The 57,671-nt window shown below is 51.2% G+C and carries 44 protein-coding genes, 1 tRNA gene, 1 riboswitch and 1 other annotated feature (2 of these 47 only partly in view); of the genes, 42 read left to right on the top strand and 3 right to left on the bottom strand.

Annotation, left to right across the window (positions count from 1 at the left end; all coding sequences use genetic code 11):
• The 8 genes from DW720_RS05490 to radA form a co-directional block, all read left to right on the top strand.
• On the top strand, nt 1–1,799 hold the 3' portion of the coding sequence (locus DW720_RS05490) for an SH3 domain-containing protein (protein WP_118749334.1). Its footprint begins 736 nt before the window's first position; 1,799 of the gene's 2,535 nt are visible here — the last part of the coding sequence; its start codon lies off the left edge, out of view; its stop codon occupies nt 1,797–1,799.
• A gap of 124 nt (nt 1,800–1,923) precedes the next feature.
• Nucleotides 1,924–4,305, top strand: coding sequence for a cadherin-like beta sandwich domain-containing protein (locus tag DW720_RS05485; protein WP_118749333.1), 2,382 nt, complete (start codon nt 1,924–1,926; stop codon nt 4,303–4,305).
• Between the two features lie 360 nt (nt 4,306–4,665).
• Entirely contained in the window at nt 4,666–5,040 is a 375-nt protein-coding gene (locus DW720_RS05480; RefSeq protein WP_022359631.1) for a GntR family transcriptional regulator, read from the top strand.
• A gap of 73 nt (nt 5,041–5,113) precedes the next feature.
• On the top strand, nt 5,114–5,680 hold the full coding sequence (locus DW720_RS05475; RefSeq protein WP_107000012.1) for a UvrB/UvrC motif-containing protein: 567 nt from the start codon (nt 5,114–5,116) through the stop codon (nt 5,678–5,680).
• Nucleotides 5,664–6,698 (top strand): ATP--guanido phosphotransferase, encoded by a 1,035-nt coding sequence (locus DW720_RS05470; protein WP_107000011.1) that lies wholly within the window; start codon nt 5,664–5,666, stop codon nt 6,696–6,698. Before DW720_RS05475 ends, DW720_RS05470 begins: the two co-directional genes overlap by 17 nt.
• A 28-nt stretch (nt 6,699–6,726) precedes the next feature.
• Nucleotides 6,727–9,174 (top strand): ATP-dependent Clp protease ATP-binding subunit, encoded by a 2,448-nt coding sequence (locus DW720_RS05465; protein WP_118749332.1) that lies wholly within the window; start codon nt 6,727–6,729, stop codon nt 9,172–9,174.
• Nucleotides 9,175–9,298: 124 nt separating this feature from the next.
• Nucleotides 9,299–9,712 (top strand): hypothetical protein, encoded by a 414-nt coding sequence (locus tag DW720_RS05460; protein ID WP_022359635.1) that lies wholly within the window; start codon nt 9,299–9,301, stop codon nt 9,710–9,712.
• 161 nt (nt 9,713–9,873) lie between these two features.
• A complete protein-coding gene (gene radA / locus DW720_RS05455) occupies nt 9,874–11,277 on the top strand; it encodes a DNA repair protein RadA (protein ID WP_118637510.1) in 1,404 nt (467 codons plus the stop codon).
• Between the two features lie 251 nt (nt 11,278–11,528).
• On the opposite strand, the gene DW720_RS05450 is transcribed toward radA, so the two are convergent.
• Nucleotides 11,529–11,599: transfer RNA gene (locus DW720_RS05450), tRNA-Trp, on the bottom strand.
• Nucleotides 11,600–12,092: 493 nt separating this feature from the next.
• On the opposite strand from DW720_RS05450, the gene DW720_RS05445 reads away from it, so the two are divergent.
• Both DW720_RS05445 and DW720_RS05440 read left to right on the top strand, forming a co-directional pair.
• The gene (locus tag DW720_RS05445) at nt 12,093–12,335 is read left to right on the top strand and encodes an HPr family phosphocarrier protein (protein WP_118472750.1); all 243 of its coding nucleotides are present in this window, start codon (nt 12,093–12,095) and stop codon (nt 12,333–12,335) included.
• A 355-nt stretch (nt 12,336–12,690) separates the two neighbouring features.
• Entirely contained in the window at nt 12,691–15,129 is a 2,439-nt protein-coding gene (locus DW720_RS05440) for an ATP-dependent DNA helicase (protein WP_118749331.1), read from the top strand.
• On the opposite strand, the gene DW720_RS05435 is transcribed toward DW720_RS05440, so the two are convergent.
• Nucleotides 15,065–15,988, bottom strand: a complete 924-nt coding sequence (locus DW720_RS05435; RefSeq protein ID WP_118472752.1) for a LysR family transcriptional regulator — start codon at nt 15,986–15,988, stop codon at nt 15,065–15,067. The two genes, DW720_RS05440 and DW720_RS05435, sit on opposite strands and share 65 nt — an antisense overlap.
• 139 nt (nt 15,989–16,127) lie before the next feature.
• Between DW720_RS05435 and DW720_RS05430 the strand changes: the two genes are divergently transcribed.
• The 24 genes from DW720_RS05430 (at nt 16,128) to DW720_RS05320 (ending at nt 46,465) form a co-directional block, all read left to right on the top strand.
• Nucleotides 16,128–16,682, top strand: a complete 555-nt coding sequence (locus DW720_RS05430; RefSeq protein WP_022359291.1) for a sigma-70 domain-containing protein — start codon at nt 16,128–16,130, stop codon at nt 16,680–16,682.
• Nucleotides 16,683–16,688: 6 nt separating this feature from the next.
• Complete coding sequence (locus DW720_RS05425; protein ID WP_118749330.1) at nt 16,689–17,327, top strand: histidine phosphatase family protein; 639 nt, start codon at nt 16,689–16,691, stop codon at nt 17,325–17,327.
• A gap of 357 nt (nt 17,328–17,684) precedes the next feature.
• Nucleotides 17,685–21,449: a phosphoribosylformylglycinamidine synthase gene (locus tag DW720_RS05420; protein ID WP_118749329.1), complete on the top strand. Its 3,765-nt coding sequence runs from the start codon at nt 17,685–17,687 to the stop codon at nt 21,447–21,449.
• Nucleotides 21,450–21,827: 378 nt separating this feature from the next.
• Complete coding sequence (locus tag DW720_RS05415) at nt 21,828–22,931, top strand: hypothetical protein (protein ID WP_118293204.1); 1,104 nt, start codon at nt 21,828–21,830, stop codon at nt 22,929–22,931.
• 304 nt (nt 22,932–23,235) lie between these two features.
• Complete coding sequence (locus DW720_RS05410) at nt 23,236–23,667, top strand: DUF3783 domain-containing protein (protein WP_243099703.1); 432 nt, start codon at nt 23,236–23,238, stop codon at nt 23,665–23,667.
• Nucleotides 23,668–23,719: 52 nt separating this feature from the next.
• The gene (pap, locus tag DW720_RS05405; protein ID WP_107000001.1) at nt 23,720–25,228 is read left to right on the top strand and encodes a polyphosphate:AMP phosphotransferase; all 1,509 of its coding nucleotides are present in this window, start codon (nt 23,720–23,722) and stop codon (nt 25,226–25,228) included.
• Between the two features lie 177 nt (nt 25,229–25,405).
• Nucleotides 25,406–25,822, top strand: coding sequence for a VOC family protein (locus DW720_RS05400; RefSeq protein WP_227589675.1), 417 nt, complete (start codon nt 25,406–25,408; stop codon nt 25,820–25,822).
• Nucleotides 25,823–25,859: 37 nt separating this feature from the next.
• Complete coding sequence (locus DW720_RS05395) at nt 25,860–27,125, top strand: NAD(P)/FAD-dependent oxidoreductase (RefSeq protein ID WP_118749327.1); 1,266 nt, start codon at nt 25,860–25,862, stop codon at nt 27,123–27,125.
• 23 nt (nt 27,126–27,148) lie between these two features.
• Complete coding sequence (gene cmk / locus DW720_RS05390; protein ID WP_117795616.1) at nt 27,149–27,850, top strand: (d)CMP kinase; 702 nt, start codon at nt 27,149–27,151, stop codon at nt 27,848–27,850.
• Nucleotides 27,851–27,936: 86 nt separating this feature from the next.
• Complete coding sequence (locus DW720_RS05385; RefSeq protein WP_147355503.1) at nt 27,937–28,698, top strand: hypothetical protein; 762 nt, start codon at nt 27,937–27,939, stop codon at nt 28,696–28,698.
• A gap of 297 nt (nt 28,699–28,995) precedes the next feature.
• Nucleotides 28,996–29,173, top strand: a riboswitch (cobalamin riboswitch).
• Nucleotides 29,174–29,214: 41 nt separating this feature from the next.
• Nucleotides 29,215–30,444 carry a sirohydrochlorin cobaltochelatase gene (locus DW720_RS05380; RefSeq protein ID WP_118742585.1) on the top strand — a complete coding sequence of 410 codons (1,230 nt, stop codon included), beginning with the start codon at nt 29,215–29,217 and terminating at the stop codon, nt 30,442–30,444.
• A gap of 5 nt (nt 30,445–30,449) precedes the next feature.
• The gene (locus tag DW720_RS05375; RefSeq protein ID WP_118742584.1) at nt 30,450–31,373 is read left to right on the top strand and encodes a hypothetical protein; all 924 of its coding nucleotides are present in this window, start codon (nt 30,450–30,452) and stop codon (nt 31,371–31,373) included.
• Nucleotides 31,374–31,460: 87 nt separating this feature from the next.
• Nucleotides 31,461–31,712 carry a YlmC/YmxH family sporulation protein gene (locus DW720_RS05370; RefSeq protein ID WP_106999996.1) on the top strand — a complete coding sequence of 84 codons (252 nt, stop codon included), beginning with the start codon at nt 31,461–31,463 and terminating at the stop codon, nt 31,710–31,712.
• A gap of 122 nt (nt 31,713–31,834) precedes the next feature.
• On the top strand, nt 31,835–32,332 hold the full coding sequence (nrdR, locus tag DW720_RS05365; protein ID WP_117795612.1) for a transcriptional regulator NrdR: 498 nt from the start codon (nt 31,835–31,837) through the stop codon (nt 32,330–32,332).
• Nucleotides 32,332–32,847, top strand: a complete 516-nt coding sequence (locus DW720_RS05360; protein ID WP_107000417.1) for a YqeG family HAD IIIA-type phosphatase — start codon at nt 32,332–32,334, stop codon at nt 32,845–32,847. Before nrdR ends, DW720_RS05360 begins: the two co-directional genes overlap by 1 nt.
• Before the next feature lie 36 nt (nt 32,848–32,883).
• The gene (locus DW720_RS16125; RefSeq protein ID WP_270228417.1) at nt 32,884–33,015 is read left to right on the top strand and encodes a hypothetical protein; all 132 of its coding nucleotides are present in this window, start codon (nt 32,884–32,886) and stop codon (nt 33,013–33,015) included.
• 70 nt (nt 33,016–33,085) lie between these two features.
• Nucleotides 33,086–33,643: an elongation factor P gene (gene efp / locus DW720_RS05355; RefSeq protein WP_022358740.1), complete on the top strand. Its 558-nt coding sequence runs from the start codon at nt 33,086–33,088 to the stop codon at nt 33,641–33,643.
• A 305-nt stretch (nt 33,644–33,948) separates the two neighbouring features.
• On the top strand, nt 33,949–34,713 hold the full coding sequence (locus DW720_RS05350) for a peptidoglycan recognition family protein (RefSeq protein ID WP_118522660.1): 765 nt from the start codon (nt 33,949–33,951) through the stop codon (nt 34,711–34,713).
• Between the two features lie 32 nt (nt 34,714–34,745).
• On the top strand, nt 34,746–36,515 hold the full coding sequence (gene argS, locus DW720_RS05345; RefSeq protein ID WP_118628537.1) for an arginine--tRNA ligase: 1,770 nt from the start codon (nt 34,746–34,748) through the stop codon (nt 36,513–36,515).
• 22 nt (nt 36,516–36,537) lie between these two features.
• Complete coding sequence (locus DW720_RS05340) at nt 36,538–39,765, top strand: SNF2 helicase associated domain-containing protein (protein WP_118749326.1); 3,228 nt, start codon at nt 36,538–36,540, stop codon at nt 39,763–39,765.
• Nucleotides 39,766–39,870: 105 nt separating this feature from the next.
• On the top strand, nt 39,871–41,553 hold the full coding sequence (locus tag DW720_RS05335) for an ABC transporter ATP-binding protein (protein ID WP_107000415.1): 1,683 nt from the start codon (nt 39,871–39,873) through the stop codon (nt 41,551–41,553).
• Nucleotides 41,550–43,415, top strand: a complete 1,866-nt coding sequence (locus tag DW720_RS05330; RefSeq protein ID WP_118749325.1) for an ABC transporter ATP-binding protein — start codon at nt 41,550–41,552, stop codon at nt 43,413–43,415. The genes DW720_RS05335 and DW720_RS05330 overlap by 4 nt, the downstream gene beginning before the upstream one ends.
• Nucleotides 43,416–43,654: 239 nt before the next feature.
• On the top strand, nt 43,655–44,641 hold the full coding sequence (locus DW720_RS05325) for a diaminopimelate dehydrogenase (RefSeq protein ID WP_117795607.1): 987 nt from the start codon (nt 43,655–43,657) through the stop codon (nt 44,639–44,641).
• A gap of 405 nt (nt 44,642–45,046) precedes the next feature.
• Nucleotides 45,047–46,465 carry a D-alanyl-D-alanine carboxypeptidase family protein gene (locus DW720_RS05320; RefSeq protein ID WP_118749324.1) on the top strand — a complete coding sequence of 473 codons (1,419 nt, stop codon included), beginning with the start codon at nt 45,047–45,049 and terminating at the stop codon, nt 46,463–46,465.
• A gap of 113 nt (nt 46,466–46,578) precedes the next feature.
• On the opposite strand, the gene DW720_RS05315 is transcribed toward DW720_RS05320, so the two are convergent.
• A complete protein-coding gene (locus DW720_RS05315; protein ID WP_118538743.1) occupies nt 46,579–47,718 on the bottom strand; it encodes a DUF362 domain-containing protein in 1,140 nt (379 codons plus the stop codon).
• A gap of 307 nt (nt 47,719–48,025) precedes the next feature.
• Here DW720_RS05315 and DW720_RS05310 point away from each other — a divergent pair, with 307 nt between their 5' ends.
• From DW720_RS05310 to DW720_RS05270, 8 genes are all read left to right on the top strand, one after another.
• Nucleotides 48,026–49,117 (top strand): glycosyltransferase family 2 protein, encoded by a 1,092-nt coding sequence (locus DW720_RS05310; protein ID WP_118749323.1) that lies wholly within the window; start codon nt 48,026–48,028, stop codon nt 49,115–49,117.
• A gap of 426 nt (nt 49,118–49,543) precedes the next feature.
• Nucleotides 49,544–50,557: an ATP-binding cassette domain-containing protein gene (locus tag DW720_RS05305; RefSeq protein WP_118749322.1), complete on the top strand. Its 1,014-nt coding sequence runs from the start codon at nt 49,544–49,546 to the stop codon at nt 50,555–50,557.
• A gap of 1 nt (nt 50,558) precedes the next feature.
• Nucleotides 50,559–51,224 (top strand): methionine ABC transporter permease, encoded by a 666-nt coding sequence (locus DW720_RS05300; protein ID WP_118472773.1) that lies wholly within the window; start codon nt 50,559–50,561, stop codon nt 51,222–51,224.
• A gap of 111 nt (nt 51,225–51,335) precedes the next feature.
• Nucleotides 51,336–52,217 carry a MetQ/NlpA family ABC transporter substrate-binding protein gene (locus tag DW720_RS05290; RefSeq protein WP_118482121.1) on the top strand — a complete coding sequence of 294 codons (882 nt, stop codon included), beginning with the start codon at nt 51,336–51,338 and terminating at the stop codon, nt 52,215–52,217.
• Nucleotides 52,218–52,406: 189 nt separating this feature from the next.
• A complete protein-coding gene (locus DW720_RS05285) occupies nt 52,407–53,339 on the top strand; it encodes a type II secretion system protein (protein ID WP_207663590.1) in 933 nt (310 codons plus the stop codon).
• A 167-nt stretch (nt 53,340–53,506) separates the two neighbouring features.
• Nucleotides 53,507–53,803: a binding site (T-box leader), on the top strand.
• 186 nt (nt 53,804–53,989) lie between these two features.
• Entirely contained in the window at nt 53,990–54,181 is a 192-nt protein-coding gene (locus DW720_RS05280) for a DUF6472 family protein (RefSeq protein WP_022358726.1), read from the top strand.
• 110 nt (nt 54,182–54,291) lie between these two features.
• Nucleotides 54,292–56,943: a valine--tRNA ligase gene (locus tag DW720_RS05275; RefSeq protein WP_118749321.1), complete on the top strand. Its 2,652-nt coding sequence runs from the start codon at nt 54,292–54,294 to the stop codon at nt 56,941–56,943.
• A 388-nt stretch (nt 56,944–57,331) separates the two neighbouring features.
• Nucleotides 57,332–57,671 carry the 5' portion of a GNAT family N-acetyltransferase gene (locus DW720_RS05270; RefSeq protein ID WP_118683745.1) on the top strand. Its footprint extends 143 nt past the window's final position, so only the first 340 of its 483 coding nucleotides appear in the window; it begins with the start codon at nt 57,332–57,334; its stop codon lies off the right edge, out of view.

The following is a 57,671-nucleotide window of genomic DNA, read 5'->3' as shown; positions in this document are numbered from 1 at the left end:
GGCTGCAGAACATGGTGAGCGGAACCTTCCTTTCCGGCACGGTGTCGGGCGGATCGTCGGTATCGACCGGTACGGGAAGCAGTTCTGGAAGCTCTTCTTCCGGTTCAGCGACGGGACCGGGAAGTTCGTCAGGTTCGAGCGGAAGCAGCGCCGGTCTGTCGTCTCCGATTGCTTCGATCAGCGATCATAAGACGGAGCGGGTGGCAGCGACCAATGGACCGGGCATGGCGGGAGATGGATTTTCTTCCAACAATGCAGACGGGGAGACGGCGCCGGTCAGCAGCGGCACATCGAATAAGTCATCGGGGACAACCAGCAGCACGGCTGGAACCACCAGTGGCAGTACAAGCGCACCGGGAAGCAGCACAACCGGAACAACTTCTGGTTCAACCAGCAGCGGAAGAACAAGTGCACCGGGAAGTGGCACTTCCAGCAGTTCGGGAACTTCCACGGGAGTGGCGCAGCAGTCTGCAATCGGTACTTCCTATGTAGATATCATCATGAATGCGGCATCCGAATCGGGAGTCAATCCATATATTCTGGCGTCGATGATTCTGCAGGAACAGGGCAGCCAGGGAACCGGACGCAGTATTTCCGGAACGGTGTCCGGCTATCAGGGATATTATAACTTCTTTAATATAGAGGCATATCAGTCCGGCTCGATGAGTGCGGTAGAACGCGGACTCTGGTGGGCATCCCAGTCGGGAAGCTATCTGCGCCCGTGGAACAGCATCGAGAAATCGATCCGCGGCGGTTCAGTTTATTATGGCGAGAATTATGTGAAAAAAGGGCAGGATACGCTGTACTTAAAGAAATTTAATGTGCAGGGCAGCAACCTTTATAAACACCAGTACATGACGAACGTGCAGGCGGCAGCTGCCGAAGGACTGACACTTTCGAAGATCACGGCATTGGCAAATACAACACTTGAGTTCTCGATTCCGGTGTATAAAAACATGCCGGCGGGCGCCTGCGTCAAACCGACGCTGGACGGCAGCCCGAACAACAAGCTGTCGGCGCTGGGTGTCGATGGATTTGCACTGACACCGACCTTTAACCGAGATACAGAGTCCTACGATCTGATCGTGGATCCATCGGTGGCAAGCGTGACGGTAGCAGCGAGCGCGATTGATTCCAAGGCAACGATTGCCGGAACGGGAACGGTCGATCTGCAGAGCGGTGTCAATGAGATCACCGTGACGGTCAAAGCGGCAAATGGAAATCTGCGAAATTACGTCCTTCACGTAGTGCGCCAGTCGGGCGGTCCGACCTACTCAAGCTCGATTGGAAGCGGCGTTTCCTCTGGAAGCAGCTCTAGCGGTCCGGCGACGGGACCGGGCATGTCTTCAGGAAGCAGTTCAGGAAATTCTTCCTCCGGCGGTTCGGATGTGCAGATTGTCGGTCCGACCTCTTCGGGAAGCAGTTCAGGAAGCTCTCCTTCCGGGCAGTCCGCACCGGGATCGAATGTGAATGGATTTGGGAGCGGCAGTTCCGGAACCCTGATTGCGCCAAATGGGGAATCTGTCGGGAGCGCCGGCAGTCCGCAGGGGAGCCAGTCGCCGACCGGCGTGGCGGCACCATCCCAGTCCACATCGGGAACGCATGCGGCATCGTCGGTGCGCGGGGATGTCAACGGCGACGGTAAGCTGAACATCATGGATATCCTGCTGGCACAGCGGTCGATACTGGGACTTGGAAAGTTAAGAGCGGAAGAAATCGCGCGCGCCGACCTCAATGGAAATGGAAAAGTAGATATTTTGGATGTTCTTCTGATGCAGAAGAAGATTCTGGGACTGTAGGGATATTTCACGTACCTGCGGCTGGTCTTGAGAGATGGCAGCGGGTACGTGAAAATTTGTAAAGAAAGGGAACGGTGCAGATATGGGACCGTTACCAATAAAGAATATAGGACAGGGCAGTTGAATGAAAAAGTTTAAAAATATCATATTAGGTATACTTGCGGCAGGTATGCTGACGGTGGCGGCGCCGGTTGGCGGGATCAGCGCCTATGCATCCAGCGCAAAAATTTCATTTTCCGATCCGAGTGCGACGGTGGGTCAGGAGTTCAGTGTCAATGTGAAGATCTCCTCTCAGGATGGAAATCTAGGGGCATCCGACGTGGTACTTTCCTATGATCCGTCGGTCATTGAGTTTGTGAGCGGAAATAACGCAAGCGGCGGTGCAGGTTCCGTCCGCCTGGTTGGAACGATGGATTCCAGCTCAACGAAGGCATTTTCCTATACGCTGAAATTCAAGGCAGTGCAGGCGGGAAATACGTCGATCTCTGTGGGAAGTTATGAAGTCTATGACTCAGATGCACAGGCAGTCACAGTTTCTAAAACGGGGACGGCGAGCGTCAAAGTAAAAGCACCGGCAACCTCCTCGGCGGAAGCGGCGCTTTCGTCCTTGAAGATTTCTCCAGGAACACTTTCCCCTGCATTTTCGCCAAATGTGACTTCCTATACGGCGCAGGTAGGAGCCAGCGTCGATAAGCTGGCGGTCAGCGCGAGTGCGAAGGACAGCAAGGCGAAAGTCCTTGTCAGCGGTGATTCCGGCTTAAAGGTAGGTGCTAATACCGTTGTCTGCAAGGTGACGGCGGAGGATGGACAGACAACTAAGAGCTACACGATCACAGTCAATAAGCTCGATACGGTCGATGTGCCGTCAGAGGCGGAGACAGGGGCTGAAACAGAGGCAGTTGGGACAACGCCGGTTGTGAAAAACGGGCTGGATGTGGAAATAGACGGCGTTTCCTATACGGTGGCGACGGAATTTGATGCCTCCCTGCTTCCGGAAGGATATACGCAGTCTACCTGTACTTATGGCGGTTCAGAGGTCCAGTGTGGAAATGGCAATGACCTGACGCTTTTGTATTTGCAGGGTGCCGATGGAAATGGTGCATTTTATATTTATATACCGGAATCCGGTGTGTTATCGCCGTATGTGACGATCGATGTGACAGCAAAGTCGATTCTGGTGCTTCCACCGGATGAGTCGGTTCAGATTCCGGATGGATTTATGGAGACGACCATTCAGTTAAACGGCACGTATAAAGTGCAGGGCTGGGTGTGGAAGAGCGATGAGCAGCAGAAGTATTGTGTCGTATATGGTATGAATGAGAGCGGCGAGAAGTCGCTGTACCGGTATGATATTGCAGAAAAGACCTTCCAACGGTATTTTGAAGACCCGTCGCTGGCAACTAAATACGATGATGCACAAGTGGAAGAGATTGTAGATAAATACAACGCACTTTGCAGGGATTATAATATTCGCTTTGTCATGCTTGCGGTTCTGGGCGTAGCGTGTGTAATCTTGTTCTTTATCGTGATCAATCTTCTGCTCAAGCGGAAAGAGTGGAGAGAGGAAGCGCAGGCAGCCGGAGGCAGACAGAGGTCCAAGCGCCGTCCGTCATCGCCGAATGCACGATCGGCGGCAGACGCACGGGTGAAACGAGGCACTGGGCGCGACAAGAGAGAAGATGGGGAAATGACGCCGGCAAGACCGGAAGCGCGGAGTGAGAAAGAGCGCATGGCAGCGGATGACAGACGCCGCCCGTCCGCAGAGCGGATGGAGGAAGGGCATCGGAGTGCGCGCCGAACCCAAGAGAAGCTGGAGACAAGACCGGTCCGCCGGGAGCGGGAAGAGGAGCGCGAGACGCAGCCGGTCCGCCGGACAAGGGAAGATGAGCGCGTGTCCCAGCCGGTCCGCCGAGAGCGGAGTATGGAGGCAGCATCGGCAGACCGCGCAAAACGGATGCCGGAGGAAAGACGCCGCCGGGAAGCAGGAAGCGAAAATCGTTCCGAACGCGTCCGTAGAGAAATGCCAGAAGAAAGCAGTCCGGCTTGTGTCCGCAGAGAGGCATCAGAAGAAGAACGTCTGCAGCGCACCCGCAGAGATGCGGCAGAGGAAAGCCGTACTGAGCGTCCGCGCAGAATTTCGGCAGACGGAAGCCGCGCAGAGCGGGAACGCCAGGCAGTGGCAGAAAGCCGACGCACAGAACGGGAACGTGCTGTTTCAGCAAAAGAAAGCCGCCTGCAGCGCGATTACACGCCGGCATCGGCGCATCGTGCGGCGAAAGAGTCTGCAGTATCGGGAGAACGCCGGAATGTGCGCCCGGCGATTCATGTGCGCCCAGCATCCCGCTCGGAGCTTTACTACACGCTGGAACGGGAGGAATACGGTGATCGCCCAACGAGATATGAGTCGGAATCAGAGCGATCCAGACGCGCCCGCGAGGCAAAAGCCCGGTTAGAGCGGGATCGGCGTGATGAGGATGGATTTGAGTATATCGACGATCCGCAGTAAATAAAAGAGGAAAAGATGGATATCTGTCCAGGAGATTTCTGGCGGGTATCTGTCTTTTCTTTTATATTGATTTTTTTTGTAACAAGTTCACGTTACTGTTCACGCATACGTGCCCAGTAACGGAATTTGCCGTGGCTTCGCATTTAAATACGGCAAATTCCTGCTGCCACCACGTTTTCTTACGGCACTTTCAGTTCCAAAAGTGCCTATTCGTGAACAGTAACAAGTTCACACAATTAACACAGTTTTACAGTTGACGAAAACATCTGTTTGTTATACAATCTATATAACAAATGATAAAACAGGCGGCTGACTGTATTTAGAAACGGGGTCTGCCGTCAGAATGAAAGATGGTGGAGTATGATTGTAGAGATTGATTTTAACAGTGAGGAAGCGCTTTATATTCAGCTCATAAACCAGATCATCATCGGGATTGCGACCGACCAGATCCGGGAGGGCGATACGCTGCCATCCGTGCGCCAGTTAGCGGATAACATCGGAATTAACATGCACACGGTCAACAAGGCATATTCTGTACTGAAACAGGAAGGCTTTCTGCGTGTGGACCGCCGCCGCGGGGCAGTGATTGCACTTGACACGGATAAGATGCGGACGATCTCGGAGATGCGCCGGGATCTCAGTGTGATTCTGGCAAGAGGTGTCTGTAAAAATGTGAGCCGCGAGGAGGTTCACAATCTGGTGGATTCCATTTATGACGCATTTACAGCGGAATAGCAGGTTCCGTCTGCGGGCGATGATTTTTGTGTATTGGAACCGTTGCGGGATGTGTATGTTGGGAGGATAAATTATGCTGTGTGAGAAATGTGGGATTCGCGAAGCGAATATTAAATATACAGAAGTGTTTAACGGCGTCAAGACAGAGCATAATCTCTGCGCCCAGTGCGCGAAAGAGATGGATCTGGGACCGTACTCGGCACTGATTGAGGGAGAATTTCCGCTTGGAAAACTGCTTTCGAGCCTTTTGGGACTGACGGATGCGTCTGCCAGCCAGGCACCGAAAGAGGATGTGGTATGCCCGACCTGCGGCACAACGTATGAAGAATTTATCAAGAACAGCCGTTTCGGATGCGCGGACTGTTATCATGTGTTTGATCCGTTGCTTGGAGAGAAAATTAAGAAATTGCAGGAAAATTCGAGCCATACCGGCAAACATCCGAAGATCCAGCCGCGCAGTCAGGCGGCTGCAGAGGTGACGAAGAAAGGAGAACTGGAATTCAGCCCGGAAGAGCAGATTAAGCAGCTGAAACGCAGGCTGGAAGCGGCGTTGCAGGAAGAAGACTATGAGACGGCTGCTGCCTGCCGGGATAAGATACACAGTCTGGAAGGAGAGATGAGACATGACGAAATGGTTTGAGGAAGTGGCGAATGATGCGTCCAATATCGTTTCCAGCCGGGTGCGTCTGTCTCGGAACTGGGAAGAATATAAATTTCCGAGTCGTCTGGAGCCGGATGAGGCGCGGACGATGATTGCCCGTTTAAAACAGAATTTCCGCGATCTGGGTGACCGGGACGGTCAGTTTTATGAATATGAAGATCTGGAATTGATGGAGAAGCTTGACCGCACCGCATTGCGGGAACGGCGGCTTTTAAACCGCACGCTGGCGGAGAAGACGACGCCGGGCGGGATCCTCTGTTCGGAGGATGAGCGGGTCAGCATGGTATTAAATGCGGACGATCATATCCGTTTACAGGTGCTGGCATCGGGACTCGATCTGCAAGAATGTTATGCAAAAGCGGATGCGCTGGATGATTATATCAACGAGAAGATTCCGTATGCATTTAATGAGAAATATGGATATCTGACTTCCTATCCGACGAATGTCGGAACAGCAATGAAGGCGTCCGTGGTCGTGCATCTGCCGTCTCTGACGATGAATAAGAAATTTCAGGAACTTCTGGGCGATATGGGACGTTTCGGCACGACCGTGCGCGGCGTTTATGGCAGAGGCAATGAAAACTACGGCGATCTGTACGAGGTAGTCAATCAGAAGACACTCGGCATCACCGAACAAGAGATTCTGGAGCTGGTAGCCAACGTGGCGGGGCAGCTCTCGGCGCAGGAAAATCAGTTCCGCGAGGTTTCTCTGTCGAGGCACCGCCTGGAGCGGGAGGATGAGGCGTACAAGTCCTACGGCGTTCTGAAATATGCGCGCCGGATGACGCTCAAGGAAGCGATGACATTTCTATCTCATGTCTGGGCGGGCATCGCGGACGGGCTGTTAAAACCGGCAGAATTTGTGAGCATTTACCGCCTGATGATCGGCATCCAGCCGGCAAACTTACAGAAACGTTCGAGCAAGCCGCTGGGACGTGAGGAATTGGAGGCAGAGCGGGCGCGGTATCTGCGGGAGGAACTGCCGAAGCTGGTGTAAAGTAAAAAGAAACAGGAGGAACAGTAAAATGATCGATCGTTTTACTCAGAAAGCCAGAGAAGCGATCCGTCTGGCAGTCGAGACAGCGCAGGAGCTGGAACACGGCTATGTGGGGACGGAGCATCTGCTTTTAGGACTGATAAAAGAGGAAACTGGCGTGGCGGCAGCGGTTCTGGCAGAACATGATGTGACAGAAGAGCGTGTCATGGAACTGATGGAGCGTCTGATAAGCCCGGCAGTGGCGACTCAGGTAGAGGGACAGATTGAGTATACGCCGGGGGCGCGTGCCGTGCTACAGGCGAGTTATGATGAGGCGGTTTTTTTCAAAGCGCCTCTGATTGGAACGGAGCACATCCTGATTGCTATCATCAAGGATGGAAAATCAACTGCGTGCCGTTTACTCAATACAATGAATGTTAATATTCAGAAATTATATGTGGATCTGATGGGGGCTATGGGCGATGATGCGCCGTCCGAGGCAGCGGAAGATGCGGCAGCAGGACGGGTGCGCCCGGAGAAAGGCAATACACCGAATCTGGACAATTTCAGCCGGGATCTGACCCAGATGGCGCGGGACGGAAAGCTCGATCCAGTCATCGGCAGGGAACGGGAAATGAAACGTGTTATTCAGATTTTAAGCCGCCGGACGAAGAATAATCCGTGCCTGATCGGGGAACCAGGCGTCGGAAAGACGGCGGTTGTGGAAGGTCTGGCACAGTTCATTGTTTCCGGCAATGTACCGGAGACGATCGCGAAAAAGCGGGTTGTCAGCCTCGATTTGTCCGGCATGGTCGCAGGATCCAAGTACCGTGGTGAGTTCGAAGAGCGGATTAAGAAGGTACTTGCCGAGGTGCGGGAGAGTGGAAATGTGCTCTTGTTTATTGATGAGATTCACACGATCATCGGTGCAGGCGGCGCGGAGGGCGCGATCGATGCCTCTAATATCCTGAAACCGTCGCTGGCGAGGGGCGAGATTCAGCTCATTGGTGCGACGACGCTGGAAGAATACCGCAAATACATCGAAAAAGATGCGGCCTTGGAACGCCGGTTTCAGCCGGTTATGGTGGATGAGCCGACGGAGGCGGAATCCATTGAGATTTTGAAGGGGCTTCGCAGCCGCTATGAGGAACATCACAAGGTGACGATCCAGGATGAGGCACTGGTGGCAGCGGTGCGCCTGTCTGCCCGCTATATCAATGACCGTTTCCTGCCGGACAAGGCGATCGATCTGATCGATGAAGCATCCTCGAAGCTGCGTCTGACTGTATATACGGAGCCGGAGGAGATCAAAAAGCTCGAAGCGGAGATCAAAAAACTCGAAGGTCAGAAGGAAGAGGCGATCAAGGCTGAAGCCTATGAGAAAGCCGGTGAGATCAAGAAGAAGCAGCAGAAAAAGCAGGAAAAGATTGAAAAGATTCGTGAAAAATGGGAAAAAGAGAAAAATTCACGCAAGTTAGTGGTCGGTGCAAATGAGATTGCGGACATTGTTTCTGACTGGACGAAGATCCCGGTTCGCAAGCTGGCAGAAGAAGAGTCAGAGCGGCTGTTGAAACTGGAGTCCATTCTGCATGAGCGCGTGGTCGGACAGGAGGAAGCTGTATCCGCCGTGGCGCGTGCGATCCGCCGTGGTCGTGTGGGACTCAAGGATCCGAAGCGGCCAATCGGTTCGTTTCTGTTCCTGGGGCCGACGGGTGTCGGAAAAACAGAGCTTTCCAAGGCACTCTCGGAGGCGATGTTTGGCACGGAAAATGCGATGATCCGCGTTGATATGTCGGAGTACATGGAGAAACACAGCGTTTCCAAGATGATCGGTTCGCCGCCAGGATATGTTGGCTACGAGGAGGGTGGGCAGCTCAGCGAGAAGGTGCGTCGCAATCCATATTCGGTTATTCTCTTTGATGAGATTGAAAAAGCGCATCCGGATGTATTTAACATTCTGCTGCAGATCCTCGATGACGGGCACATTACGGACGCACAGGGACGGAAGGTGGATTTCAAGAACACGATTCTGATTATGACCTCCAATGCGGGCGCTGAAAATATTATTTCCCCGAAGCGGCTTGGATTCTCGTCGGAGAGCGGTGAGAAAGCGGATTATGCGTTTATGAAAGAGCGCGTGATGGAGGAAGTGCGCCGGATGTTTAAGCCAGAGTTTTTAAACCGAATCGATGAGATTTTAGTATTCCATCCTCTGACGAAGGAGAATATCAAGACGATCGCGGGCATTCTGCTGCGCGGCATCAAGAAAAGGACGGAGGATCAGCTTGGAATGACGCTCACGATCACAGATGATGCGATCGATTTTCTGGCAGACAAGGGATATGATTCCAAATATGGTGCAAGACCGTTGCGCCGGACGATCCAGACGCAGATCGAGGATCAGCTTTCTGAGAAGATCCTGGAAGGCACGATCCGGAAAAAAACAGAGGTTCGGATTGAAAAAGATGGCGATCAGCTGAAATTTGAGACGGTCTAAAGGGCTGGAAGCGAAAAGACTGGTAAACCCGGTCGAAGTGTGTTAAAATGATACTACTGAGTAACTGTGTAAGTGCGGAGCAGTTGCGATATTGATTAAAAGGATACTAGGAGGATAAAGCATTATGCCAGTAGTTAGCGAGTTAATCCGCATCGAGGATGACGGAACCATCAGTTTTGGCAATTATATGTTAGCAGCAAAGTCCAAGCTGCAGGATTTTGAATTTCAGGGCGATCTTTATAAGGTAAAAACATTCGGCGAGATTACCAAGCTGGAGCGCAACGGAATGTTCGTATATGAGTCGGTACCGGGCACGGCAGTCAATCATTTCCAGGCGGGAGATACTTCCGTACAGTTTTCGGTTGAGGGCGAGAAGGATGCTCAGATTACCATTCAGTTAGAGGATGAGCGTGAGTATGAGGTATATGTAGACGGCGTATCGGTCGGTGGCATGAAGACCAACGTCAGCGGCAAACTGGTACTGAGCGTGGAGCTGAACCCGGGCAAGGCAACCGCAATCCGGATTGAAGCCAGATAAGGAAAAGAAAAACAAAACGTTACGTACAAGTTACAATGCATGAGATGAAAGCTGCTGCATGGCAGGAATGGCGGGCGTGTGCGCCGGAAGCCGGTTTCCGCCATGCAGCAGCTTTTTATGTAATAAGAAATATGAGAAGAAGTGTTTGGAAAGGAATCAGCATGGCAAAGGCAAAATCAACGGGATTTTTCTGCAGGGAATGCGGTTATGAATCTTCCAAATGGATGGGGCAGTGCCCGGCGTGTAAGGCGTGGAATACGATGGTGGAAGCGCCGTCCGCACCGGCATCATCCGGTACGGCAGCAGGGCGGTATGCGGCAGCGGCTTCGCTGACGGCGGCACCGGGGAAACGGGTTGGCGCGCAGACAAAGCCGGTCAGCTTAGATGAAATTGAGCTTTCCGATACGGATCGGACGAGAACCGGATTTGCAGAACTTGACCGGGTGCTTGGAAGCGGCGTGGTGCGTGGCTCCCTGGTGCTGGTCGGCGGAGATCCGGGAATCGGAAAATCAACCCTGCTTCTGCAGGTCTGCCGGAACCTGGCAGGACAGGAACAAAAGGTTTTATACGTCTCCGGCGAGGAGTCATTAAAACAGATCAAACTGCGGGCAAGCCGGATCGGGACGGTGCGCGGACCACTTTCGTTCTTGAGTGAGACGAACCTGGATACGATCGCGGAGGTAATCCGGGAGGTACGCCCGGATGTGGTCGTGATCGACTCGATCCAGACCATGTTTATCGAGGCGGCAGGTTCCGCACCGGGCAGTGTCAGCCAGGTAAGAGAGTGCACCGGCGTCCTGATGCAGCTCGCAAAAGGACTGGGTGTGACAGTCTTTATCGTCGGTCATGTGACGAAAGAGGGCGTTGTGGCGGGACCGCGTATGCTGGAACATATGGTCGATACAGTGCTATATTTTGAGGGCGATCGCCATGCGTCCTACCGGATTCTGCGGGGAGTGAAGAACCGCTTCGGTTCGACCAATGAGATCGGCGTGTTTGAGATGCGGGAGGAAGGACTGGCGGAGGTGCCGAATCCATCCGAATTTATGCTGGAAGGGCGCCCGGCGGAGGCATCCGGTGCGGTGACTGCCTGCTCGATGGAGGGAACCCGCCCGATTCTTCTGGAAGTGCAGGCACTGGTGTCAAAGACGAATTTCGGACTGCCGCGGCGGACGGCAGCGGGCGTCGATTACAACCGTGTGAACCTGCTCATGGCAGTGTTGGAAAAACGATGCCGTTATGCCCTGTCCGGGTACGATGCGTATGTCAACATTGCAGGCGGCATGAAGATGAACGAGCCGGCGCTTGACCTTGCGATCGTGATGGCGCTGATTTCCAGCTATAAAGACCGTCCGCTGGACGAGAAAACGATCGTATTTGGCGAGGTCGGACTCTCCGGAGAGGTGCGCGCCGTCTCGATGGCAGAGCAGAGAGTCCATGAGGCAGTCAAGATGGGATTTACAAGATGCATTCTTCCGATGGTCAATGTCAGTAAATTGAAACCAAGGTCGGATATCCGGCTGGAAGGGGTGGCAAATGTGCGGGAGGCGATTGGGCTGCTGTAGGTTGCTTGGATTTTGGGAAAATTTAAGAAAAATAATATTAGCGTAATGTGAGTAACAGCAAATTTGTCTCAGTGGGAGTTAGGTCTCCGACTGAGATAAACGCTCCGCGAGGATGCGCAGTGATTCTGATAGGAATATGTCAGCTTCTCTGACCAGAATCACGCGCCAAGTCTCATGGACGTTCGACTTGAATGTTTAAAAAAACAAAAAACGCCAATGACTCATCTCTGAATCACTGACGCCTTTAGAAGCAGGGGAAGAGGGATTCGAACCCCCATTAACGGTTTTGGAGACCGTTGCTCTGCCATTGAACTATTCCCCTTCGCTGCTGACTCAGTTATGATATCATAGCCATAACGAAAAGTCAACAATTTTTTTATAATTTTTCATTTTTTTTGATTTAATATATTTTTTTCCATTTATTAAGTATCATTCATCATTTTATATGGAAACTAGAGATCAGGATAATTTGGTAAAAGAGAATTTGTGTGCTCATGCTGGGTGGAAAATCACAATGAATATTTAGTTCAACTGCCCAAAAACAATCCGCTAAACCATTTGATGTATATAAATAATGACAATATATCATGAAATGAATACGACGATAGTTCTAGACGTCGGAATATTTTACTAAGAAACACTCTGCTTTTTTGGTAAAAATCATGTATTAAAAATATGCGGTATAAAAGAAATCAAATTGACATTCGACAAAAATCATGCTATAAACACTGAATAAATCTTGATGGTTTTAAATGTGCCTAAAAAACGGAGGGAAAAATTCTGTTGGTACATTCAGGAAAAAGGAGTTGTTTATTATGAAACAGAGAAAAATTATGCTGAAAACGATAGAAGATGCAAAGAAATTTGTCAATGCTTCTATGAAATGCGATTTTGATATTGATGTTTTTTATAACCGTGTTGTCATTGACGCCAAGTCGATTCTGGGAGTTATGAGCCTGGATCTGACACAGATTCTGACCGTTGAGTACATGGGCGAGGATGCAGAGTATGAGGCGTTTCTTGACACGATGGAAGCGAACAATGTGACAGCGGCATAAAAGGGCTGGAAGGCTGGTTCAAGCGGAACATAGATATCATAGATATTTTGGAAGGATATGTATGACCCGAATCGGCATGATGAAAGAAAAGTTGATAGTACGAAAATAAAGAAAGACTGCGGGTGCCGGAGAGAAGATGGTGTCTGCAGTCTTTTTGATAGACATATATATGTACTCTCGGAGTCTTTCTGCACGTGCTTTTGTGGCTGATTTTCCGCCAGCCGCACCCGAATTTCATCAACGTACGCACCGCGTACGCCTCAGAAATTTGGGCACAACTGACAAAAAATCATTTCACAAAATCAAGCACAGAAAGATTCCGAGAGTACATGTACGGGGAAGGGAGGAACCACACATGGAGCTGACCGGCAGGCAGATACGGATCTCCGTCCGCAATCTGGTTGAGTTCGTTCTGCGTTCGGGGGATATTGATAACCGGCGCACGGCGGGTGCACAGAAAGAGGCGATGTTAGCTGGAGGACGGATGCACCGGAAGATACAGCGGCGGATGGGATCAGGGTATCAGGCGGAGGTGTCGCTGCGCCATTCGGTGGAGGAGGACGGATTCCAGATCGTGGTCGAGGGGCGTGCGGATGGAATCATCCGGGATGGAAAAGATGTCACGATCGATGAGATCAAGTGTGTTTACCAGGATGTAAACTGTCTGGAAGAAGCGGTTGGCGTGCATATGGCGCAGGCGCGCTGTTATGGCTATATCTATGGATTACAGGAAGCGCTGGACGAAGTGACACTGCAGCTCACCTACTGTAATCTGGAGACGGAGGAGATCCGCCGCTTTCAGGAGATCCAGACGATGAACGAACTTTCTGAATGGTTTGCTGGTCTGATCCATGAATATGTCAAATGGGCGCGTTACCTCTATCACAACGGGCTGCGACGTGATGAATCAATCAAAGCGCTCGAATTTCCCTATCCGTACCGGGCGGGACAGCGGGAGCTGGCTGTGGCGGTTTACCGGACGCTGGAGCGCGGGCGCAGGCTGTTTGTCCAGGCCCCGACCGGGATTGGAAAGACACTTTCGACGGTATTTCCGGCGCTTAAAGCGATCGGGGAAGGACATGGGCAGAAACTCTTTTACCTGACGGCGAAGACGATCACGCGGACGGTGGCGGAAGAGGCGCTGGCGATTTTGCGGGAACGCGGGCTGTATTTTCGTTCGGTCACGATCACGGCAAAGGAAAAGTTGTGTATTTTGGAAAAACCGGTGTGTAATCCGGAAATGTGCCCGCGTGCGAAAGGGCATTTTGACCGTGTCAACGATGCGGTGTATGAAATTTTGCATCAGGAATTTGGAATTACGCGTTCGGTAATTTTAGAGTATGCGGAAAAATTTCAGGTCTGCCCGTTTGAGTTCTGCCTCGATATTTCTTCGTTTGTGGATGGGATCATCTGTGATTATAATTATGTCTTTGACCCGGATGTGCGCTTGAAACGTTATTTTGCGGATGGGGCGGAGGGGGACTATTTCTTCCTGATGGATGAAGCCCACAATCTGGTATCGCGCGCGCGGGAAATGTACAGTGCTTCTATTATAAAGGAAGAAGTACTTTTGACGAAAAAGGTACTGGGACATCGTGCGCCGGCGCTGGGGCGGCAGCTTACAAGGTTAAATAAGGCGCTTCTGGAGATGAAGCGGGAGTGCGGCGGCTACCAGCTGCTCAAGGATGCCGGACATCTGGTTTCAGTGTTAAACAGTGTTTTTGGAGAAATGGAAAAGTATCTGGAAAAGCCGGGCGGGGAAGATGGGCGGGACACGATTCTGGATTTTTATTTTTCGGTGCGACATTTTTTAAATATGTATGAGCGGGTCGATGAGCATTACAGGATTTACACGGAACTTCTGCCGTCCGGCGAATTTGTCATCCGGCTTTATTGTGTCAATCCGATTGAAAATCTGGCGCAGTGCCTGTCGCAGGGGAAAGCGGCGGTCTTTTTCTCGGCAACGCTTCTGCCGCTCCGGTATTACCGGATGCTTCTGTCGGATCAGGAGGAGGACTATACGGTCTATGTGCCGTCCCCGTTTCCGCAGGAGCGGCGTCTTCTGCTGGCGGCGACGGATGTGACGAGCCGGTATACGCGGCGCAATGAGACGGAATACCGGCGGGTGCTGCGGTACATCCAGACGATGGCAAGTGTGAAAAAGGGCAATTATATTGTGTTTTTTCCGTCGTATCAGTATATGAACCGGGTACGTGAGGTGTGTGAAGGGGAATATGCGTATCAGAATGTTGAATTGGATGATAATGAAAAAATGAAAAATCATTCCGGGAAAAACGGAAAAAGCATGGAAATCCTGGTCCAGGATTCTCACATGACCGAGGAGGAGCGGGAAGCATTTTTACAGAAATTTTCTCCCGAACGAACAGCTGAACGTGATACCTCCCTGGTGGCGTTCTGCGTGATGGGCGGTCTGTTTTCGGAGGGAATCGATTTGACAGGCGACCGGCTGATCGGCGTGATCGTGGTCGGAACCGGGCTCCCGATGGTATGCACGGAGCAGAAAATTTTGCAGGGATATTTTGAAGAAGAGGGAAAAGATGGATTTGCATATGCCTACCAGTATCCGGGCATGAATAAGGTACTCCAGGCGGCAGGGCGGGTCATCCGGACCGCGTCCGATCAGGGCGTCATCCTTTTACTGGATGACCGGTTCTGGCGTCGGGAGTACCGGGAATTATTTCCAAGGGAATGGAGCGATGTCAAACGAGTCAGTCTTTCGTCTCTGGAGCAGGAGCTCCAGGCGTTTTGGAGCCGTTTTCCAGAAGTTCAATAAATTCACGCGATGCCTGTGAGATCGGCATTGTCTCATTGTGGACGACGACGAGCTGGCGCGGCGGCAGGGCTTCAGTCAGGGTCAGGGCATAAAGTTCTTTTTCGCCAGCCGGGAGACAGAAATCCGGGACAAATGCGATGCCGAGACCGATGCGCGCCAGATCGATGAGCAGATCGTTGCTGCTTAATTCAATCTCCGGTACGAGGTCGAGCTGGTGCTTCTGGAACATGTTGTGCAGAAATTCGCTGGTGGTACTCTTGCGATCCAGCATGAGGATTGGGAGCGCCTGCAGCTCGCGCAGTGTAACCGGGCGGTCTTTCATCGGGAAATAGGTCTCATTGGCGACGAATATATCGTTGAATTCGCGCAGCACATGGATATTCTGCGTTCCACCGAGCCCGGAGTTTGGATAGTTCGTCAGAATAAAATCGACCTGACCGTTGTCCAGAAGCCGCGCACATTCGATGGAGGTACGGTTGGTAACCTTGATGTGGATATTCGGGTAGCGCTTGTGAAATTCGCTTAAAAATGGCACCAGATAATAGCGGCAGATCGTATCGCTTGCGCCAATGCGGAGCTGACCGCCGTTTAAGCTGTTAGAGTCGAGCAGTTGGTTTTCGCCCTGACGGATCAGGTTCATCGCCGGTTCCACGTGCTTGAGTAGGATCTCGCCTTCAGGGGTAAGCTGTACTTTTTTTGTGCTGCGGATGAAAAGAGTCTGGTTCAGTTTCTTCTCCAGTACCTTGATCGACTGGCTGACCGCCGACTGGGAGATGAAAAGCTGCTTAGATGCCTCGGAGAAACTTAACGTCGAGGCTACGTGGTAAAATACTTTATATAATTCATAGTTGATATCCATTTATTAGTCCTCCTTATAGAACTGTATTCAGTGTAACATGATTGAAGGGCGGAGTCAATAATGATTGTATCTGTGTCTTGTTTGTGATAAAATGACGGAATCATCTTAGAAGTATGTATTTTTTAGGAGGGAATACCACATGGAATCTAATACATTTTATGATATTTACTTAGAGGAACTGAAAAATCTCCCGCAGGGCACGCCGGAGGAGGAAGCGGCGCTTCTGAAAAAACTGACGGAGGGGGACAAGACAGCGGCTTCCCGTCTGACGGAGTTAAAACTGGCGAAGGCGGTTCAGATCGCGGAGGAGTACCACGATCGGGGACTTCCGGCGGGCGATCTGGTGCAGGAGGCAAATATGGCGCTGTTTCTGTTCGCAAGTGAGTACGAAAACGGTGATTTCGACGCGCAGATGGAGAAAAAGGTGCGCGCGGCGATCGAGGATGCGCTGCAGATTCAGAACCGCGAGACGAAGATCGAGGAGGAGATGGCGGCGCGTGTTAATGTCCTCAAGGATATTTCTGCGAGCATGGCGCGGGAGCTGGGACGTGAGGCGACCCTTGCGGAATTGGCGGAGCGCATGAAGATGAGCGAGGATGAGATCCGTGACATCATGAAGCTGACGATGGACGCGATGAAGGTCAGCGGTCAGGCGGCAGAGATGGCTCAGAAAGAGATAGATGAACAGGAGTAATAGAAAATGCTGTTTTATTTGGTACGCCACGGTCAGACCGACTGGAACCGGGCGGGAAAGATACAGGGAACGACGGATATTCCGCTGAACGAAACAGGACGGCAGCAGGCGGAGCAGCTTGCCACTGTCCTGAAAGAAAGGAGCGGCTATCCGGCGGAAACGCGGATCGATGCGGTCTATGCCAGCCCGCTTGCGCGTGCATTCCAGACGGCGGAGATCCTGGCAAAGGAAGGAAAATTACCGCTCCGCCGCCTGACGGGGCTGCGGGAGCGCGATTTTGGATGCTGGGAAGGCAAAAGCTGGCAGCAGGTGGAAGCAGAGTACCCGGATGAATTTCATCTGTGGAGGGAACAGCCGATGGTCGGCATCCCGTCCGGCGGAGAATCAAGAAAATCTTGCGAGGCGCGGAGTGAACGGGCGATCCGACAGATTTTGGAGGAGACAGCCGGGGATGCGGTGATCGTGGCGCACGGTGGGATCCTCGTCTTTTTGATGAATTATCTGCTCCGTTTCCATCGGGAGCCGCAGGAGATCATTGTGGCGAATGCCAGTCTGTCGGTTGTTTCGTATGACCGTTCGACGGGGATGGGAAAGCTGCTTGCACTGAATGAGACAGGGACGTTGGAACAGAAAAAATTGTTTTAAAGAATGATTTCAAAATGAAAAAGCAGGAATGAAATAAGGCAAGAGATACAATAAGAGTTACTGTTCACGGGTAGGCACTTTTGGAACCGAAAGTGCCGTAAGAAAACGTGGTGGTAGCAGGAATTTGCCGTATTTAAATGCGAAGCCACGGCAAATTCCGTTACTGGGCACGTATGCGTGAACAGTAACCAATAAGATATGTTAATAAAAAATATTAAATATATTAATTTTACTAATCTATAAAAATTGTGTATGATAAAGGCAGATGCTGGAAGAAGGCATTTGCCTTTTATGCTAAAAAATGAATGTATTTTACAGAACATGAAACATTAAAATACGAAAAAACAGGAGGAAAACATGAGCGTAAGACGTATTTTCGTTGAGAAAAAACCGGAATTTGCCGTATTGGCTCACGATCTGAAAGAGGAGATCGCAAGCTATCTGGGGATCGACACGATCACCGATGTCCGCGTACTGATCCGCTATGATATTGAGGATGTATCGGAGGATGCATATCAGAAAGCGCTGATTACTATCTTCTCTGAGCCGCCGGTTGATTTTGTCTATGAGGAGGCATTCCCGTCCAAGGAAGGCGATACGATCTTTTCCGTTGAGTTCCTGCCGGGACAGTTCGATCAGAGAGCCGATTCCGCAGAACAGTGTGTGAAACTTCTGAATGAAGAGGAAAATCCGGTGATCCGTTCCGCGACAACTTATGTTATTTCCGGAACACTGACCGCGGAGCAGATCGAGGGCATCAAGTCCCTGTGCATTAACCCGGTGGATTCCCGTGAGAATAACAACGCAAAGCCGGAAACGCTGGTAACGGTATTTGAGCAGCCGGAGGATGTCAAGATTTTCGATGGCTTCTGCGGTTATGGCGAGGCAGAGTTAAAAGAACTCTACGATTCCCTGAACCTTGCGATGACGTTCAAGGATTTCGAGCATATCCACAACTACTTTAAGAACGAAGAGAAGAGAGATCCGTCTGTGACCGAGATCCGCGTGCTGGATACATATTGGTCCGATCACTGCCGTCATACGACCTTCCAGACTGAGTTAAAGGACGTTACCTTTACAAAGGGCGATTACAATGAGCCGATGGAAGCTTCCTACAAACAGTACCTGGCAGATCGCGAGGTTCTCTACAAAGATCGCGATGACAAGTTTGTCTGCCTGATGGATCTGGCTGTTCTCGCTATGAAGAAGCTTCGCCGTGAAGGCAAGCTGGAGGATCTGGAGGAGTCTGAGGAGATTAATGCGTGCAGTATCGTAGTTCCGGTTACCATCGACGGCAAGGAAGAAGAGTGGCTGGTAAACTTTAAGAATGAGACCCACAACCATCCGACCGAGATTGAGCCGTTTGGCGGCGCTGCCACCTGCTTAGGCGGTGCTATCCGTGACCCGCTTTCCGGACGTACCTATGTATATCAGGCTATGCGTGTGACCGGTGCGGCTGATCCGACCCGTCCGATGTCGGAGACACTGCACGGCAAACTTCCGCAGAAGCGCATCGTAAAGGATGCAGCACATGGCTACAGCTCCTACGGTAACCAGATCGGTCTTGCTACCGGCTATGTAAAAGAGATTTATCATCCAAATTATGTGGCAAAACGTATGGAGATCGGTGCTGTTATGGCAGCAGCTCCACGCAAAAACGTCATCCGTGAGACTTCCGATCCGGGCGATGTAATCATCCTGATGGGTGGACGTACCGGCCGTGATGGTATCGGCGGCGCAACCGGTTCTTCCAAGGTACATACCGAGGAGTCCATCGAGGTCTGCGGCGCAGAGGTTCAGAAGGGCAATGCACCGACCGAGCGTAAATTACAGAGACTGTTCCGCCGCCCGGAGGTCAGCCGTCTGATCAAGAAGTGTAATGACTTTGGCGCCGGCGGCGTGTCGGTAGCGATCGGTGAGTTAGCTGACGGACTTCAGATTGACCTTGACAAGGTTCCGAAGAAATATGCAGGTCTGGACGGAACGGAGATTGCGATTTCCGAGTCACAGGAGCGTATGGCTTTGGTGGTAGACCCGAAAGATGTTGATAAGATGCTTGCTTATGCAGCAGAAGAGAACCTGGAGGCAGTTCCGGTTGCCGTTGTTACCGAGTCCCCGCGCCTGGTTCTGAACTGGAGAGGCAAGACGATCGTAGATTTAAGCCGTGCATTCCTGGATACCAACGGTGCTCATCAGGAGACAACCGTTACCGTTGAGGTTCCGACCAGGGAAGGCAATGTATTTGATAAACAGGAAGTAAAGGATGTCAAAGAAAAATGGCTGTCCATGCTTTCTTCCTTAAATGTATGCTCCCAGAAGGGTCTGGTTGAGATGTTCGACAGCACCGTGGGCGCAAGCAGTGTATTCCTGCCATACGGCGGTGTCCACCAGATGACCGAGACACAGGCGATGGTGGCAAAACTGCCGATGAGCAAGGGCAAATGCGATACCGTTACCATGATGAGCTACGGCTATGATCCGTACCTGTCCAGCTGGAGCCCGTACCACGGCGCTACTTACGCAGTGCTGGATTCTGTTGCCAAGATCGTGGCAAACGGCGGTGATTTCCACAAGATCCGCTTTACCTTCCAGGAGTACTTCAAACGTATGACGGAAGATCCGAAGAGATGGGGCACACCGTTCTCCGCTCTGCTCGGTGCTTACAGTGCACAGCTCGGATTTGGACTTCCGTCCATCGGCGGCAAGGACAGTATGTCCGGCAGCTTCTATGATGAAGAGCACGGCGAAATCGATGTACCGCCGACACTGGTTTCCTTTGCAGTTGATATTTCCGATACCAAACACGTGGTATCTCCGGAATTTAAGAAAGCGGGCAGCAAGATTGTTCTCTTTACCATCGAGAAAGATGCACATGACCTGCCGGTTTACAGCCAGATCATGGATGGTTACGAGAAAATCTACCGCGATATGGAGTCTGGAAGGATTATTTCCGCATATGCGGTTGAGGGTGCTGGTGTGGCAGAGGCTGTCAGCAAGATGGCATTTGGTAACCGCCTGGGCGTAAAGATTGAGCACAATGTAGATCCGAGAGACTTCTTCGCCGCTGGCTGGGGCAATATCGTCTGCGAGGTTCCGGACGGCAAGGTGGGCGAGCTGTCCATCCCGTACACCGTGATCGGTGAGGTAACCGACAAGGGAACCTTCGAGTATGGCGATACCGTGATCTCCATGGACGAGGCTCTGAAAGCATGGACCAGAACCCTGGAGAAGGTATTCCCGACTGCTTCCGGCGCGCCGATGAAGGCAGCAGAAGAGACACTTTACAATACCGATAAGGTATATGTATGCAAACATAAGGTGGCAAAGCCAACCGTATTTATTCCGGCAATGCCGGGTACTAACTGCGAGTTAGACAGTGCGAAAGCCTTTGAGGCAGCCGGAGCGGAGACGATTGTGCGTGTATTCCGCAACCAGAATGCATCCGATATCCGTTCTTCCATTGAGCAGTACAAAGAGGATATCAAGAAATCCCAGATCATCATGTTCCCGGGTGGATTCTCCGCAGGTGATGAGCCGGATGGTTCGGCTAAATTCTTCGCTACGGTATTCCGCAACGAGGCGATGATGGAGGAGATCGACAAACTGCTTCATGACCGGGATGGCCTGGTACTGGGTATCTGCAATGGCTTCCAGACATTAATCAAACTGGGACTTTTAACCGGAGGCAAGATTGAGCCGCAGAAAGCAGATTCCCCGACTTTGACAACCAACAACATTGGACGCCACATTTCCCGCATGGCATACTTAAAGGTTGTATCTAATCTGTCCCCGTGGCTCAGAAAAGCAGAGCTGGGAGGCGTATACTGCAACCCGATGTCCCATGGTGAAGGACGTTTCGTAGCCAACGAGGAGTGGCTTGCAAAACTTCGCGCAAATGGTCAGATCGCGATCCAGTACAGCGATCCGAACGGAAACTTATCCGTCAGCGAGGAGTGGAACCCGAACGGTTCCTACCAGTGCATCGAGGGTATCACAAGCCCGGATGGACGTATTCTTGGTAAGATGGGTCACAACGAGCGCTGCTGGAGCGATACAGGTATGAATATCTATGGAAATCAGGATATGCAGCTGTTTGCTTCAGGTGTGGAGTATTTCAAATAAAATGAACACCTGCTTTTAAGTAAGGTAGAAATAGACCGGACCGCAGAAATCTGCCCCGGTCTATTTTTTGTGTGATAGAAAATTCCTTGGAATTCCCCATCACACAAAAAGGTACATTCTTTTTTATGTCACAGGAAATATCAATTATGATATAAATTCTACCATTGACGAAAATGTCAGAAAACCTTAAACAAAAAGTTATTCTCAGGTAATAAAAGTGTGCTATCCTGTCAATAACAGAAAGCAGACATCTACTTCAAAAAAACAAGGGAAAAATTTTGAAAATACCGACAGTTTATTTTGACGCAGGCGGATATGTTTGTTATAATGAAAACAAGATTTTGTACGCGAGAGTACATTAAAAAAGGAGGATGGGATATGAGACATAACCTGAAGGCAGCGGCGGTTTCCGTTCTTGCTATCATGGCGGCACTGGCTATGAGTATTCCGGCATACGCGGCTGACAAAAAGATCTCGGAAGTTAAGTTCCGTGTCAATGCGAAACCGGAAGCGGGCGACAGCATCGGGGATCCGGATGTACAAGTTACGAAGGGTAATGTTGAGATTACCGAGCAGGAGTTTGACAATGACGACAGCGAGTGGGAGAGAGGTGATAAGCCGGTCATCTACCTGACGATCGAGGCAAAGGACGGTTATCAGTTATCCGGCACAAAGCTTTCTGCAACCAAGTCGGCTTACAAAGTTACGAAGCGATCTGGCGATAAGAGCGAGTGGAAAGTTAAGATTACGATGTCAGCTGTTGACGGCGATTTGGATACGGTCGAGGATCTTAGCTGGAGCAATCGTACCGCAACCTGGGACAGTGTATCGGATGCAAGCAAGTATGAAGTTAAGCTGTACCGCAACAGCTCTACCGTAACGACTGTTACAACCACAGGCACAAGCTACAATTTCTACCCATACATGACGAAATCCGGCGATTATACCTTTAAGGTACGCGCGGTTGACGGAAGCGACAAGGGTGAGTGGAGTGATGAGTCCGATGAATATTATATGAATTCTTCAGATGTGTATACAGGTACACCTCCGACCGATAATTCTTCTGGTGGTTCCACTCCGGCAAATGCGAATGGTCAGTGGGTAAACAGCATTTACGGCTGGTCTTACTACATCAATGGTGTACCGGTTAAGAACAACTGGGTATATGTTGATAATGAGTGGTATCATCTGAATGCAAACGGATTCATGGATACAGACTGGATCTATACTGATAATAACTGGTTCTATTTAAACCCGGTATCCGATGGTACGAGAGGCAAGATGCTGACCGGCTGGCAGCAGATTGGACCGTACAAGTATTATCTGAATCCGGTATCCGACGGTACCCGTGGTGCAAGAAAGACAGGCTATCAGTTCATCGATGGCGCATGGTATCTGTTTGACCTGAATAGCGGAGCACTCTGGACGAACATGGTAACTCCGAACGGTATGGTAGCGGATGCAAATGGTGTTCTCCACTAAGGAGCTATCTGGCAGCAGACCGGAAGAGGATCTGAAATGCGGAAACATACATAAATGAAACAAAAATCAGACAGCGGCAGACAGCGGACGAGCGAAAGCAAGTGGCTGATGCCGCTGTTTTTTTGTTTTTCTTGCACAGAAGGGGAGAAAAAGGATATAATAGAGAATCATATTGAGAAGCCGGAGAATTGATGAGGCGGGAATAAGAAACAGAGAGGAGAATCGATAAATTACGATGAAACCAACTGTATTATTGTATAATTTTACTGATTCCAAAAGAAAAATGAAGGTGCAGCAGGCGCTTATGCCACTGGGATTCCGTTTAAGGGCAGTGAAAAAGGAGGAGTACGGGCTGCCGGTGGGCGTGCTGGCTGGCGTGAAAGGACTGGATGAGGATGTCCTCAAGGAAGCCAGACAGGCAATAGAGACCGGGGAGGAAACGCAAAAAGAAGGGACCGCTCATAAACAGGCGGACGGGAGGCTGCAGCGAGAAGTGCCGGAGAATGATTCTTCCAGGAAAATGGATTTCTCGGATGAGATGGCGATCATGGCAGGCTTTTCTTCCACCCAGATCGATGCATTTATCTATGCACTTCGAAAAAAGGGAGTCGGACGGATCGATTATAAAGCAGTCCTGACACCGTATAATATGAAGTGGGATTCGGTACAATTATATGAAGAGATCAAAAAAGAGCATAAGATGATGACGGGGAAAGGTAAAGACGAATCATTGTGATGCCATGGGATTGGTGAAAGGTCATTTTACTGCTTGATGTGGAGGTGGAAAGATGCTGGAAAAAGTTGATTTGAATAAATCAGTGGATAAGGAAAACTACAAGAAGCTTCGGGAAGAGATGGATGTGAAGCTGGGAGAATTGCAGCGCGCCTGTAAGGAGGAAAAGATCCCGGTTGTCATCGTATTTGACGGATTCGGGGCAGGCGGTAAGGGAACGCAGATCAACCGCCTGATCCAGCCGCTGGATCCGCGCGGCTTTGATGTTTATGCGAGCCGGGAGACGGGGGAGGAGGAACGGATGCGTCCATTTCTCTGGCGGTATTGGACGAAGACACCGGAAGATGGACGTATGATGATCTTTGACAAGAGTTGGTACGATAAGGTTACCGTTGACCGGTTTGACAAAGAGACGAAGCGGCAGGAGCTAAACGGGGCGTTCCGGGATATCCTTTCATTTGAAAAGCAGCTGGCAGATTCCGGCATGATTCTGATCAAATTGTTTCTGTATATTTCCAGGGACGAGCAGAAAAAGCGCTTTAAACGGCTGGAAGAAAGCAAAGAGACTGCGTGGCGTGTGACGGAGGCGGACTGGAAGCGCAACAAGGATTACGATACATTTCTGGAGATGAATGAGGAAATGCTGCAGCGGACGGATACCGGGTACGCGCCGTGGACGATCGTGGAAGCGACTGATAAAAATTATGCGGCAGTCAAGATTTTATCCACCGTCACAGACCGGCTGGAGTATGAGCTGAACCGCCGCCGAATGGAACGCGAGGAAGGGGCGGTGCATCCGCCGGTCAAACTTCCAGATGAGCGGTTTAAAAATGGCGTGCTTTCCGGCGTGGATCTGACGAAAACGCTGACACGCGAGGAATATAAGGAACGTCTGGATAAGCTGCAGAAAAAGCTGGAGGTGCTGCACGGCGAGCTGTACCGGCTGCGGATTCCGGTGGTGATCGGCTTTGAAGGCTGGGATGCGGCGGGAAAAGGCGGTGCGATCCGGCGCCTGACAAGCCACCTGGATCCACGCGGCTACAAGGTCAATCCGACGGCGGCACCGAATGATGTGGAGAAGGTACACCATTATCTGTGGCGTTTCTGGCGGGAGATGCCGAAAGCGGGGCATATTGCGATCTTCGACCGCACCTGGTACGGGCGCGTGATGGTGGAGCGGATCGAGGGCTTCTGCAGTGAGGCGGACTGGAAACGGGCATATCAGGAAATCAACGAGATGGAAGAGCACATGGCGAATTTTGGCGCGGTGATCGTGAAATTCTGGATTCATATTGATAAAGATGAGCAGGAACGCCGCTTTAAGGAGCGCATGGAGGCTCCGGCAAAACAGTGGAAGATCACGGACGAAGACTGGCGCAACCGTGAAAAATGGGACGCATACGAGCAGGCAGTCAATGAGATGCTGGTGCGGACCTCTACTACCTATGCCCCGTGGACGATCATAGAAGGAAATTCCAAATATTTCGCGCGCGTCAAGGTGCTGGAAACGGTTGTGGAGGCGATGGAGGAGAAGATCCGTGAGGTAAAAAAGCTGCGTAAGTGATAGAAAGAAGCGGACGGCCGATTTGGTAATCATGTGTGGAAATATGAAGAAGCGCGGTTGCAATTCTTCGTAAGATACAGTAAAATCAATATTTAAAGAAAAAGACGGCAATTTTGAAAAACACAAACATTTGTGTAACTTTGCGTTAAGTGTAGCGATAGAAAGGAAGCGGACAAAATGGAGCAGACAGCAAAAGAGCGCACACTAGCATTTATGGCAGAGCATGCGGGGGATCCAACCCCGATGGAATTATTTCATATGCACGTAAAACACGTGGGAATCAATACAAAATCGGAAGACGAGGCCTGGGAGGTTGCTGAGACACTGGCGCGCCTGATGGGGCTGATGCCGCGCGAGACGGAGAAAGCTGTGTTCAGCGGTGACCTGACGGAAAATATGAAGGTGGAGAGCCACGGAACCTACGGCCATATTGGCTTTGGCGTAAATGATTGCGAGGCGGCGATCCGATACTTTGTGAACCGCGGTATGACGCTTCGGGAAGAGACGAAGCGCTTTGATGAGCAGGGGCGCTGTATTTTCGCCTATTTTAAAGAAGAAGTCGGCGGATTTGCGATCCACCTGGTACAGGATTGATAGCATCAGGCGATATAAAAACGAAAAGGATAGCAATATGAAAAAAATAATCGTGATCGGCGGCGGGGCAGCCGGCATGGCGGCTGCGATTGCGGCGGCGGAAAATGGCTGCGCGGCAACGATCTATGAAAAGAATGAGAAACTGGGAAAAAAGATCTATATCACGGGAAAAGGGCGCTGCAATGTGACGAATGACTGTGATATGGAAGGCCTGTTTGACAGTGTTGTGACAAACAGCCGCTTTTTATACAGTGCATTTTACGGTTTTAGTAACCAGGATATGAAGAATTTTCTGGAGGCGAACGGCTGTCATGTTAAGGTGGAGCGCGGCAACCGTGTCTTTCCGGTGTCTGATCGGGCATCGGATGTGACATCGGCGTTTGCAAGACGGCTGCGGGAACTGCGCGTGAAAGTAGAATTGAATCAGGGAGTTCGGGAACTGTGGCTGGAGAATGGTGTATTAAAAGGTGTGATTCTGGCGCAGGGCGGTAATGAGCGTGGGAAAAAAGACTCCTACATAGCTGCGGATGCAGTGATCGTGGCGACGGGCGGTTTGTCCTACCCGACGACCGGCTCAACCGGCGATGGTTACCGGTTTGCGGAGGCAGCAGGGCACAAGGTGACGGAACTTTCGCCGGCGCTTGTTCCGTTTGAGACGAAGGAAGATGTGAAGGAGCTGCAGGGACTCTCCCTGCGGAACGTGGAAGCTGCTGTTTTAAATGGAAAGAAAGAGGTTTACCGTGAATTTGGTGAGATGCTGTTTACCCATTACGGCGTTTCGGGTCCGGTACTCTTGAGTGCCAGCAGTTATGCGGCGAAAAAACTGAAAAAGGGTCCGTTGACTCTGATGATCGATCTGAAACCGGCGCTTTCCATGGAACAGCTCGATGCGCGGATTCTGCGCGATTTTGAGGCGGAGAAGAATAAACAGTTTAAAAATGCGCTGAACCATCTGTACCCATCAAAACTGATACCGGTCATAATTCGCCGCAGCGGCATTGAGCCGGACAAGCAGGTCAACGCCGTGACGAAGGAAGAGCGGAGACGGCTGGCGGAGGTGACAAAGCATTTTACACTGACGCTGACCGGGCTGCGAGGCTTCAATGAGGCGATCATTACCCAGGGCGGTGTGACGGTAAAAGAAGTTAATCCATCCACGATGGAGTCGAAGAAGCTTCCAGGGCTTTATTTTGCCGGGGAAGTGCTGGATCTCGATGCAGTCACGGGCGGCTACAACTTACAAATTGCGTGGTCGACCGGTGTGCTGGCAGGACGGAGCGCAGCGGAAAATCATGAATTATAACGATATGAAAAAGGGGAAACGAAATGCCGATTAATATAGCGATTGATGGACCAGCCGGGGCTGGGAAGAGCACAGTGGCAAAGAAGCTGGCGGAAGATTATGGATATATTTATGTAGATACGGGGGCGATGTACCGGGCGATGGCATTGTATTTTCTGCGCCAGGGCATCGACAGCCATGATGAGGCGGCGATCGGACGCGCCTGTGAGACGGTTTCCATTTCACTGGAATATGAAAATGGGATCCAGCAGGTTTATTTAAATGGGGAGAATGTCAGCAGCGAGCTTCGGACGGAGGCGGTTGGAAATATGGCTTCGAATACCTCTGTCTATGCGCCGGTTCGCAAAAAACTGGTGGAGCTGCAGCGTGAATTAGCCGGACGCCGGGATGTCGTGATGGATGGCCGGGATATCGGAACGGCGGTTCTGCCGGATGCGACCCTGAAAGTATATCTGACCGCGAGCAGCCGTGTGAGAGCTGGACGCCGTTATAAAGAGCTGACCGAACGCGGGGAAAGCTGTTCCCTGGAGGCGATCGAGCAGGATATCATCGAGCGCGATTACCGCGATATGCACCGGGAATTGTCGCCTCTCAAGCAGGCGGAGGACGCCATTTTACTGGATACTTCTGCGTTGAATTTTGAAGAGGTAATGCGGGAGATGGAGAAGCTGGTTGAGGCGGCAAAGAAAAAGCAGAAAAATCCCATTGCCGTAGGCAATTTTTGATGGATTTTTGCGCGTGACTGTGAAGGTACTGAACAGTTACGAAAATGCCAGGAAAAAGGAGAAGCCGAAAAGGGGCGGCAGCAAACATGAGACGATTGAAACAAACATGGATCGCCGCAGCACTTGGGATGAGTGTATGGATGACCGCCTGTGCGGGCGCGGCATCGGAGACAGCCACACAGGAAGGGGCTGTCGATGAGGAGAGCCAGGGGGCGATCCGTGAGGCTGTGGCTGAAAATGATCAGGCGCAGGAGCAGCCCAAACGGGATAAAACGCAGGAAACTGAGCGGACGGAACCGCTCACAGTTGAACCAGTCCGGGAAACCCTCAATATGACGCATTTTGACAACTGTACCTTTGCAGCTGGGTTCAAACCGCAGCAGATCCATCAGGATGAAAGCAATGTTATCATCACATTGACGGTCTATGACTATGAGCATTTTCATAAGGCAGATATCGATGAACTGCAGGCGGGAGATACGCTGCGCATCGATGGGAAAGAATGTCTCATTACTTCGATTGACCGACAGGAGTCTGGGCAGATCGAGATCAATGGCGGTCCGGCACAGGGGGGAGAAGAGCTGAGAATGGTAGAGGAGGATTCCTTTTATGGCTCGGCGATGGCAGTCGGGAGAAGTTACCATAAGCTGGGAGAGGTTACGCTGCAGATGGATGAGAACTTTGTCCTGACAGATGATTCTGACCCGGATACACCGCCGCAGGTGTATACCGCGGAAGAATTATTCGCGATCCGTGATCGGCTGATCGGGGAGTTTAAGCCATACAACACGGCTGTGACGGTGAAGGAGGAGAAAATTATTTCGATTTACCGGAAATTTATGCCATAAAAAATATAAAATCATTAAGAGGAGGAGAGCACCTTTTATCCGGATGAGAGGTGCTTTTTTGTGTAACAGGAAATTCCTTGGAACTCCCTGTTACACAAAAAGGCACTAACGTGCCAATGATGCGCACTCGCGCGAAGCAGAAACATGTCGCAAGCGACCGCGCTCGGCGCGAGAATGTGCCAAGGCACATTCTTTTTCAATATAATTTCCGGGATAAATTGACTTTTAAACATACCCCATCTATAATGAAACAAGCTGATATGGGCAGTGGGTGCCGCTGTTTGTGCCAGATCAGTCAGATTGCTCGGATTGGCAGGCGTGGACAGGGGGTAAAAGGGAAACAGGTGCAAAACCTGTGCGATCTCGTCACTGTGAACCGGAGAGTGGCGCCGCAGATGCCATTGCGAAAGTGAGAAGGCGCGGCGTGCATGATGACCCGAAAGCCAGGAAACCTGCCGGCTGTCGTGAACATATCGGTTAAAACTATTTTTGTGCGAGTCACACAAGGAGGAAAACATGAGAAAAAACAAAAAAGTAGTTGTAAGTGCAGCGGCAGTTACGATGTCCGTATTGCTTGGAGCCTGCGGCGGCAGTACATCCAGCCAGGCAACCTCGACGGAGGCGGCTTCTGAGGCAGAGACCGAGGCAGCTGAGGGCGCCGATTCCGATCAGGAAGCAGCAGATAAGGTGGCAAAGCTGATCGATGACATCTATGTACAGGAGCGCACCGATGACACGGATGAGCAGTGCAAGGCAGCCAAAGAGGCATGGGATGCCCTGACTGACGAGCAGAAGGAGCTGGTAGAAGGCGAGAACGCAGATCCAGATTATTTTGGTCGTGATACCGGCGATGCGAGCCTGGACGATCCGCGCAATCAGGATGAGATTGGCGACAAGGAGATCCTGGTAGTCAGCTTTGGTACATCCTTCAACGACAGCCGTGTGAAAGATATCAAGAGTATCGAGGATTCCATCCAGGATGCATTCCCGGATTGGGCAGTCCGCCGTGCATTTACCGCACAGATCATTATCAACCACGTTGAGGCTCGTGACGGCGAGTGCATCGACAATATGGATCAGGCACTGGAGCGAGCCGTGGAGAACGGAGTTAAAGAGCTGGTTGTCCAGCCGACCCACCTCATGCACGGTGCTGAGTACGACGAGATGGTTGAGGCGATCGAGAAGTATCAGGATAAATTCGAGCAGGTAGCTGTCGCAGAGCCGCTGTTAGGTGAGGTTGGCGACGATGCAGCCGTTATCAATGCAGATAAAGAGGCAGTTGCAAAAGCAGTTGTAGCAGAAGAAGCTTCGGAAGCTGGTTTTAAAGATGCAGCTGACGCAGCCGATCAGGGAACCGCATTCGTTCTGATGGGTCATGGTACCGCACACGTTGCAAAGGTAACCTACAGCCAGATGCAGACCCAGATGCAGAATCTTGGATATAGCAACGTATTTATCGGTACCGTAGAGGGCGAGCCGGAAGAGACTTCCTGTGAGTCTGTTATCGAGGCAGTGAAGGCAGCTGGTTATAAGAACGTCATTCTTCGTCCGCTGATGGTAGTTGCAGGTGATCACGCAAACAACGATATGGCAGGTGATGATGATGATTCCTGGAAGAGCCAGTTTGAGGCATCAGGTGCGTTTGACAAGGTAGATACTCAGATTTCCGGTCTGGGCAGAATTAAAGCGGTAGAATCATTCTATGTTGCTCATACACGGACAGCCATTGAGTCTATTTCGGAATAATGTATATGAAAAAGAAATTAAATTTAGCGGCGCTTCTGCTTGCTGCCGCTCTTCTCGGAGCGTGCGGAGGACAGAAACAGGACGCAGCCGACACCGTGGCGCAGACAGAGAGCGCAGAAACCGAGAATGCCGAACAGAAAAGCAGCATTGACCTTGCAGACGGCGTCTACACCGTCGATTTTAAGACGGACAGCAGTATGTTCAAGGTCAATGAATCGAAAAATGGAAAAGGTGTCCTGACGGTCAAGGATGGCGAGGCGACACTTCATATCAGCCTGACCTCGAAAAACATCGTGAACTTGTATCTGGGTACTGCGGACGAGGCAAAGGAAGATGAAGCCGGTTGGCTGCAGCCAACCGTAGACACGGTTACTTACAGCGACGGTCTGAGCGAGGAGGTCAACGGCTTCGATGTGCCGGTTCCGGCGCTCGGAGAAGAATTTGACCTGGCTCTGATTGGTAAGAAGGGCACCTGGTACGACCACAAAGTAAAGGTAGAAAATCCGGTTTCCGGAGAGGCAGAGGACGCGGAAGCGGCATCATCCGAGACGGAGAATAGCGATGATGCGGCAGATGCCCAGAAACCGGCAGGGCAGACTGCAGATGTGGCAGACGGCACTTATACCTGTGAGGTAACCCTGCAGGGAGGTTCCGGCAGAGCATCGGTGGACAGCCCGGCGACCATTATCGTCAAGGATGGAAAGGTGACTGCCGATATTGTCTGGAGCAGCCCGAACTATGAGTATATGCTGGTGGATGACGTGCAGTATGATCCGATCCAGACCGAGGGCAATTCCGAGTTCCAGATTCCGGTAACGCTGGATGAGGATGTAGCGGTCAGTGCCTTGACGGTGGCGATGAGCCAGCCGCATCTGATTGATTATACGCTGCATTTTGACAGCGTGACGTTATCAGAAGTTACGAAATAAAAGTAGATAGAAATACCTGTCCAGGAAGAACCTCCCGGTCCTTTTGTACATATTTTGATTACAGAAGGATCCGGGAGGTTTATGTCTATGCGTATCTGTGAACTCAAACAGCGGGAAGTTATAAATGTAAAAGATTGCAAGCGCCTTGGTTTTGTGGGCGACGTCGATTTTGACATCAGCACGGGAAAAATGCTTGCGATCATCGTACCGGGACCGGGCTGTGTCTGGGGCTTTCTGGGGCGGGAAAAAGAGTACATAATTCCATTCTGCGACATCTGCCAGATAGGGGATGACATTATTCTGGTGAGGCTGAAAGAAGAGAGAGAAAAGAAGGAATAAAGAAGGAATAGCGGAAAACTTCTGCTTGCAGAAGCGCACTTCCTGCGATATTATAATAAGTATGATATGTTATGAAAACTTGGCGGGGGCATATCAATAAAACCAGAAAAGGGGAAGAGCGATTGAAGTGTCCATTTTGCAACGCGGCTGACACGAAAGTAATCGATTCACGGCCTGCGGATGACAACAGTTCTATCAGACGCCGGAGACAGTGCGAGACTTGTGGAAAGCGTTTTACCACATATGAAAAACTTGAGACAATCCCTCTGATGGTTGTCAAAAAGGATAATACCCGGGAGATGTACGACCGGGCGAAGATAGAGGCAGGAATCCTGCATTCCTGCCACAAGCGCCCAGTCTCTCCGGGACAGATTTCGGCGTTGATCGACGATGTGGAAAACAATTTATTTAACCGGGAAGAACGGGAGATCTCGACCGCGGTGATCGGGGAACTTGTGATGGAGCGGTTAAAGGATCTGGATGTGGTTACCTATGTGCGGTTTGCATCGGTATACCGGGAGTTTAAAGACGTCGATACATTTATGGAGGAACTGCAGAAGATACAGCAGCGGAATGTGCCGTCGTATGAGTCTGGAAAGAACGGGGAAGAGACCAGATGATGGGAAATGCGTTTTATCCGGATGAATGGCTGGATTCTGCGTATGATATCCCGTATGAGCAGTTTTACCAGAAGGGAATGCGGGGTATCATATTTGATATTGACAATACGCTGGTGCCGCACGGTGCCCCGGCGGACGAGCGGGCAGTACAGCTGTTTGAACGTTTGCGGGCGATCGGGTTCCACACCTGTCTGCTCTCGAATAATAAGGAGGCGCGGGTCGCCCCGTTTGCCGGACAGGTAGGTTCGGATTATATTTACAAGGGCAGAAAACCGAAGCGCAGCGGATACAGGCAGGCGATGCGCCGGATGGGAACGGGCGAGCGCTCGACGATGTTTGTCGGGGATCAGCTCTTTACGGATGTGTACGGGGCGAGGCGGACAGGCATCTATTCGATTCTTGTAAAGCCGATCAATCCGAAGGAAGAGATCCAGATCGTGTTAAAGCGGTATCTGGAGAAAATTGTCCTGTGGTTCTATGTGAGAAGACAGGAAAAAAATAGCGGAAGTTTGTAGCTGGGTGTTTTTGAACGGTTTGAAAGAGCTTGCCAAGTGGCAGAACTGGATGCTGACAGGAGTGCCGGAAACGGTGGAAAATCAGTTGTTTTCAGAAAAAATATCGGCAATTTTAGAAAAATAAGGGGCGGAATTGACATGATGTGCCCTGTGTTTTCAAAAAAGTAGTTGAAAAAGAGGATTTTATAGTATAAAATAAAAAAGATAAAGCGAGTATTTTCAAGGAGGAGCATCATTTATGATATCAGCGGGCGATTTTAGAAACGGCATCACACTGGAGATTGATGGCAACGTATACCAGATCATGGAATTTCAGCACGTAAAACCGGGAAAGGGAGCTGCGTTCGTTCGTACTAAAATTAAGAACGTAATGAATGGCGGCGTTGTAGAGAAAACCTTCCGTCCGACCGAGAAGTTCCCGTCTGCCAGAATCGACAGAGTTGATATGCAGTATCTGTATTCCGATGGCGACTTATACAACTTCATGGATGTAAACACATATGAGCAGGTAGCTTTAAACCAGGAGACAATCGGCGACGCACTCAAGTTCGTAAAAGAGAACGAGATGTGCAAGATCTGTTCTTACAACGGCAAGGTATTCTCCGTAGAACCGCCGCTGTTCGTAGAGCTTGAGATCACAGATACAGAGCCGGGCTTCAAGGGCGATACCGCTACAGGCGCTACCAAACCGGCAGTTGTAGAGACTGGCGCTACTGTATATGTACCGTTATTCGTAAACCAGGGCGATAAGATCAAGATCGATACACGTACTGGTGAATATCTGTCCAGAGTCTAAGTTATAACATATACGTCAGAAAGGTCTTCACGATACCGTTTGTACCCTTGTGGGGAGGCAGTCGTGTCACTGACAGGTTTCTGACTGGAAACAGAGATTACTGTTTGTGGCAGGCATTTTCCTTTGCTGGTTATGCAGCGCATGAACAGTAGCAAGCAGAGAAACTGTTGTAAGATCCGGAGGAAACGTCGAGATTTTACAACAGTTTTTTTGCTTAACATATCGGGGAGGCGTCTATGACGCGTCCGTTGGTTCATCTCAGAGAGCGGGTTCGGAGCGAACGGTGCTCATGGGGAGTGATAAATATGGAGAACGGAAGAGAAGACCGTCTGCGTCTGGGGGAAGAGGATGAGCCGGGGCGCAGATCTGGTGGCAGGAAGAGGCGTACATCCGGCAGGCAGACGGCAATCCGCCGGGAGCGGACGAGGCAGCAGAAGAAGCGCCGTGTGATGATGCGGCTGTTTTTGTGTCTGCTTATTTTCCTCCTGGGTGCGGGAACAGGCTGGACGCTGCGCGGGAAAATGATCCGCAAGCTGATCGATCCGTCCACGATCGAGATGCCAAACTGGGTTGATGAGCAGCTTCTCACGGTCAACCGATATTCCAGACCGGGGACGAATATCCCGGTCATCAACGGGATCGTGATTCACTATGTGGCAAATCCTGGGACGACGGCACAGCAGAACCATGATTATTTTGAGGGATTGAAAGATCAGAGCGGCAGTAACACTGTTTCCGTCAGCAGCAATTTCGTGATCGGTCTGGACGGCGAGATCATCGAGTGCGTTCCGGTCGGGGAGAAGGCATATGCCTCCAATGAGAGGAATGCGGACACCGTTTCGATTGAGTGCTGCCATCCGGCGGCAGACGGAAAGTTCACAGACGAGACGTATGACTCGCTGGTAAAACTGACTGCATGGCTGTGCAAGCAGCTCGATTTAAGTCCGAAAGACGTGATCCGTCATTATGATGTGACTGGAAAGGCGTGCCCGAAGTATTTCGTGGATCATGAGGATGCCTGGAAGCAGTTCCGCAAGGATGTGAAAAAGGCAATGCGGAAAGATATATAATATACGATATAAATTATGAAAGGGAATCTAGTATGAAAACGATTTTAGATTTGATCGTGGAAGAACTGAAACCGGCGTTTATCGGCTGCGGGTACGATGAGAAGTATATCCGCGTGACGGTATCAAACCGCCCGGATCTCTGCGAGTATCAGTGTAACGGCGCGATGGCAGCTGCCAAAGCGTATAAAAAGAAACCGATCGATATTGCCAATGAGGTGGTGGAAAAGACAGCCGGAAGCAAGATGTTTTCTGAGATCAACGCCGTGATGCCTGGATTTATCAATATCCGCCTGAATCCGTGCTACCTGGCATCCTATGTACAGCAGGTGGCAGAGGATGAAAAGCTGGGACTCAACGCAGCTAAGAAGCCGGAGACGATCATCATCGATTACGGCGGAGCCAATGTAGCAAAACCACTGCATGTCGGACACTTACGTTCCGCGGTCATCGGAGAGAGCATCAAGCGCATCAGCCGCTATATGGGACACCATGTCATCAGCGATGTGCATCTGGGTGACTGGGGATTGCAGATGGGACTGATCATCGAGGAGCTGCATGACCGTCAGCCGGATCTGGTATATTTTGACCCGGATTATACCGGCGAGTATCCGTCGGAGCCGCCGTTTACGATTTCCGAGCTGGAGGATATCTATCCGGCAGCGAGCGCGAAATCCAAGGTAGATGCGGCATTCCGTGAGCGGGCACAGCAAGCAACCTTCAAACTGCAGAGTGGCTATGCACCGTTCCATGCGATCTGGAAGCACATCATGAACGTGTCCTTGAAGGATCTGAAAAAAAACTATGGCAATTTAAATGTATCGTTCGACCTCTGGAAGGGCGAGAGCGATGCGCAGCCATATATTCCGGGACTGATCGAGGATTTACAGAAAAAAGGTCTTGCCTATGAGAGCGATGGCGCGCTGGTTGTCGATATCGCACAGGAAGGGGATGCGAAGGAATATCCGCCTTGTATCGTCCGCAAATCCGATGGTGCGGCGCTGTATGCGACTTCCGATCTGGCGACGATCATCGAACGTGAGCAGGATTTCCATCCGGACCGCTACATTTACGTCGTAGACAAGCGCCAGGAGCTTCATTTTATCCAGGTATTCCGTGTGGCGAAGAAGGCGGGCATCGTCAAAGAAGATACGCCGATGATCTTCTTGGGCTTCGGTACGATGAACGGCAAGGACGGTGGTCCGTTCAAGACACGTGAGGGCGGTGTTATGCGTCTGGAGCACCTGATCAAGAATATTGATGAGAAGGTATATGAGAAGATTCAGGAGAAGCAGAAGGTTCCGGCGGACGAGATGACACGCACGGCGGAGATTGTCGGTCTGGCGGCACTTAAATATGCCGATCTTTCGAATCAGGCGACCAAAGATTACATTTTCGATGTAGACCGCTTTATTTCCTTCGAGGGAAATACAGGTCCACATATCCAGTATATGATCGTCCGCATCAAGTCCATTCTGGAGAAATACAAGGAACTGCGCGGTGCGGATGCTAAAGTGGTTCCGATCCGTCCGGCTGAGAGCGAGACAGAGAAAGCACTTCAGATGGCGCTTTGCCGTTTCGGCGAGGTGACAGAATCTGCATTCTACGAGACGGCGCCGCATAAGCTCTGCCAATACATGGCGGCAGTGGCGGATGCGTTCAATGCATTCTATCTGGAAAATAAGATCCTCTCCGAGGAGGACGCAGCGAAGCAGGCAGCCTTTATCAGCCTGATCACGCTGACCAAGCGGGTGCTGGATACCTGTATGGATCTGCTCGGAATGGAATCGCCGGAACACATGTAATCTGTAATATGGAGGAATCCTCATGAAAATAATAAAAATGTCCGTAGATACCTTCTGGAAGGGCGAAGTACGGGTACAGGGACAGATTGAGGATGAGACAAAGGTATATCAGACAAGAATTTTTATCAAGGGTAGTCAGATCTATGACTACTCTTGTTCTTGTGCGGAGGGAAATTCATTCCGGGGTCCCTGCGTGCATGCAAAAGCGCTTCAGGAGGCGTTTGCCCGCCAGCAGAAAGCCGAGCATACACCGCCGGTTTCGACTTCGCCGGAGATCCGGATGATGATCCGGGAGTACACGAACCGGGAAGTAGCGCGGATTCTGGGCGAGGAAGAGCGGGAACCGGTCTATCTGCATCCCTATTTACAGATCCGGCGCGGCGAAGTGCTTTTGGAGGCACGGATCGGACGGGAAAAACGGTATATTGTGAAAAACCTGCTGGAATTTGCACAGGCGGTTCACAGCGGAAAACGGGTGGAATACGGAAAAGGCATGGCGTTTGAACACGTCCCGTCTGCCTTTGCGCCGGAAAGCCGCCCATTTTTAGATCTTCTGCTGGAGGAGGCGGACGCCTACATACGCCATTATGAGGAGATGCGCGGTCATGCGGGGCTGCCGCTTCCGGTGATGCGGGCGTTAACGCTGGGATCTGCAGCGAGGGATCGGCTGTTTGATCTTTTAGAGGGAAAAGAAGTCCAGACGGAGGACGAGAAAGGTGCTGAACGTGTGTGCCGGGTTGAGCGCAAGGATCCACGTTTCCCGGTGGAGGTGGAAGCAAGGGGCGATGGAATTGCGGTTACGGTTCCATCGGCTCTAACCTCGTTCCGGGGAGAACAGCGTCTGTATGTGGCAGATGGATTGCATCTGTTTGGATGCAGTGAACTGTATACAGAAACGATGGGCGTTTTTCTGGAGCAGATGGAACAGGGCGGAAGAGAGTGCAGAAGCCGGAAAGAGAAGCGGGAGCTGCTGGTTGGAAGCCGGGATATTCCGCTCTTTTATGCGCGGGTGCTGGAAGGCATGGAGGCACTTGGGATCTTGCAGAGCCCGGAGATCGATTGGGAGAAATACCGCCCAGAGGCGTTGAAAGCCCGGTTTGAGTTTGACAGTGATTCGCCGGACGAGCTGCGTCTGCGTCCGACGCTTTCCTACGGAGATTTTACGTTTTCGCCGCTGGCGGACGAGCATGTTCCGCGGGAGATCTGCCGGGATGTACCGGCGGAATTTTATATCAGCCGCCTGATCACGCGGTACTTCTCTTACTGGGAGGATGAGAGCGGCGAGCTGGTGATCCGCGGGGATGAAGAAGCGCTGTACCAGGTTCTGAGCGAGGGAATGCCGCAGTTTCAGGAGGTGGGCGAGGTATGGCTGTCAGAGTCTGTCCGCCATCTGCGCGTCCTGCCCCCGCCGGAAGTGTCGATGGGGGTTTCTCTTGGAGGCGGCTGGCTGGATCTGAAGATTGAGACGGCGGGAATCGACCCGGCGGAGCTTTTGCAGGTACTCAGTGAATACCGCCAAAAAAAGAAATATTACCGCATGAAAAATGGCGAATTTTTGCAGCTTTCGGGCGGCGGCCTGCAGGCGCTTGACAGCCTGACTGCGGATCTGGGACTGACAAAGAGTGAATTTCAGGCGGGGGAGGCGAAGATACCTGCCTACCGTGCTTTTTATCTGGACAGTCTCTCGGGCGACGGCAGGATGAAACTGTTTCAGCGGGATGAAGCCTACGGGATGATGGTGCGCGATCTAAAAACGGCGCAGAGTGTCAGCTATGCGGTTCCGGCGGTGCTGGAAAAGACGCTGAGGGAATACCAGAAGATCGGATATACGTGGATGCGGACGCTGGCGCGGTATCATTTCGGTGGGATCCTGGCAGATGATATGGGACTGGGAAAAACGCTGCAGGTGATTGCGCTTCTGACGGCATTTTATCAGGAAAAAACCGAGCAGAAAGCGGCTGGAAATGAAGGCAGTGGGTCAGAATTACCTCTTCCGTCTTTGATCGTCTGCCCGGCGTCGCTCGTCTACAACTGGGGACAGGAATTTGCCCGGTTTTCGCCGGGGATCCGCGTGCTTCTGATTGCCGGGACGGCGAAAGAACGGCAGGAACAGCTGGAGGAGCAGATGCGGATGGAGGCGTCTGAGGGGGCGCAGGTGATCATCACGTCCTATGATCTGTTGAAACGGGATCGGGCGGCGTATCTGGGACGCACGTTTGAATATGAGATTATTGACGAGGCGCAGGTCATTAAAAATGCAAAGACACAGGGCGCGAAGGCGGTAAAGGAGATTTCGGCGAATGCCCGTTTCGCTCTGACGGGAACGCCGGTGGAAAACCGGCTCAGCGAGCTTTGGAGCATTTTTGATTTCCTGATGCCGGGATTTTTATACAGTTACCGGAAGTTCCGTGAGCGGTATGAGCTGCCGATCGTGAAAAATCAGGATCCGGAAGCATTGACGGCACTGCGGCGGATGACGGGACCGTTTGTCCTGCGCCGCTTGAAAAAGGATGTGCTGCGGGAGCTTCCGGGCAAGGAAGAGAGGATCGTTTATTCGGCGGCGTCGGGGCGGCAGCAGAAGCTTTATACGGCGTCGGCGTTGAAACTGAAAGAGGCGCTGGCTGGCGGCGCGTGGTCGGGTAATGGAAAATTGGAAGTGCTTTCCCAGCTCATGCGGCTGCGCCAGATCTGCTGCGATCCGGCACTCTGTTTTGAAGATTATACGGGGGAATCGGCGAAGCTGGAGACCTGTGTTTCGCTGATCGCATCAGCGTCTGCGGCGGGACATAAGATCCTGCTCTTTTCCCAGTTTGCCTCGATGCTGGAGCGGATTCGGGAACGCCTTTTACAGGAGGGCATTTCGTCCCATCTTCTGGTCGGCGCGACCCCGAAGGAGGAACGCAGCCGGATGGTGCAGGCGTTTGCCTCGGATGAGGTTCCGGTGTTCCTTATTTCCCTGAAAGCCGGGGGAACGGGACTCAACCTGACGGCGGCGGATATCGTGATTCATTACGATCCGTGGTGGAATGTGGCAGCGCAGAACCAGGCGACCGACCGCGCGTACCGGATTGGGCAGGAAAAGCCGGTCACGGTATACAAACTGATCTTAAAGGATACGATAGAAGAAAATCTTTTGAAGCTGCAGAATGCGAAGCTTGCGCTGGCGGCGCAGGTGGTTTCAGAGGGAATGGTTTCACTGGGCGATTTGAGCCAGAATGAACTGATGGAGCTGTTTGAACAGAATCCATAAAAAAATTTGCAGAAATAACGGGCAGGAGGAAAAAGCGTGAAGCAATGGAAACGATACAAATCATATATACTGCCATATAAGAGCGCCTTTATTCTGGGACCGCTCATGATGGTAACGGAGGTGCTGGGTGAGATTCTGCTGCCCAAATTTATGTCGATGATTATTAACCATGGCGTGGCGCAGAAAGACGGCGGATACATTCTCAAAATGGGACTTGTGATGGCGATTACCTCCTTTTTGATGGCGGCAGGCGGCATTCTGGGGGCATATTTTGCAGCGAAGGCGTCGATTTCCTTTACCAGCGATCTGCGCCGCGACTTATTTGCCAGAGTGCAGCAGTTTTCATTTAAAAATATCGATACGTTCAGCACGGGATCGCTGGTAACCCGTCTGACGAACGATATCCAGCAGGTACAGAACCTGATTATGATGGGACTTCGGATGATGCTGCGCGCGCCGGGCATGTTCCTGGGGGCGCTTGTGATGGCGTTCTGGATGAATGCGGAACTGGCAGCTGTCATCCTGGTGGTGATTCCGCTTCTGACGGCGGCGATCGTCTGGATCCTACGGACTGCCTACCCGCGGTTTACAGCCATGCAGAAAGCGCTGGATACGCTCAATAGCGGCATCCAGGAGGTGCTGACGAACGTGCGGGTGGTGAAATCCTTTGTGCGGGAAGACTACGAGGAAAAGCGGTTTGCCGACACGAACCGGGAGCTCAAGGAGGCAGGGCTGCGGGCGCTGAAGATCGTAATTGCGACGATGCCGGTCATGATGTTCGCGATGAATGTGACGACACTGGCAGTTGTCTGGTTCGGCGGAAACCTGATTATCGGCGGACGGATGGCGGTCGGAGATCTGACGGCATTTACGACCTACATTGTACAGATTCTGATGTCACTTATGATGCTCTCAATGGTATTTTTGCAGAGTTCCCGCGCGATGGCGTCCATCCGGCGAATCGATGAGGTGCTGGATGAGCCGATTGATCTGAGCGATGAAAATGCATCACAGAAGGATCGGAAGGTTGAGAAAGGACGCGTGGAATTTAAGGATGTTTCCTTTTCCTACCGCGAAGGCGGTGAGCCGGTTCTATCCCACATCAGCCTGACGGCAGAGCCGGGAGAGACGATCGGCATCCTCGGTGCGACCGGAAGTGGAAAAACGTCGCTGGTACAGCTGATTCCCCGCCTCTATGATGTGACAGAGGGGAGTGTGCGGGTGGATGGTATCGATGTGCGGGAGTATTCCCTGAAAAATCTCCGGGACGGCGTTGGCATGGTTTTACAGAAAAACGTCCTGTTTTCCGGCACGATCGAGGAAAACCTGCGCTGGGGTGATGAGACGGCGACGGAGGAAGAAGTGCGGCGGGCAGCAGTGTATGCGCAGGCAGATTCCTTTGTGAATTCGTTTGCCGAAGGCTACAAAACGGAGATGGGACAGGGCGGCGTCAATGTATCCGGCGGTCAGAAACAACGGCTGTGCATCGCAAGGGCACTCTTAAAGAAGCCGAAGATCCTGATTCTCGACGACAGCACCAGTGCGGTCGATACGGCAACGGAGGCGGCGATCCGGACGGCATTCCGGGAAGATTTGAAAGATACGACGAAATTTATTATCGCACAGCGGCTGAGTTCGCTGGAATACGCGGATCGGATTCTCGTCCTTGAGGACGGCAGGATTATCGGAGAGGGAACGCAGGAGAAGCTGCTGGCATCCTGTGAGGCGTACCGGGAGATCTATGAGACGCAATATGGAAAACGGGCAGACGGGGAGGGGATGGCATGATGGATGAAAAACAGATTGAAAGCCTGAAACGCCGATATGGCAGCCGCATAGCCGACGCGACGAAACGCCGCCGGGGACCGGAACGGATGGCGGTCATGAAGGGCGGAAAGCCCAAGGCGGGCGGTCAGACGATGCTACGCCTGCTTTCATACTTAAAACGCGACCGGATGGCGATGACAGTCGCCTTTTTCTGTGTGATCCTGGGGACGGTGACGAATCTGGCGGGCGCCTATATGCTGCGCCCGATCATCAACCGGTATATTGTGCCTTTAGATGGCAGCCGGGGCGATGTGGCGGGGCTGTTCCGTTCCCTGTGCGTGATGGGATCGGTTTATTTAGTCAGCGTTGCCGCTGCCTATATGCAGTCGCGCATCATGCTGCAGGTGGCGCAGAACGCGCTGCAGCGGCTGCGGGAAGAGCTGTTTAACCATATGCAGACGCTTCCGCTCCGGTTTTATGATACCGGCAGCAACGGCGATCTGATGAGCCGTTTTACAAACGATGTGGATACGATCGGCATGATGCTCAGCAGTACGCTGGTGCAGCTTTTATCCGGCGCACTCAGTATTGTGGGAACGCTGGTGCTGATGATTTACACGAACGTGTGGCTGACGGTGATTACGCTTGCCATGATGCCGGTGATGCTGCGTGCCGGTAAATTTGTTGCTGGACGGAGCCAGAAATATTTCTCTGCCCAGCAGGCGGCGCTTGGCGCGATGAACGGCTATATTGAGGAGACTGTGCAGGGGCAGAAGGTCGTCAAGGTATTCTGCCATGAGGAGATCGCAGAGGAAGAATTTGGATGGCTCAATGCGGATCTGAAAGAAAAACAGATCCGGGCGCAGTTTTTCGGCGGTGTGATGGGACCGGTCATGAACAATTTAAGCCAGTTAAATTATGGACTGACAGCCTGCATTGGCGGTCTGCTCTGTGTGTTCCGGAACTTTGATGTCGGTGGACTGACCGTATTTTTAGGTTTTTCGCGGCAATTTTCCAGACCGATCAACGAGCTTTCCATGCAGGTTGGAAACGTATTTTCGGCGCTGGCAGGCGCGGAGCGCGTGTTTGCAGTGCTGGATGCGGAACCGGAGGCGGCAGATGCGCCGGATGCGGTTTCGATCGCGCCGATCCGCGGTGAGGTGGTGCTTGACCATGTGACTTTCGGCTATGAGCCTGGGCAGGTGATTTTGAAGGATATTTCGCTCTATGCGAAGCCGGGACAGAAGATCGCCTTTGTCGGTTCGACGGGAGCCGGAAAAACGACGATCACGAATCTGATCAACCGTTTTTATGATATACAGGGCGGCTCGATCACGGTGGACGGCGTCGATGTCCGCCGGATGCACCGGAAGGAGCTGCGGGAAAATATCGCGATGGTTCTGCAGGATACCCATCTTTTTACCGGCACGGTACGGGAAAATATTCGATACGGGCGGCTGGATGCCACGGATGAAGAAGTTGTTGAGGCGGCAAAAACGGCATCGGCGCATTCCTTTATCATGCGTCTGCCGGATGGGTATGACACGATGCTGGAGGGCGACGGTGCAAACTTAAGCCAGGGACAGCGCCAGCTATTAAACATTGCGCGGGCAGCAGTTTCTAAAGCACCGATCCTGATTCTGGATGAGGCGACGAGTTCGGTCGATACGCGGACGGAGAAGCACATCGAGCACGGCGTGGACCGGCTGATGGCGGACCGGACGACCTTTGTCATCGCCCACCGGCTTTCGACAGTCCGCAACGCCAATGCGATCATGGTGCTGGAGCACGGGCAGATCATTGAGCGCGGCGACCATGAAGATCTGTTGGCGCAGAAAGGGCGGTATTTTGAGCTGTATACCGGAAAGAAGGAGCTGGAATAAGGCTTTAGATGAGAATTTATTTCCTGTATGCGCGAACACCCATATATTGAAAAACGGATGGATCTAGTGTATAATGGGGACACTCGAAATTTTGTAACAGTTTAGTAGGTCTGCGCATTTACTGCGCGTGACTGTGAAGGTGCTGAACAGTTACGAAATTTTTAAGTAAAATCGAGTCACGGAACCTGGAAAATAGAGATGGATCCGTGGCAAATTTTGTACCGTTAGGAGGAATATCTATGAGTATCCGAGTTGGAATTTTAGGATATGGAAATCTGGGACGCGGCGTGGAGTGTGCGATCCGCCAGAATCCGGATATGGAACTGAAAGCAGTATTTACACGGCGTGCGCCGGAAACGGTCAAGATCCTGACCGAGGGCGTACCGGTTTATCATGTAGATGAGGCAGAGGCGAAGAAAGACGAGATCGACGTTTTGATTCTCTGCGGCGGTTCGGCTACGGATCTGCCGGTTCAGACCCCGAAATATGCACAGTGGTTTAACGTAGTGGACAGCTTCGATACCCATGCAAAGATTCCAGAGCATTTCGCAGCAGTCGATGAGTCCGCACAGAAATCCGGAAAGGTTGGCATCATCTCCGTTGGCTGGGATCCGGGTATGTTCTCCCTGAACCGTCTCTATGCAGCTGCATGCCTGCCGGAGGGCGAAAATTATACATTCTGGGGCAAGGGCGTCAGCCAGGGACATTCCGATGCGATCCGCCGGATCGAGGGCGTCAAGGATGCCAGACAGTACACAATCCCAGTTGAGAGTGCACTGGAGGCAGTCAGAAGCGGCAGCAGCCCAGAGCTGACCACCCGCGAAAAACACACCAGAGAGTGCTTTGTTGTGGCAGAAGAGGGCGCGGATCAGGCAAAGATCGAGAATGAGATCAAGACCATGCCGAACTACTTTTCTGATTATGACACAACGGTTCATTTCATCACCGAAGAAGAACTGAAACGCGATCACAACCGTCTCCCGCACGGTGGTTTCGTACTCCGCAGCGGTAAGACCGGCTGGAACAAAGAGAACCACCATATCATCGAGTACAGCTTAAAGCTGGATTCCAACCCGGAATTTACTTCCTCCATCATCGTGGCATACGCACGCGCGGCATACAAGATGAACCAGGAAGGCCAGAAGGGCTGCAAGACCGTCTTTGATGTGGCACCGGCGTATCTGTCGGCAGAGAGTGGGGCAGATCTGCGGAAGAAGTATCTGTAAAAATTTATTAAATAAAAGTAGAAAGCGTCTGGAATGCAGAAGATCTGCATGACAAGATGGATTCTGTGACGCACAGCGTATGCAAAGGCGGCGTTAACTGGAAACCGGCGAAGCTGGTCAACGATTTAAAGAGGAGATACAAAAAGAATCAAGCGGTAGCTGGAGGAGCTGAATGTCCTTCGGCTACCTGTTTTTGTAATAAAATTGTAATAATTTCAAATTTTCCTTTCAACTTGTATTGTCTCTTAAAATGAAGTAAAATGTAAGACAGATTTGCATGATTTGTACCTGCGCAGCACTGGCAAAATCCGTTAAAGTCCGCGCAATGAGTGAACGTAACTTTACGTTTGCGGGAGCTGTCGGGTAGGAGAAAAGCGAAAATACATACAGGAAGGACAATATACGATGAATAAATGGAAAAAATCCGTGCGTTCCCTCTGCCTGGGAATGGCACTTATGATGTCTGTGTCATGGACTGCATTTGCTGCGACAGACGGGGCGACCGGTCCGGGACAGGCGGCAGGAGGCACGGTCTCCGGCGCAGTTCCTTCGGGAACAACGGTTACTTCACAGAATGCAGCTCAGCCGACGGTGGCAGCGCAGGGCGCAGTGCTCTATGATGCGACGCACAACCAGTTCCTGTTTTCCAAGAATGCAGATACGCAGTATTATCCAGCCAGCATCACGAAGCTGATGACGGCGCTTCTGGTAGCGGAAAACTGTAATCTGAGTGATACGGTAACCTTTTCCCAGACGGCAGTTTCGAATCTGGAATCGGGCGCGGTGACGCTGCAGGTCAAGGCGGGTGATACCTTTACGGTTAAGGACTGTCTCTATGGTCTGCTTTTAAAATCGGCAAATGAGGTGGCAAACGGACTGGCGGAGCACGTGTCCGGCAGTGTCAGCGCGTTTGCGGATAAGATGAATGAGAAGGCAGCGTCCTTAGGATGCACGCATACGCATTTTGCAAATCCGAATGGTCTGAACAATGCGAACCATTTTACAACCGCACATGATATGGCGCTGATTGCAAATGCTACATTCAATAATGCGACGGTGCGTCAGGTTGCATCGACCCTGCATTACGATTTCCCGGCGACTGCCAGCGTGCCGACGGTGCGGACGCTTACGATGGGACATAAGATGCTCAATCCGGCAAATTCCCAGTACTATGAGGGAATCATAGGCGGAAAGACCGGTTATACCTCCCTGGCAGGCAACACGCTGGTAACGTGTGCAGAGCGAAATGGCGTGCGCCTGATTGCAGTTATTTTAAAGAGTTCGCAGACCCATTATGACGATACGAAAAAGCTGCTGGACTATGGTTTTGCGGTGGCGGGAAGCGCATCCGGCACATCGGCTGGCACGAACACCTCGGTATCGGATGCGGCGAACAACAGTACGTCAAATTCTAGCAAGCCGTCCGGCAATACGACCAGCACAAATACCTCGTCTTCCGGCAGTCAGGGCGGACCGGGTAGCTCTGGATCTGGCAATACAGCTGCTCAGGGCGACGGTGCGTGGCAGCAGTTTGGAAATGAATGGAAATACCTGAAAGCAAACGGAACCTACGCGGCAAATGAGAGTCTCCTGATCAAGGGAGAGACATACTATTTCCATGCAGATGCGTGGATGGCGCGTGACTGGCAGATGGTAAATGGCTCCTGGCATTATTATACCGAAAGCGGGGCTATGGCGAAGAGCCGATGGATTCAGACGAATGGATACTGGTATTATGTGAGTGCTGACGGAGCATTGTTTGTCAATGGAACGACACCGGACGGATATAGAGTCGATGCGAATGGTGTCTGGATTCAGAAATAAAGAAGAGCATAAAACGGAGCCGACCGGCAGAAAAGACCGGGGCGGCTCCGTTTTTCACAGCTCTGCGGCCGCAAAAAGACCGGCGGCACAGCTGGCAGATGGGGGTGATGTTATTATAGTGTGATCAATTCATACTCCCGGCTTCCCAGACCGATCTTCTCCGCGTGTGCCAGGCAGCTTTTCCACTCAGATTCTGGTGTGGAATTTGTGAAATGGTCATGGTGATCGTGGAAATCCGGATCAGCAAGATGTTTTGCAAGCTGGCTGCCCGGCATCGGAGCAGCGGCCAGACAGGCGTCCACACAGGCCTGATCGAGTGCCAGCGGATCGAAAGAAGCAAACATACCAAGATTTGGAAGGATCGGTACGTCATTTTCACCGTGGCAGTCGCAGTTCGGGGAGACGTCAACGACCAGGGAAATATGGAAGTTTGGACGTCCATCCACAACGGCTTTTGTGTATTCCGCCATACGGCAGTTTAATAGCTCGTTGGCTGCGTTGTTGTCAAATTCGATCGCGTCAAAGTTGCAGGCGCCGAGACACCGTCCGCAGCCGACGCAGTGCTCAGCATCCACGTGCATTTTTCTGGAGGCTTCATCGAAAACGAGACCGCCGTTGGCACATTCCTTCTGACAGCGGCGGCAGCCCCGGCAGAGCTTTTCCTTGACGTGTGGTTTTCCACTGCTGTGCTGATCGGTCTTACCGGCGCGAGAACCGCAGCCCATGCCGATATTTTTGATCGTACCGCCGAAGCCGGTCATCTCATGTCCCTTGAAATGGGTCAGGCTGATAAAGACATCGGCGTCCATGACGGCGCGGCCGATCTTAGCTTCTTTGATGTATTCGCCTCCGGCCACCGGAACAGCGATGTCATCGGTGCCTTTTAATCCATCACCGATGATGATTGGACATCCAACAGTCAACGGGGTAAATCCGTTTTCCCAGGCGCATTCCAGGTGCTCGAGCGCATTCTTGCGGCTGCCTGGATACATCGTATTGCAGTCTGTTAAAAATGGTTTGCCGCCCAGCTCTTTGATGACATCAACAACGGCTTTGGCATAATTCGGACGCAGATAACTGATATTTCCAAGTTCACCAAAGTGCATCTTGATAGCGACAAATTTACCATCCATATCGATGGAACCGATCCCAGCTTTACGGATCAGTTTTTTTAATTTGGCAGGGAGACCGTCGCCAAATGCAATGGTGTGGAAATCTGTAAAATATACCTTTGCTTTTTCGGTTTTTGACATATGAATACCTCCTGATAGATGGCTTTTTTTGATTTTTTTCTCAGTCGAGAAGACGCCCACCTCTTTAGGTGGCGAGTAATAGTAAAGTGATAAAAATATCAATTCTATTATACCGGAATCGGGTGGATGTGTCAAAAATTTACTTTTCTTTTTAATGTAGTTCCTATATAATAGGAAAATACGGAAAAAGCAGATTTCAGCTGCAGGGGGATTCTGGCAAGATACCTGTATCTGGAAACCTGCTTTTGAAAATACGAGGGGACTTGTCTGCATAGAAGGGACAGTGACCCGGGCAGGAGATGACAGTATGAGAAATGCACCGGTTATCTATATCGTGGTGCCTTGCTACAACGAAGAGGAGGTTCTGCCATTGACGGCAGAATTTTTAGGTAAAAAATTAGATGATTTAACCCGCAGCCGCCGGATTCATCCGGGAAGCCGGGTGCTGATGGTAGACGACGGTTCGAAGGATAGAACATGGAAGCTGATCGAGGAACTCCATGAGAAGGACGAGCGGTTTGCAGGTGTGAAGCTGAGCCGCAACCGCGGTCATCAGAACGCGCTTTTAGCCGGGCTTTTTGAGGCGGCGAGACGGCGGTGTGACGCGGCGATCTCGATGGATGCCGATCTGCAGGATGATGTGGACGCATGCGACGCGATGATCGAGCGGTATATGGCTGGCTGTGACATCGTGTACGGTGTGCGCCGCCACAGGGCGACGGATACATTTTTTAAGCGTACAACTGCGCTGGGATTTTATAAGATTATGAATGCGCTGGGAGCGAACACCGTGTATAATCATGCGGATTACCGCCTGATGAGTCGGAGGGCACTGGAAGGGCTGGCGGAATTTTCGGAGGTCAATCTGTTTCTGCGCGGGATTGTCCCGATGATCGGCTATCCGTCCGATGTGGTATATTATGACCGTAAAGAGCGGGCAGCAGGGGAGAGCAAATATCCGCTGAAAAAGATGCTGGCTTTTGCCATCGAGGGCATCACTTCGCTGAGCACAAAGCCGATCCGGATGATTACGTTCATGGGAATTGCGGCATTTTTTGTCAGTATTGGATTCCTTATCTGGGCGGTGGTTGATTTCTTCCGGGGCAATACGATCACCGGCTGGGCGAGCATGATGGTATCGCTCTGGTTTATCGGCGGACTGCTTCTTCTCTCGGTCGGAATCGTCGGAGAGTATGTCGGAAAGATTTATCTGGAGTCGAAGCACCGCCCGCGCTATATCATTGAGAGCCGCACGCCGGATCGCATCCGCGAGCGTGAGAAAGGGCGCAGCCGGAAACAGGAGATGCCAGGAGAAAATTTGCGCCGCGGCCGTGCAGAAGCACGGGAACTCCAGATATCAAAAAGAAGAGAAGCTGTGCAAAAACCGGAGCAGGAGTGAAATAGCTCTAAAAAATAGCTCTTAAAAATTCAGGAAACACTTGACAAACCCGGAAAATGGGTGTATCTTCATAAACAAGTAATTCCTATCAGGAATAAGGGAATATAAGCTGAAAGGGGACAGGTCCGATGCGTCAGAGTAAAGCCATGCAGATGAATATGATGATGAACGGCATGTGTATGATGTGCTGTCATATTTGTGTGCATGAAAGACGGAACGGGCTGGTCGGATAGACCTGTAAGTATAGCATAGGAAGCCGCGATCCGTACTGGATTCGCGGCTTTTTTGTGTCATAGGAAATTCCTTGGAATTCCTTATGACACAAAAAGGCACTAACTGCTTCCTGTGACAGAAAAACAGTAGTGGCATCTTTTATGCGACAGGGTATCAATGCTGTATATTCGGAAAAAGAGAGGGGAAAAGACAATGGAGCAGAGAAAGGAAGCGATCATCTGCCTGGAAGGACTGGGAAAGCAATTCCAGACAACGAACGGAACAGTGACCGCGTTAGATGATATTAACCTGGAAATCCTGCAGGGCGAGATTTTTGGAATTATCGGTCTGTCAGGTGCAGGAAAGAGTACGCTGGTCCGGTGTATCAATTATCTGGAGACACCGACGGCGGGACGGGTTATTTTTGAGGGACAGAACCTGTCGATGATGAAAGAGGCGGAGATTCGGAAGGCCAGACAGTCGATGGGGATGATTTTCCAGCAGTTCAATCTTCTGGCACAGAGAAATGTACTCCAGAATGTGTGCTTTCCGATGGAGATTGCCGGTGTCCCGAAAGCAGAGGCGAAGAAACGGGCGGCTGAGCTTTTAAAATTAGTCGGTCTGGAAGAACGGATGAAGGCATATCCGGCACAGCTCTCCGGCGGACAGAAACAGCGAGTGGCGATTGCACGCGCGATGTCCACGAACCCGAAGGTGCTGCTTTGCGATGAGGCGACGAGTGCGCTCGACCCGAACACGACAAAATCGATTTTGGAGCTTCTCAAGAAGATTAATCGCGAACGCGGCATTACTGTGATCGTGATTACCCATGAGATGGCGGTTATTGAGTCTATCTGCGACCGTGTGGCGATCATCGACCACAGCCACATTGCAGAGTCTGGCAAGGTATCAGAGATTTTCTCCGGTCCGAAGTCGGAGATTGGGCGGCAGCTGATTCTCGGTGAGACGTTAGGGCAGAAGACAAGCTTTGCCAGAGCGCGCCAGATCCGCGTTATTTTCAATGGACAGGAATCTTCGGAGCCAATTATTTCTAATATGGTATTAGCCTGCAAGGTTCCGGTCAATATCCTTCTCGCGGATACCCACGATATCGGGGGCAAGGCGATGGGACAGATGCTTCTGCAGCTCCCGGAGGACGAGGTGGATGCAGGGCGTATCTGCAATTATTTAAAAACGGTCGGTGTGACCTATGAGGAGGTGCGCTAAGATGATATTTGATGCGAGGACAGTTAGTATGCTGGTAAAAGAGACCTGGAGAACCTTATATATGGTGGGTCTTTCTTCCCTGATTTCTTATTTGATCGGAATCCCGCTCGGCGTGGCGCTGGTTGTAACCGATAAAGACGGCATCCGTCCTGTGCCGCTGTTTAACAAAGTGGCGGGTGTGATTGTCAACCTGCTCCGTTCGGTGCCGTTTATCATCCTGTTAGCGATGGTAATGCCGCTGACCCGCGCGATCGTGGGAAAGACGATCGGAGCAAATGCGGCAGTTGTACCGCTGGTAATCGCGGCGTTCCCGTATATCAGCCGTATGGTAGAGGCATCGTTAAAGGAAATTGATGCAGGCGTGATAGAAGCAGCAAAATCAATGGGCGCTTCGACCTGGCAGATTATTTTCAAGGTGCTGCTTCCGGAGTCCAAGCCGTCCCTGTTAGTTGGCGCGGCGATTTCAATCACGACGATCCTCGGATATTCCGCGATGGCAGGCTGCGTCGGTGCCGGTGGTCTGGGCGATGTGGCGATCCGATATGGATATCACCGTTATCAGGCAGATATGATGCTGGTTACCGTTGTGATTCTGGTTATTATCGCACAGCTGATTCAGGAGATCTTTACGCGGAGTTCGAGAAGAAGTGATAAGAGAATCCGTTAATAAGATATTTACAGAAATGAAATGCAGCCTATCGTCTGTGGCAGATGCAGGACATTTCTGAAATATAAATTTAAAGGAACTGTTTAAACACACGAAGAGGAGGAAATCACTATGAAAAAATCATTCTTAGGAACCACATTCCTGGCACTGCTGGCAGCTGCATCCTTAGCAGGCTGCTCTTCCAGCTCGAATGAGACAACTGCTGAGACCGCTGCAGAGGCAGCAGAGGAGACCACCGCAGAGGCAAAAGAGGCAGACGGCGATCTGGAGAAGCTGGTAGTAGGCGCAAGCCCGGCACCGCATGCTGAGATCCTGGAAGCTGCAAGAGACCTTCTGGCAGACAAGGGCTACGATCTGGAGATCGTAGAGTATACTGATTATGTACAGCCGAACAACGCACTGGAGTCCGGCGATCTGGATGCAAACTACTTCCAGCACAAACCATATCTGGATACCTTCAATGAGGAGAATGGCACTCATCTGGTAAGTGCAGGTGCAATCCATTATGAGCCATTCGGCATCTACGCAGGCAAGAGCGATTCTTTAGATGAGCTGGCTGACGGCGCAGAGGTTCTGGTGCCAAACGATGTAACCAACGAGGCAAGAGCACTTCTGCTTCTTCAGGATCAGGGTCTTCTGACACTGAAAGAGGATGCAGGTCTGACCGCAACTATCAATGATATTACAGAGAACCCGAAGAACCTGGATATCGTAGAACTTGAGGCAGCACAGCTTCCGCGTTCCTTACAGGATGCTGATATTGCAGTTATCAACGGCAACTACGCAATCGAGGCTGGTTTAAAGGTAACCGATGCTCTGGCAGTAGAGGCTTCTGACTCTCTGGCAGCCCAGACATACGGAAATGTCGTAGCAGTCCGTGAGGGTGACGAGGAGAGCGACAAGACAAAAGCTCTGATGGAAGTCCTGACAAGCGATGATATCAAAGAATTTATCGAGGCGAAGTACGATGGAGCGGTTGTTCCGCTGTTTTAATTGACGGCAGGAACCTGATTACAGCAACGAAATTGGGAAGAGGCGGATGCTTTGCGGTGAAAACCGCAGGCGGAGGTCTCTTCTTTCAATTTATGGGAATGTGCGTCAGATGAAAAATGTTTTTCGTGAATTTTTTTGAATCATGTGATAGAATAAGAAAAAGATAAAGGTGACAGGCGGGTGATAAGAATGGAAATTCATATGCAGAACAGGAAAAAGGGCTTTACGCTGGCGGAGCTTTTGGTAGTCGTTGCGATAGTTTCCATTTTAGCTGCAATTTCTATTCCCATTTTTACCAGGCAGCTGGAGACCAGCCGGGAGGCCACGGATCTTGCCAATGTCCGTTCTGCATATGCAGAGGTTATGGCAGCGGTCATGATTGAGGATACAGAGAATGAAGTGAAGGTTGTAAAGCTGAAGCAGAAAAAAGAAAAATGGCAGTCGCATGACCCGGTGACGATAGGTGGAGTGATGCATTATAATGATCAGGGTGATACGGCCAACTGGATTGGTTATCCGGTTCCGGGTGGGGAGTGTGAAGTTTCCTATCGGCCGGATTCGGGAGTGCTTTTTAACTGGAAAAGCGGAAAGGGTACAGGCGGTTCGGAACAGAAATATGCGTTTAATATCAATTGCGATGTACATGAGCCCTTGAATAATAGTGGCATATTGGAAATGCTGGGTGATAACAACAATTTTGAAATTGATTCCAACTGTACAAAATCCAATATGCTTCCCAAGATACAGGCGAAGATTGAGGAGGACAGCCTGTTAAAAAAGGGAACCTGGGCCTATCTGGGAGATGCAAAGGATAAGTCGAAGCGATATTTATTTTGGACATCTGTAGATATATCCTCAGATTCGGTTGGTGCAGGAAAGAAGATACCGGTTATTATCAGTACAGCAGATGGAAGGTTTTATATTTCAGAAACAACTACCGCTATGCGAGTGAATAAAGCTGGTAATTATATAGCAATCGCCGGTCATCTGACTCCAACACAGTATAAGGAATATCTTTCGAAGGATAAAAAGTATGAGAATCTGCAGGAGGCATATGATGCATACGCAAAGCTGGTGACAGATGGGACGTATCCACAGTATAAGGATACGCTGCCGAAGTAGGGACTGTGCAGCTGTTACAGCGGGGCGTCTTTAAAGTGGGAGGAGCCAGGGCATATGTTACTGTTCACGCATACGTGCCCAGTAACGGGCATATATCATTTATCAACCTGTGCCGAAAACCTTGACATTTTCCCGAAAAACCTCTATGATAACAAGGAACTGAAAAATGAAAGGCAGTGAAGAAGAGGAGTACACATAGAAGCCCTGACAGAGAGAACCGCGCAGGTTGAGAGACGGTTCCGGGAAACGGATGTGGAAGGTAGCTTCGGAGCCGGATTTCTGAAAAACCGCGTTCTGCTATGACTTAGGAATGTTGTGAAAGAGAGTGGTGGATAAGAGATCCCGGGAGTTCCCGTTATAGAATCAAGAGGATTGGGGTAAAGTCTGGATGTGTGCAAAGAAAACACCGGCAGGCGGAAATCCTGATTGAATTAAGGTGGTACCGCGTATATGACGCCCTTTGCAGATGATATGTCTGCAAGGGGCTTTTTCATTTCATAGGAAATTACGTCCTATGAAACAAAAAACGCTCCGCGGGGATGCGCACTCGCGCGAAGCAGAAACATGTCGCAAGCGACCGCGCTCGGCGCGAGAATGTGCCAAGGCACATTCTTTTTCATAGGAAACGCGCTTCGGAAAGGACAAAACAGATGAAAAAACAGGGTCCGCTGACAAGCTGTGATACGTGCGGCAATTATGTCTATGACGATGATTATGGGTATTATCTGTGCGAGGCAGATCTGGATGAGGACGAGATGGCGGCATTTTTAAGCAACCAGCGTTTTGTCTGCCCGTACTACCAGACGGATGATGAGTACAAGATTGTCCGGAAACAGATGTAAGAAACTGCATCGGAAATTACACAAAATGAAGGTAAACAAGATGCGGTTCATGATAGAATGCGAGGATAAACAGCATTTGATGAGTTAAAACACAAAAGGAGAATCGATCAATGAAAGAACTGGAAAAGACATATAATCCGGCGGATATTGAAGATCGCCTGTATCAGAAATGGCTGGACAGCAAATATTTCCACGCCGATGCAGAGCGTGGACGCAGAAACGGCAAGAAGCCGTTCACGATTGTGATGCCGCCGCCAAATATTACCGGACAGCTTCATATGGGACATGCGCTGGATAACACCATGCAGGATATCCTGATCCGTTACAAGAGAATGCAGGGCTATGAGGCACTGTGGCAGCCGGGTACCGACCATGCGGCGATCGCAACGGAGGTTAAGGTTATCAATAAGCTGAAAGAGCAGGGCATTGACAAGCATGATCTGGGTCGTGAGGGCTTCCTGGAGAAAGCATGGGAGTGGAAAGAAGAGTACGGCAGCCGTATCGTAAAACAGCTTCACAAGCTGGGTTCCTCCGCTGACTGGGACCGCGAGCGTTTCACGATGGACGAGGGCTGTTCCGAGGCGGTTCTGGAAGTATTTACCAGACTGTATGAAAAAGGTTATATTTACAAGGGATCCCGTATCATCAACTGGTGCCCGGTCTGCCAGACTTCCATTTCGGATGCCGAGGTAGAGCATGAGGAGCAGGACGGCTTTTTCTGGCACATCAATTACCCGATCGTCGGCGAAGAGGGACGTTTCGTCGAGATCGCAACCACCCGTCCGGAGACGCTGTTAGGCGATACTGCGGTAGCTGTCAACCCGGAGGATGAGCGCTACAAGGATATCGTAGGCAAGATGTTAAAACTGCCGCTGACCGACCGAGAGATTCCAGTCATCGCGGATGAGTATGTAGATAAAGAGTTCGGTACCGGCTGCGTAAAGATCACACCGGCACATGACCCGAACGACTTTGAGGTAGGAAAACGCCACAACCTGGAAGAGATCTGCATCATGAATGACGATGCAACCATCAGCGTACCGGGCAAATATCAGGGCATGGACCGCTACGAGGCGAGAAAAGCCATGGTAGAGGATCTGAAGGAAATGGGACTTTTAGTCAAAGTCGTTCCGCATTCCCACAACGTAGGTACTCACGACCGCTGCGGCACAACCGTAGAGCCGATGGTAAAACCACAGTGGTTTGTCAAGATGGAAGAGATGGCGAAACCGGCGGTAGAGGCACTTAAATCCGGCAGACTTAAATTCGTTCCGGAGAGCTTCGGAAAGACCTATCTGCACTGGCTTGAGGGCATCCGTGACTGGTGTATTTCCCGTCAGCTCTGGTGGGGACACCGGATTCCGGCTTATTATTGTGATGACTGCGGCGAGATGACTGTTGCCAAGAGCGCACCGGCGGTATGCCCGAAATGCGGCGGCACCCACCTGCATCAGGATGAGGACACGCTGGATACCTGGTTCTCCTCCGCCCTGTGGCCGTTCTCTACGCTCGGCTGGCCGAAGGACACACCGGAATATGAATATTTCTATCCGACCGATGTGCTGGTAACCGGATACGATATCATTTTCTTCTGGGTTATCCGTATGGTATTCTCCGGTCTGGAGCAGACTGGCAAAGAGCCGTTCCACACCGTCCTGATCCACGGTCTGGTACGCGACTCCCAGGGACGCAAGATGAGTAAATCCCTTGGAAATGGTATCGATCCGCTTGAGGTTATCGACAAGTACGGCGCCGATGCACTTCGTATGACCCTGATGACCGGTAACGCACCGGGCAACGATATGCGCTTCTATTGGGAGCGTGTGGAAGCCAGCCGTAACTTTGCAAACAAGGTATGGAATGCATCCCGTTTCATTATGATGAACATCGAAAAAGCGCCGGTAACGGATGTGAAGCTTTCTGACCTGCAGATGGCTGACCGCTGGATCCTCTCCAAGGTCAACACGCTGGCAAAAGATGTTACCGAGAACATGGATAAGTACGAGCTGGGAATCGCTCTCCAGAAGGTTTACGATTTCATCTGGGAGGAGTTCTGCGACTGGTACATCGAGATGGTAAAACCGAGACTCTGGTCCGAGGAAGACACCACCAAGGCAGCTGCACTCTGGACCCTGAAAACGGTTCTGATTCAGTCCTTGAAACTGCTGCATCCATATATGCCGTTCATCACCGAGGAAATCTTCTGCAACCTGCAGGATGAGGAACCGTCCATCATGATTTCTTCCTGGCCGGAGTACAAGGATGAGTGGAATTTCGCAGACGAGGAGAAAGCTGTAGAGACGATCAAGGATGCAGTCCGCGCGATCCGCGGCGTCCGCACATCCATGAACGTACCGCCGAGCAAGAAGGCAAAAGTATACGTTGTATCCGAGGATCCGGAAGTTCTGGCCATCTTCGAGCACAGCCGTGTATTCTTCGCAACTCTTGGCTATGCGAGCGAGGTTGTCCTTCAGAAGGACAAGAGCGGAATCGCAGACGATGCCGTATCGGCTGTGACTGCAAAGGCAACCATCTATATGCCGTTTGCAGAGTTAGTTGATCTGGACAAAGAGATCGAACGCCTCAGCAAGGAAGAAGAGAAGCTGAAAAAAGAGCTTGCCCGTTCCGAGGGTATGTTAAGCAATGAAAAGTTCGTCAGCCGCGCACCGGAGGCAAAGATTGCCGAAGAGCGCGAGAAGCTGGAGAAATACCGCCAGATGATGGCACAGGTACAGGAGCGCCTGGCACAGCTGCGGAAATAGTTGAATATGAAGTAAAAGGCAGGATCGAGAAGATCCGCCTGATGCGTGAAATAAGCCGATGTGTATGGGGAAAACTATATGCATTGGCTTATTTGCAAAGAAAGAACCGAAATTATTCTATTTTTTATCTCAGTCGAGAAGACTCCCACCTCTTCTGGTGGTGAGTAATAGCAAATTTGTCTCAGTGGGAGTCCATTCTCCGACTGAGATAAACGCTCCGCGAGGATGCGCAGTGATTCTGTAAAGAATATGTCAGCTTCGCTGACCAGAATCACGCGCCAAGTCTCACGGACGTTCGACTTGAATTATATGGGCGAATGCCTTTGAAGAGAGAAAGGAGATTATTTTTTTATCCTCGAACGAGGATAATTGGATTATACGAGATATTATGGAGATAAGAACAGCGACAATAGCAGATCTGGCTCAGATTGCAGCCGTGGAAGCAGAATGCTTTCCGGCAGCGGAAGCCGCAACGAAAGAGGAGTTTGCGGAGAGAATTAAGTATTATGGAAATCATTTCTGGCTCATGTTTGAAGGCGAAAAGCTGATTGCGTTTGTGGACGGCTTCGTCACAGACAAGCCGGATCTGACGGATGAGATGTACGAACGGGCAGAAATGCACGATGAAAACGGCGCATGGCAGATGATTTTTGGTGTCAATACGATCCCGGCATACCGGAAACATGGCTATGCGGGACAGTTGCTCCAGTGCGCCATCGAGGATGCCA

The organism is Clostridium sp. AM27-28, from assembly GCF_003480955.1.
In the GTDB taxonomy this organism is placed as follows: Bacteria; Bacillota; Clostridia; order Lachnospirales; family Lachnospiraceae; genus Otoolea; species Otoolea fessa.
This window is presented reverse-complemented; position numbering and strand designations above follow the sequence as displayed.

Coding starts and splice junctions, on each gene's coding strand:
- DW720_RS05485 (WP_118749333.1), top strand. CDS start 1,924: ATGAAAAAGTTTAAAAATATCATATTAGGTATACTTGCGGCAGGTATG.
- DW720_RS05480 (WP_022359631.1), top strand. CDS start 4,666: ATGATTGTAGAGATTGATTTTAACAGTGAGGAAGCGCTTTATATTCAG.
- DW720_RS05475 (WP_107000012.1), top strand. CDS start 5,114: ATGCTGTGTGAGAAATGTGGGATTCGCGAAGCGAATATTAAATATACA.
- DW720_RS05470 (WP_107000011.1), top strand. CDS start 5,664: ATGACGAAATGGTTTGAGGAAGTGGCGAATGATGCGTCCAATATCGTT.
- DW720_RS05465 (WP_118749332.1), top strand. CDS start 6,727: ATGATCGATCGTTTTACTCAGAAAGCCAGAGAAGCGATCCGTCTGGCA.
- DW720_RS05460 (WP_022359635.1), top strand. CDS start 9,299: ATGCCAGTAGTTAGCGAGTTAATCCGCATCGAGGATGACGGAACCATC.
- radA (WP_118637510.1), top strand. CDS start 9,874: ATGGCAAAGGCAAAATCAACGGGATTTTTCTGCAGGGAATGCGGTTAT.
- DW720_RS05445 (WP_118472750.1), top strand. CDS start 12,093: ATGAAACAGAGAAAAATTATGCTGAAAACGATAGAAGATGCAAAGAAA.
- DW720_RS05440 (WP_118749331.1), top strand. CDS start 12,691: ATGGAGCTGACCGGCAGGCAGATACGGATCTCCGTCCGCAATCTGGTT.
- DW720_RS05435 (WP_118472752.1), bottom strand. CDS start 15,988: ATGGATATCAACTATGAATTATATAAAGTATTTTACCACGTAGCCTCG.
- DW720_RS05430 (WP_022359291.1), top strand. CDS start 16,128: ATGGAATCTAATACATTTTATGATATTTACTTAGAGGAACTGAAAAAT.
- DW720_RS05425 (WP_118749330.1), top strand. CDS start 16,689: ATGCTGTTTTATTTGGTACGCCACGGTCAGACCGACTGGAACCGGGCG.
- DW720_RS05420 (WP_118749329.1), top strand. CDS start 17,685: ATGAGCGTAAGACGTATTTTCGTTGAGAAAAAACCGGAATTTGCCGTA.
- DW720_RS05415 (WP_118293204.1), top strand. CDS start 21,828: ATGAGACATAACCTGAAGGCAGCGGCGGTTTCCGTTCTTGCTATCATG.
- DW720_RS05410 (WP_243099703.1), top strand. CDS start 23,236: ATGCCACTGGGATTCCGTTTAAGGGCAGTGAAAAAGGAGGAGTACGGG.
- pap (WP_107000001.1), top strand. CDS start 23,720: ATGCTGGAAAAAGTTGATTTGAATAAATCAGTGGATAAGGAAAACTAC.
- DW720_RS05400 (WP_227589675.1), top strand. CDS start 25,406: ATGGAGCAGACAGCAAAAGAGCGCACACTAGCATTTATGGCAGAGCAT.
- DW720_RS05395 (WP_118749327.1), top strand. CDS start 25,860: ATGAAAAAAATAATCGTGATCGGCGGCGGGGCAGCCGGCATGGCGGCT.
- cmk (WP_117795616.1), top strand. CDS start 27,149: ATGCCGATTAATATAGCGATTGATGGACCAGCCGGGGCTGGGAAGAGC.
- DW720_RS05385 (WP_147355503.1), top strand. CDS start 27,937: ATGAGACGATTGAAACAAACATGGATCGCCGCAGCACTTGGGATGAGT.
- DW720_RS05380 (WP_118742585.1), top strand. CDS start 29,215: ATGAGAAAAAACAAAAAAGTAGTTGTAAGTGCAGCGGCAGTTACGATG.
- DW720_RS05375 (WP_118742584.1), top strand. CDS start 30,450: ATGAAAAAGAAATTAAATTTAGCGGCGCTTCTGCTTGCTGCCGCTCTT.
- DW720_RS05370 (WP_106999996.1), top strand. CDS start 31,461: ATGCGTATCTGTGAACTCAAACAGCGGGAAGTTATAAATGTAAAAGAT.
- DW720_RS05360 (WP_107000417.1), top strand. CDS start 32,332: ATGGGAAATGCGTTTTATCCGGATGAATGGCTGGATTCTGCGTATGAT.
- efp (WP_022358740.1), top strand. CDS start 33,086: ATGATATCAGCGGGCGATTTTAGAAACGGCATCACACTGGAGATTGAT.
- DW720_RS05350 (WP_118522660.1), top strand. CDS start 33,949: ATGGAGAACGGAAGAGAAGACCGTCTGCGTCTGGGGGAAGAGGATGAG.
- argS (WP_118628537.1), top strand. CDS start 34,746: ATGAAAACGATTTTAGATTTGATCGTGGAAGAACTGAAACCGGCGTTT.
- DW720_RS05340 (WP_118749326.1), top strand. CDS start 36,538: ATGAAAATAATAAAAATGTCCGTAGATACCTTCTGGAAGGGCGAAGTA.
- DW720_RS05335 (WP_107000415.1), top strand. CDS start 39,871: ATGATGGTAACGGAGGTGCTGGGTGAGATTCTGCTGCCCAAATTTATG.
- DW720_RS05330 (WP_118749325.1), top strand. CDS start 41,550: ATGATGGATGAAAAACAGATTGAAAGCCTGAAACGCCGATATGGCAGC.
- DW720_RS05325 (WP_117795607.1), top strand. CDS start 43,655: ATGAGTATCCGAGTTGGAATTTTAGGATATGGAAATCTGGGACGCGGC.
- DW720_RS05320 (WP_118749324.1), top strand. CDS start 45,047: ATGAATAAATGGAAAAAATCCGTGCGTTCCCTCTGCCTGGGAATGGCA.
- DW720_RS05315 (WP_118538743.1), bottom strand. CDS start 47,718: ATGTCAAAAACCGAAAAAGCAAAGGTATATTTTACAGATTTCCACACC.
- DW720_RS05310 (WP_118749323.1), top strand. CDS start 48,026: ATGAGAAATGCACCGGTTATCTATATCGTGGTGCCTTGCTACAACGAA.
- DW720_RS05305 (WP_118749322.1), top strand. CDS start 49,544: ATGGAGCAGAGAAAGGAAGCGATCATCTGCCTGGAAGGACTGGGAAAG.
- DW720_RS05300 (WP_118472773.1), top strand. CDS start 50,559: ATGATATTTGATGCGAGGACAGTTAGTATGCTGGTAAAAGAGACCTGG.
- DW720_RS05290 (WP_118482121.1), top strand. CDS start 51,336: ATGAAAAAATCATTCTTAGGAACCACATTCCTGGCACTGCTGGCAGCT.
- DW720_RS05285 (WP_207663590.1), top strand. CDS start 52,407: ATGGAAATTCATATGCAGAACAGGAAAAAGGGCTTTACGCTGGCGGAG.
- DW720_RS05280 (WP_022358726.1), top strand. CDS start 53,990: ATGAAAAAACAGGGTCCGCTGACAAGCTGTGATACGTGCGGCAATTAT.
- DW720_RS05275 (WP_118749321.1), top strand. CDS start 54,292: ATGAAAGAACTGGAAAAGACATATAATCCGGCGGATATTGAAGATCGC.